The organism is Phaeocystidibacter luteus (genome assembly GCF_008933115.1).
Taxonomy (GTDB): domain Bacteria; phylum Bacteroidota; class Bacteroidia; order Flavobacteriales; family Schleiferiaceae; genus Phaeocystidibacter; species Phaeocystidibacter luteus.
In genome coordinates this window covers 56,552-114,222 of sequence record NZ_WBVO01000008.1, presented here as the reverse complement: position 1 = coordinate 114,222, position 57,671 = coordinate 56,552, and the positions used below count along the sequence as shown (strand labels likewise).

Genomic DNA, 57,671 nt, shown 5'->3' with positions numbered 1-57,671 from the left:
AACGGCTTATCATGAAGGAAGTGACCCCATGCAACCCCAGTGAAACTGAAGATGATTAGCGGCACTAGTGTTGCCGTTTGCAATACGCTCTTGAACGTAAAAGTGATCACTAGTAACATCAACCCAAAAATGATGGGGAAGACCAACTTTCCACTTTTTTGCGTCTTTGCGGCTTCGCGATTCTGGCCTGTTTCAAAACTCGCGCGTACATCAGGATACTTCGCTAGAATCGGAGGGAGAACAGAATCTTGAATGTTAGCAATGATGGCGGGTGCACTCTCATCAGGATCGGCAAGGTCCGCTTCTACTCGAATCTCACGCTGCCCATCCAAGTGGTTGATAGAAACGGTTCCTCTTTCAATATCAAAATAGGCCAATTCACGAAGTGGATATGCATCTCCAGTAGGCGTGCGGATGAGTAATTCTTCGAGTTGGTAAATCGACTTTCGGTCCTCTTCTTCGAGGCGTACCCACACTTTTACTTCATCCTGACCTCTTTGAAGGCGCTGGGCCTCGAATCCGAAGAAAGCCTGACGCACTTGTCCAAGTACATCTTGAAGCGTGAGCCCCAATAGGCGCGCTTTTGTTTTCATCGTGAGGTGTACCTCGCGCGCTCCCTCTTTGTCATTGTCGATCACGTCTCGAAGAATGGCAATATCGGCCATGTTCGCCTTGAGTTCATTCTTGGCGTTTTCGAGCTGTTCGAGATCGTTCGAGAGAAGTGAAACGGATACCGGTTTTCCAAATGGAGTGGAAGTGCCGAAGCTGAGGTTTTCTGCCTCGTAGATGCTACCTACTGCTTCACGAATGGCATTGGTTATTTCGGCCGAACGAATGGAACGACGTTCAGAATCTAGGAGGATAATGTTGACGTTTCCTTGGTAAGTCGTCGGTCCAACGGTCTTCTGGATATTTACGATGATATCGGAAGTATCGATATTCTGCTCAGTGAGAGCAACGTTGGCTTCCAATGCTTTTTCTTCGATGTAGTCTAGCCACTTCTGCGTGGTTTCTTCACGCGTTCCTGCAGGCATGCTCAAGGTCACCTCGATATTGTCTTGCTCGATGAATGGGAAGAATGTGAGCCCAATGATTCCGCCTCGAATGGCACCTACGGTTATGAGGAGCAATCCTACGAACATCGAAAGGGCAATCAATCGATACTTTAGGAAGAAGCGCAAACTCGGAGAGTAGAGTTTGTCGCGAAGCCACTCCATGATGTTGTCCATAACGCGCTCAAGTCGGCTCTTTTTAGCTTGAGGAGACTTGAGTTTGGTGTGAGCGATGTGCGCGGGAAGGAATAGGAATCCTTCTGCTAGGGAGATCAGCAATGTTGCAATTACAATGAAGGCCAAATCGCCGAAGAAGTCACCTAACCGTCCATCAATAAAGAAGAATGAGCTAAAGGCAATAACGGTGGTAAGGATAGCCGAAAGTACAGCTGGAACCACCTCTAAAGTGCCTTCAACGGCTGAACGGGTGAGGCTTTTGCCGCTTTCATAGTGCTGGTAGATGTTCTCAGAAATTACGATTCCGTCATCTACGAGGATACCCACGACAACAATCATCCCGAAGAGGGAGATTACGTTGATTGTGATTCCGAAGAATTGAGCCAGAATGAACATTCCCAAGAACGAAATGGGGATTCCAAGCGCTACCCAGAAGGCAAGTCGGATGTTTAAGAAGAAGCTCAGGAGGAAAAGGACAAGTAGTACCCCTACAACACCGTTGCTAAGGAGTAAGTCTCTACGTTGCTCCAGCGTTACCGAAAAGTCCCGAACAATTTCTGCTTTCACACTTTCGTGAGAGGCATTGAATTCCTCGATGTACCCGCGAACATATTCAGCCGTGGGAAGTAAGTCCTGGTCGTCGGTAGTTTGTACGAGGACTTCCACAGCTGGACGGCCGTTCATTTCTGTTCGGCTTGGGTTATCTGCAAAGCGATCGCGAATGGAGGCGATGTCTTTGAGGTATACAATGGAGCCGTTGGCGTCTGCTCTAACAACGATGTTTACCAGTTGATCGGCGGTATATGCCTTGCTTTCAGCGCGAATTCGAATCTCCTCATTATCTCCTTTGATGGTACCTCCGGTGATGTCGAGATTGCTCTGAGCGACTGCTGCAGCGGCTTGTTGGAATGTGATTCCGTAGGAACGCAATGCGGCTTCATCAAATGCAATTTCAATTTCCTCATCTGGGAAACCGTTCAAAGTGATTTTCGAAACATCCCCCTCGTTGCGCATATCGCGCTCTACATTCCTTGCAATCTCCTTCAGGGTAAGTAAGTCGATGTTCTCCCCACTGATGGTAAAATTGATACAGAAGTTGAGGTTTTCACGCTTGTAAACCACAATCGGCTCCATATCCGTTGGGAAGGACGGAACACTGTTTACGGCGTTCTTTACATCTTCAAGAACGTTGTCGGTATCGTATCCCTTGAGGACTTCCACCGTGATGCTTGCGCTGTTTTCTGAAGATACAGAGGTATATCGTTCTACTCCCGAAGTTCCCTTTAGGTTATCTTCGATTTTTTGGATGATGCCTTCTTCGATTTCTTGCGGAGAGGCGCCAGGATAAACCGCTTGAATGCTGATTACACGACTTTCGTTAACAGGAAAGAAAGTGGTGTTCATCTGGAAGTACGACACAGCGCCGAACAGCAAAATGCCGAACATGATGGTGTATACGGCCGCTGGGTACTTGATGAAAAACTTTATGGCACTTCTCATGCTTCAGGCTGAGTTACGTTGACTTTCATGCCTTGGAAAGCGCCCGGTGCAACTTGATTTACGAACCAATCCCCTTGATCGAGCCCTCTGATCAGAGCGTCTTGGTCCGTGTATTCAATAATCTCAATCTCCTTTTTTACCAGAGTGCTATCGGTTGGGTTCACGGTCCAAATGTGGTTGTTGTCGATAATGAATCGCCTAGACACTTTCGAAACATCATCGAGTTCAACGCCTTGGAGAGTACCGTTCAAGTACATCCCCTCACGAAGGTTGTTGGCCTTTACGCCGATGTAGGCTTTTACAGTTTGAGAAGTTGCATCAACGCCCTTGTTTATTCTGATGATGGAGCCTTTCCATTCGCCTTCAATATCTGGACTTGTGAGGGTCACCTCGTTTCCTTCATTTAAGAAATCGAGGTAGCGCAATGAAATCGACACCTCCACTTCGAATGAGGTTGGGTCGATGAATACACCCAAGGGCTGACCAGCTCTAACAAGCGTTCCGGGGCGAATGGAAGACTGTGTCACTACGCCGTTGAAAGGTGCTCGAACGTGGTATTTTGACAAACGTTCTTCGGTACTCTTGAGGTTGTGATACGCGGCAAAGACGCCTCTTGATGTGAGGAAGATTTTAGCCTGAGCGTTTTCCACAGTAGGTGGTGCCGGAGTTGCCTTGTCCACTTCAATGTTGGCGAGATATGCTTGCCATTCTTGGAAGATGTCGGCATAATCTAGCTTCAAGTCGGGCAGCACTTGGGTAAGGGTATTGATGTAGTTCGAACGCTGACTCATCAATGCGGCCTTTGCTTCGCTGTCTTCAATTCGAAGGAGTGTCTGACCCTGAGTGAAGCGATTGCCTTCTAGGAAAGCGGGATTTGTCGATTGAAGAACGCCGGTAACTTCGGCGTAGAGCTCAATTCGGTTATACGCTTCGGCTTTGCCATACACTGGAAGCTCAAATGAGGTTTTCCCTGGACTTGCTTCTCCTATAATTACCGATTTCGTGATTTTGGCTCCGCCGCGCTTGGGAGGTTGTGCTTGAGCGCTTAGCTGGGATGAAATAAACATCGCTACGGCAAGCACCGCGATGCTCCCCAGTATGCTCAATACGACTACTCTTTCAATTTTCATGGAGTTGTGTTTGTGTGGTCCTCTAGGTTTTTGAGGATATGTTGAAGTGTGTCAAATAGGGTGTCGACCTGCTCGTGAGACAACCCGTTAAATATGTGTTGGTTCGCTTCGCGCGCCGCAATTACAAATTCTTCCACGTGCTTTTTACCGCTTTCGGTAGCATGTAGAATATTCTCCCTGCGGTTATTTGGGTTGGGTGTGCGGGTTATGAAACCAGAGTCTTCCATGGCGACCGACAGTCGCGAAATGCGATGTCTGTCTAACATTGGCATATACTCAGTGATTTCGCTTTGAGGAATAGTTCCGCCACGCTGCTGAAGTATGCGCAACAAGATCATGGTCTCGAACTGATGAGCCTCTTTAAGTTCGGGTCTGCGCAGCTCCACATTGGCTCTAATTCGCCTGTGAATGCGGCCTAAAACATACCCGAGCTGGTCAACCGTTGCTTTGTGTTTCGCCATATTAGTTGCGAAATTACAACAGTTGCGTTAATGCAACAAATGTTGGAACAAAGAATTGTTTATTCCAACTGAAGTTGTGGATAGCCTTTAAGAGTTAGGATTGTGGCTTGCTGCCGGAATTAGAGTTGCCCTTCGGACGATTTCCACCCTGTCGGTTTTGTGGTCTTCCGCCTTTGTTTCCGCCAGAATTACCGCCTTTGCCTTTGAAGTTGCGCTTGTTGTTCGGACGCTTTTTGAAGTTACGGCGCTGGTTCCTGCCGCCACCAGAGCTTGCTCTATATTCAGGTCCGGGACCAAGCTTTTCTGGAAGGGGGAGCATTTCTACAACGGGACCAACTAGACTTTCTATGCGGCTGTATTTGCGCATATCGTCTGGGTTGACAAACGTGATGGCTTCACCCTTGGTGTTTGCACGCGCTGTTCGGCCTACGCGGTGTACGTAGTCTTCAGGTGCGTTAGGAACGTCGTAGTTTATGACGAGCGAGATATCTTGAATATCAATACCACGGCTCAAAACGTCGGTTGCAACGAGGATTCGAATACGCTTGGAGCGGAACTTCATGAGCACTTCTTCGCGCTCGTTCTGCTCGTAGTCAGACGAAATGCCTGCGGTATCGAAATTTCGTCGTTGAAGTCTGCGAACGACACCGTTTACTTTATTCTTTCTTGAACAGAAGATGATGATTGAATCATAATCTGGTCGGGCGAGAACGATATCCTCTACAAGTGCTTCTTTCTGCTCGTCGTAGCAACAGTATGCGGATTGCTTCACGCCTGATGCCGTTTTGGAGATGGCGATGTTCACCTCTTCGGGTTCGTGAAGGATGTCTTTGGCCATCTTTCTAATCTTTGGCGGCATGGTTGCGCTAAAGAGTAGGTTCTGACGCTTCTTGGGAAGATTCTCAACGATCTTCATAATATCCTCATAGAATCCCATGTCGAGCATACGGTCCGCCTCATCAAGAATGAGGTGACGAACTTCGTTGAACTTGACATAGCCCATTTTTAGGTGAGCGAGAAGCTTTCCAGGTGTAGCAACTATGATGTCGGTACCGTTCGTAAGCGCGCCTTTTTCGCGATCCCAGTCATCGGCTCCACCGCCGCCATACACCGTTTCGGAGTGGGCATCTGTGAAGTATGCCATGCCTGAAATCTGGTTGTTGATTTGCAGTGCAAGCTCTCGTGTAGGAACAATGATGAGTGTAGAAGTTCCTTTCGGACTTTCCTTTTTTATTTGTTGAAGTACGGGAAGGATAAAGGCGGCTGTTTTACCAGTTCCTGTTTGGGCACAACCAATCAAATCTCTGTTTTCGAGAATGATGGGAATTGCCTTTTCTTGAATGGGGGTAGCCTCCTCGAAGCCGGCATAATGAATGGCTTCTAATATCTGTTCGTCGAGACCGAACTCACTGAATTTCATGGTCTCAAAGATGAGGTTTATTTGTTTAGCAATGGAATTATTCCTCTTCTTTCTCGGTCAGCGTGTCCCACATTAAATGGGCTACCTTCCAACGACCTTCGTGCTTAATCAAATGGTAGGCATTCACGCCAGTGGAGAGCGTGTCACCTGTACTTGTGTATGTATGATAGTACTGCCAGACCTGTGCAACTTTACCCGTGTGTAGCACAAAAGTGCTATCCGCAGTTTCGAAGAAGTCCATCCGCTCATAATGCGGGCCTGCACGAGATATCCAATCTTGAACCATTCCCTCATGAACGGTGTAGTTACCGCTGGTATCTGGGAATATCGCCGAGAGATTCCCGTTGGGCATGAATAGCGACAGAAAGGTATCCCAGTCGTATTCGTCGCCAGGGACGCCTGAGACGATTTCGAGCATCAGCTCTGTCACGGCGACTATTTCTCTTTCCTCATCTTGCGAATCGGGTTGTGCAACCATCAAGTTGGATGCCAACAGCAGGGAGAGTGCTGCTAAAAAAAGCGATTTCATTGGTTCTTATTTCGGAGGTAAGCGTCTGCGGGGTTTTCCTTTTCCAAGATCGACATCGTTAGAAAATGTCTAGCGCCTAACAGTGCTTTTTGTGGTTTTGACAATTGGGTGAGGTCCGCTTCAACGAGGGAAGGAAACAGACGCAGAACTGAAAAGGCAAGCTTTTGAAACATCAGGATAGGCCGTTGATCCAAACAAAAATACCTAGGACTGCAATAAGGGCAACGGAAAGTGCGAGTTGCTTTCTGTAGGTTTTCCTAAGCATCTGCAGGCGATGCTTCTGTGAGGTGAAACTCATGAATTCATAGGATGGTGAATACATGAAGTTACAACTTTTTCAAAATAGAAAACCCCGACATTTCTGCCGGGGCTATTCTTGTGTTTTAGTTGGCCAGACTTAGAACTGGATGGTGTCGATATCAGTTACTTGACCAAGAGTAACATTCACACCAGTTTCAGTTTGGTTGGTGTAAGGCGCGGTGGCATCGAAGTATACGTCGAACGTTCCGGCAGACAAACCTTGAATACGGAAGTATCCTGTTGTATCAGGGATGGTTCCCACGGTGTCGTTATTATCAATCACATACGTATATGTTACGGCAGAATCTGGTTGCACGTAACCTTCAATAGCTCCTGAAGTGGCGTCTACGAATGCGCGTACAACCGGCTTCAAGATGTACTTTCCATTTCCTGTGAGCACAATACTCTTGCAAGCATCAAAGTCGAGCGTTACATCGTACGTAACACCATCTATGAGCTCTTCGTTGAATTTGATTTTCCATCCAGATTGCTGCGCGCTTGGTGTCTTCATTTCATAGATTATGGAATCTACCATCACGGTATTATTCGACCCTAGCACCAAGCGAATTTGATTTATTTCTCCAGATGGGATGTCTTCAGTTGCAATGAGTGTATCGATACCATTATTGAGATCGAGAATGTTATATACACCTGGGTTGATTGCTGTGAGTGTTTCGCGCATGCTGTCGTTATAGATAACAACAACTTCTTGAACATCGATATTTACCTCATCATAATCGCATGGTGCGTCGGTGAGGTGAACGTTCATTTTTGACGTACCATTGGAAGTTGGTTCTTCTTCAGAGCAGGACACAAGCGCTGTGCTCAATGCAAAAATTCCGAGAAGCACTTTCTTACCGTAAGTCATAGTATAATAGGATTTTAAATGATTGTGAAAGGGAGTTAATTTGGATAACCCTTCACTTATATATGCGATAAGTCAACGGAGAGTCCGCATTTTTGTTCAAAAAAAAACCGCCCCTTCTTTCGAAGAGGCGGCTATATAAGGGTGAGTTTAACGCTTAGTTATTCCCGCTCATGATAGAGAATGAACCGTCAATCACTTCAGATTGTCCTGTTGGAGCATGGTTCAATTCAATCACGTAGAAGTAGGTTCCATCAGGGAGCTGATTGCCTCCACTGTCCTTACCATCGAATGCGCGGGCATTGTCGTACTGGCTCGTGTTCCACACTTTGCGTCCCCAGCGGTCGAAGATGCTCACTTTGCGTGAAGACCAAGTTCCGATACCTTCAATAGTCCACAAGTCGTTAATGCCATCAGCATTCGGACTGAATACGTTAGGAATGATAACTGGTTGTGCACCTACTGGCGGCACGATTGGTTCTTCTGGAACAGAGTAAATCAACCAGTTTGATTCACTTACATATCCGTTCGGGTTGGCAATTGGCTCAGTAATTACGCGAACAGCATAATCGCCCGGAGTAGGATTTGTTGTAAGTACCACTGTGAATGTTGAATCTCCAGTAGGCAAGTTCGGATCGATGACATCCTGGAAGTCGTATCCATCGGTGTCATTCTTTGGTCCAACCTGAACCTTATACTGTACAGAATTCAAGTCAGGGAACGATGCTCCACCATAGCTGCTCCAAGATAGAGGCATGTTTGCCGGGTCGGAAACATCACCCGTGAGGTGAATAGTATGCTTACCTGGTCTCGGATCGAGTTCTAGACCATTCGCAACGAGCTGTACTCGGTAATAGTAATATTGATTGTCAACTCCGGAAGGGCCAGGGCTTGGGTCAAATACAAATCCTTGTAGTGGATCACCAGTAGTAAGCTGGTTGAATGTTTGTCCACCGTCTACTGAGCGATAGATTCTCACGAAATCAAGGAACGCAGCCGGAATAGTGTTGGTGTCGATGCGATAATCGATACGATTTCGTCTGTCTTGATCAACCGTTACCCCATCCAGATAATACTCAGGGAACAAACAGTCGGACACCTTTAATATGATAGTATCGAATTCGTTCATCGGCTTACCACACTTGTTGAGTAGGGTGTTGCCGTCAGTGCCGTACTTACTGTAGAGGAAGTAATCTCCATTAAAGATAAGTGGCTTGTACAAGTTCAAAGTGATAGAGTCTGTTTCACCGTTCTGGTTACAGTAACTCGTCACACTTTTCACAGGAATAGGCTGACCATTTGGCGCGGTCAAACGGAAGTCAGTTCCATCTGGAGCTACCGAAATACATTCTACCGAAAGTGTAAAGTGGAGTGTAACGGTTGAGTCGTAACACTTGTAGTCTTTGGTTTGTCGACCTTGAGGGTCGAGTGATACACCAGGTGCATTCGGGTCTAATCGCACACCCTGGTTAACGGCAGGTATACAGTTCGCTGCGACGACGACCTGTATTTCCCGGTTGGAACTACCTACCTTCTCCCAGAAGAAATAGGTAGAATCAAATCGATACTCGTCAACACGAAGTGCAATAACGGATACCTGAGTTGGCCCACCTTGGAGGTCGGCAATAAAGCTGATGTTACCCGTTGCAGGGTCCATCGTATATGGTGCGTTTGGATCTGTTCCAAAAGGAGCTTGAGCTGACCAAGGTGCTGTGTAAGGAACGTTTGTTCCAGCAGCAGAACGTGGGTCGATGATTTCGTAACGAATACTATCGCCGTCTGGCTCAGTTGCACGCTGCAGGTAGTTAATGAAACCACCCGTACAGATGTAAGCAATTGGATCAGATACGAAAGACGGTGAAGTGTTGTTACCCAAGCCTTGACGGTTGTTCAATTCTGCTTCGAAGTAGAATGAGAAACCCGCGCTACTCGCGCCACCACCAATGTTTGTGATACCACCTGGACGACAGCACAGTGACCATGATAGTTTGTAATCCGTACAACGCTGGGTCAATGTGAGAGGTGAAGAGGTTGTAGTCTCGTATACGTTTACCTCTGGAAGGAATCCACCTGCATTTGATTGAGCAATACAGTCGAATGCAAAACTGGAAGCTGAATAAACACTAGTTCTGGTAAGGGATACCGACGTGTTAATTCCACAAGTTTGTGAGGATACGTTCACGTTCGTAGTCGCCGGGAGACCTGCTCCAGTAGACTGACGGTAGATTACCAACTTGACATAATACTGGTTGTTACCCAGGTATTCGTACTGAATATCTCCTCCAATTACGTGAGATGCACTAGCAGGCATGCTCATGAGGCCAAACAATACAACGGTTAGAAGTCGTAACAAATATTTCATTGATGGACGCTTTAGCGATAGTCCTCGAAAGTACTAAAAAGCCCGCACTCTGTGTACGGGCTTTTAGCGTAGGCGCGTTTTGTCCACCCTTTGGCGGATAAACGACAACCATCAATTATTTAACGATTTCCTATTAATCTCTCATTAAGGTGATACTACCGTTCTCCTCTACAGCCGTACCGTTAGGTCCGCCTGTTGCATTGAGCACATAGAAGTATGTTCCTTCTGCGAGATCGGAGCCGTTCGATGAGCGACCGTCCCACGCGTTTGAGTTTGTGTAATTCGAGTTTTGGTACACGCGAGTTCCCCATCGGTTGTAGACAACGAGCTCAACGCGATTGTACGCTTCAATACCCTGAATCGTGAACAAAGAGTTGATGTCGTCTTCACCCGGAGTAAACAGGTTCGGAATAATCAAGGCTACATCAGGATCTGGAATGACAGGTGGATCCTGTATCCCAAAGGTTATCCAGTTGGATTCCGAAGTGAAGCTACCATCCGTGGTTTGCACGCGCAGTGCATAGCTACCCTGTGAAAGGGCGCTCGCATTAAAAGTATAACTAGAATCTAAGGTCGGGAGGTTCACATCGGTAACGTCAGACCAGTTATAGGTTTGTCCCGTTTTGATACCCAACTGAACCACGTAGGATGCTCCGGTCCAACCATTGTAGCTTGTCCAATTCATCGGCACCTGATCATTTTGATTCAAGGCTCCACCAAGATGGATGCTGTTGATGCCACGGGTTAGGAATAGATCCTGACCATTCGCAACAAATTGAACTTGATATCGGTAAGATTGTGCATCTACTTCGTTTGGTCCAACCGTGTAGTCTGTGTATCCTGAATCTTGGATACTCGCGGTTCCAACCTGCGACCAAATCGCACCACCATCATCTGAACGGAATACGCGAATAAAGTCGACCAACTGCTCAGGAAGAGTATTGGTGTCTAGACCCCATTGCACGAAGTTGTGCTCGTCATTGGTTACGGTTACGTTCTGTGCATCGTACACAGGATCTAGACAGCCGCTTACCCGAAGTATAATCGTATCGAACTCAGCCATCGGCTTACCACATCGGTTGAGAAGTGTGTTTCCATCTGTACCAACCTTGGTGTACATCATGTAATCACCATTGAAAATGAGTGGCTTGTATAGCGACAGCGTTACCGAATCTGTTTCGGAGTTGCCATCACAATATGGTATTGCTTTCTTGACGGGTATAGGTTGACCATTAGGAGCGGTAATTCTGAAATCGGTTCCATCTGCAGCAACCGAGAAGCACTCAATTGGCAAAGTGAATGTCATGGTCACAGCAGTATCACCACAGTTATAGTCCCTCACTTGCTTGCCGTCCGGGTCCAAGTAGGTGCCAGGCGCATTCGGATCTAATCGCACACCGGCGTTTACGGCTGGCAAACATTGATCTGTAATAATGACCTGTATCTCTCTGTTCGAGCTTCCGATTTTCTCCCATATAAAGAAGGTAGAGTCAAAACGATACTCATTCACACGAACGGTGATAATGGATACCTCGCGTTGGATGCCCGGAGGCAACTTTGCTGTAAACGTGATATTACCGGTTTGAGGATCTAAAGTGTATGGATTCGCTGGGTCAACGGTAAACGGCTGACTAACAGAGAATGGAGGTTTGTATGGAATCGGGCGCACGTTCGTGCTATTGAAATCTGATTCGCGCGGGTTGATCAACTCGTATTGGAGTGAATCACCATCAGATTCTACCGCATTTTGAGTGTAAATGAAAGTTCCTCCTTCGCAGATGTATGCCAATGGATCTGATGTGAAAATCGGTGAGCTATTGTTACCCAATCCCTGGCGGCGGTTCAATTCGGCCTCGAAATAGAAGCCCAGCGTTGCACTGTTATTACCTGTTCCGATATTGGTAATACCAGGAGGTTTACAACACTCATTCCACGAAATCTTGTAATCCGTACAGTTCTGTGTGAGCACAAGAGGATTACTAACGGTGGTTTCGTAGATATTCACCTCAGGTTGGAATCCGGCAGATTGCTGAGAAATACAGCCGAATGTGTTTCCAGCCGCCATGAACTGAGCCGTTCGTGGAAGGTTAATCGTTGTAATGGCTCCACCGCAAGTCGCTGAGCGAACATACACGGTTTGATTCGGTCCGAGTTGGATTCCCGGAAAGTTTCGATACAGAACCAGCTTAATGTAGTATTGGTTGTTTCCTAAGTATTCATATTGAATATCTCCACCAATAATGTGAGAGGCGTTTGCTGTACTCCATCCGGTGAGGACGAAAGCAAAGAGTAGTAGTGATTTGAGTAGTTTCATAGCGATGATTCCAATTAATGAGACTTGAAAGTAGTCTCAACATCAAACCATTACAATAGAGAATGACGCATGGATTTAAACGAATGCGTCAAACCAATTTGCAAGATTGTCACCGCAGACTCATCGTTCAGTACCTTTTACAATTTGTGTGGAGAACAACGAATCGATGAGTAGCCTCGCTTACTCAATCGCCGGAATGAAATACAGATGGAAGTGCCGCTTTAACGCGACTAGAAGAAGAGGGCCAAATAGGTAAAACCGAATCCACAAGCATACCCTACCCACACTTGCATAGGTGTATGTGCTCGAAGGGTTAGGCGAGCTGTTCCTAGCAAACCGCTCAACAATATCAACAGAGCAATCACTTCCAACATCATTACCTGATAGTTGTGAGATAGATAGATTGCCACGGCAGTCAAGCCTCCAATCCCTGCCAAGTGTACACTCAATTTGGTGACTCGAAGTAAGGCGTAGAACAGCAATATTGTTCCAGCTGAGGCCAGTAGTAAACGAATGATTTCCTCGGGGACTTCCTCACCTGAAAGCCGATTTGCCGTAATCAAGAAAAAGGCAATCGAAACCAGAAAAGGATACTTTCTGTCTTTCGGATCCTTCATGTGGAGTGATGAAATGATGCCCAATCTTCTCATCACAACCGAAACAATGGCCGGCATGAAGTATGTCGACAACAGCACAAATGCACTGATGTACCAAATCTGTTGTTCGGTTACGTGTTCGGGTATGGTCGTTAGCACGAGTAGCGATCCCAAAGTGGGAATGATCGCGGGATGCAGTAGGTAACTCAAGAACTGAGCAAGTCGGTTACTCATAGATCAGAGTTCTTTGCGGAGACGAGCCACCGGAATTCCAAGCTGCTCTCGATACTTGGCAACCGTTCTTCGAGCAATAGGGTAGCCTTTTTCCTTAAGAAGTTTTGCCAAGGCTTCATCAGTGAGCGGCTTCTTCTTGTTCTCCTCCTGAATACTGTCCTCCAAAATCTTCTTGATCTCACGTGTCGAAACGTCCTCGCCGTCACTATTCTTCATCGATTCAGAGAAGAATGTCTTAATCAAGAAGGTACCGTATGGAGTCTGCACGTACTTATTGCTGGCGACACGGCTTACTGTCGAAATGTCCATTTCAATTTCGTCGGCAATGTCTTTCAGAATCATCGGGCGAAGCTTTCGCTCATCACCCGTTAGGAAGTATTCTTTTTGATACTCCATGATGGTCGACATGGTGAGCAACAAGGTCTGCTGACGTTGGCGAATGGCATCGATAAACCACTTAGCGGCATCTATTTTTTGCTTCACGAACATCAAGGCGTCTTTCTCACTCTTCGTCGCCTTGCCTTTGCTGTCGCGGTAGTGCTCCAACATTCCTCTGTATTCTCTCGAAATGTTTAACTCGGGAGCATTTTTGCCGTTCAATTTCAATTGTAGTTCTCCGTCTTCTATAGATATGAGGAAATCAGGAGTTACGTTTTCCGTTGGGCGCGAACCATCACTTACCGAGCCACCTGGCTTGGGGTTCAATTTTGAAATGACTTCAAGGGCGTCGCGAAGCTCATCTTCGGTGATGTCCAAACGATCCAGCATCTTGCTGTAATGCTTGCGAACGAACTCATCGAAATAGTCATCCATAAGCGTAATGGCAAGTTGAACTGCCGGAGATGGAGTTTTCTTCGCTAATTGAAGCGCAAGGCATTCTTGAAGGCTTCGCGCACCAACGCCCGGTGGGTCGAGGTCTTGAATAACTTGAAGCAATCGCTCTAGCTGATCGAGGTCGGTATAGATACCTTGGGTGAACGCGAGGTCATCCACAACATCTTGAAGTTCCCTCCTCAAGTAACCGTCGTCATCTATATTGCCAACGAGGTATTCCGCAATTTTTCGGTCTTCGTGAGACAAGCTACGCATGCCCAACTGACTGCGAAGGGTTTGAACGAATGAGGTGCCGCCAGCTAGTGGAATACGGTCATCCTCATCGTCTGCGCTATAGTTATTAGCGTGAAGTCGATACTCGGGAATTTCGTCGTCGGAGAGGTATTGATCTATGTCAAAGTCCTCGTCCTTATCTCGACTTTCTTCTTCGTTTGAAAACTCGTCGGTCTCATATTCATCGCGAGTCTCTTCCTCCTTGCCTTCGTCCAATGCAGGATTGGCCTCAAGTTCTTCCTGAATTCGCTCTTCCAGAGCCTGAGTAGGCAACTGAATGAGTTTCATCAGCTGAATTTGCTGAGGAGATAGCTTTTGCTGGAGTTTCTGTTGTAGCGACTGTTTGAGCATATGCGCCGATTAACAAACAATAGGCCAAAGTGGCTGTGTGTATGTCAAAGGTGCAAAAAAAATGCCTTAGAATTCAGCGCGCCCCGGAGTGCGAGGGAAAGGAATTACGTCGCGAATGTTGCCCATGCCTGTAACGAACTGAACCAGACGCTCGAAGCCTAGACCGAATCCGCTGTGCACACATGTTCCGAACTTGCGAGTATCTAAATACCACCAAAGATCTTCTTCGGCTATACCCATCTTTTCCATTTTCCCTTTGAGCACGTCGTAACGTTCCTCACGTTGGGATCCTCCTACGATTTCGCCAATACCTGGGAAAAGAACATCCATGGCGCGAACTGTTTTTTCGTCCTCGTTCAAGCGCATGTAGAAAGCCTTGATGTTGGCAGGATAATCAAAAAGGATCACTGGGCTTTTGAAGTGCTTTTCTACCAAGAATCGCTCGTGCTCACTTTGTAGATCGGCTCCCCATCCTTCAATTTTGTATTTGAATTTGCCCTTCTTGTTTGGCTTCGAGTTGCGTAGAATTTCGATGGCTTCTGTATAGCTCAAACGCACGAAGTTGTTTTCCACTACAAACTTTAGGCGTTCGATCAAGCCTTGCTCTGAACGCTCCGCCTGAGGCTTGCCTTTCTCTTCATCAGCCAAACGCTTGTCGAGAATCTCAAGATCCTCAACGCAGTTGTCCAAGATGTATTGAATCACGAATTTCAGGAAGTCCTCGGAGAGGTCCATGTTGTCGTCCAAATCTGCAAACGCGACTTCCGGCTCAATCATCCAGAATTCGGCGAGGTGACGAGAGGTGTTGGAGTTTTCGGCACGGAAAGTTGGACCGAAGGTATACACTTTAGAAAGCCCCATAGCGCCTAGTTCTGCTTCAAGCTGACCAGATACGGTGAGGTTGGTTTCTTTTTCGAAGAAGTCTTCTTTGTAATCCACTTTTCCGTCGTCGGTTGTAGGTGGATTGATAGGATCAAGCGTAGTTACACGGAACATTTCACCTGCTCCTTCGGCATCAGAGCCCGTAATAATCGGTGTGTGAAGATTGTAAAATCCACGGTCGTGGAAGTACTTGTGAATGGCGAAGGTTGCGTTGTGACGAATGCGCATAACGGCACTCATAGTAGCGGTACGCATGCGAAGGTGTGCAATCTCACGAAGGAACTCCAGTGAGTGCTTCTTGGGCTGAAGCGGATATTCATCAGCGTCCGAATCGCCTAGTATCTCCAGCTTCTTTACTTGGATTTCGACATTCTGCCCTTGCCCCTGGCTGCTTACCAAATCTCCTTGCACAGAGATGCAAGCACCAGTGTTGATGCGCTTTAGAAGGTCTTCTGGCAACTCTTCAAAATTCACCACGCATTGCAAATTGGCAACGGTACTACCGTCATTTAGGGCGATAAAACGATTCGAACGAAAAGTTCTAACCCATCCTCGTACATGTACTTCTGCTCCCACTGGGAGTTTAGTCAAGCTTTCTTTTACTGTAGCAATCTGCATGTCTGTATAAACCGTGATTAGAGCTGCAAAAGTGCATATTTTTTAGGCTATCGTAAAGTATTGACTTCCATAAACCTATCGCCAATGTTAATTTTTCCGCACACTGGAAACATTTTTAGTTGAAAACGTTTCCAGTGTGAACTATGTGTTTTACTTTCGCCGCCATTATGGATGAACAGGAAAGATCAATCATTGAAGGTTCTACGGAGCTATTCCTAAAGTATGGGATACGTAGCATCACGATGGATGATGTGGCGAGGGAGCTGGCGATCAGCAAGAAGACCCTGTACAAATATGTGTCGAACAAAGCCGACTTGGTTGACCGGTGCGTAAAGCATACGTTCACCGAGGTGTCAGACATCATGTCCAATGTTATCGGGAATGCCAACAACGCAATCGATGAGCTTTTCGCCATCGATTCTACGCTTTCCGAAGCCATGAAGGCTCAACACCCCGCCATTGAATTCCAACTCAAGAAATATTACCCAGCTACATGGAAGTGGCTATCCTCCAGACAAGAGGATATGATCAAGAATCAAACGCGAGATAACCTCGAAAAGGGAATTGCACAAGGAGTGTACAGAAGCGATGTAAACGTGGATTTCGTTTCCTACCTCTACTTCGCGCAGTTTTTGGCCATGCACGATCAAGACATTGTGCCGCTGACCATCTGCGAGAACCCGAAGTTCATACGTGCCCATTTCGAGTATCATTTACGCGGCGTCGCCTCCAAGAAAGGTTTGGAGTATTTGGAGAAGAAACTAGCAGAACACAACAAATCAACTGAACAAGAATGAAGAATATGAGAAGATATACGTGGATAGCGCTTCTCGCTGGCCCTGCATTGTGGGGTCAGGTAAATGAGCAACCGGAATCGCGGTCGTTCACCAGAGTAGAAGCCGAACAATACGCGCTCGAACACAGCTATGATGTGAGGCGCAATGACCTTGAGCTCTCCAGAGCAAAGGCCGTAATCTGGGAGAACATCGCTCTCGGTTTGCCGCAAGTAAGCACCAACGGAAACCTCACAAACAACCTCACCATCGGTGGTCAGGTTATCGAAATCGGCGGTCAGTCGCAGCTACTTCAATTCGGGGTGCAGTATTCCAGCGGCGTAGGTGTTCAAGTCGACCAGCTGATTTTCGACGGATCTTACATCGTTGCTCTCCTTGCCACGGAAGTCGTGAAGGAGAATGCCCAGAATGACTTTGAGCTATCGGCCATTGAAGTTCGCGAGCAAGTTGCTCAAGCTTATCACTTGGTGTTGGTAACGGAGCGCTCACTGGAAATCGTTGTAGAGGACATCAAGTACATTGAGCAGAGTTTGTCTGATACCCGCGGTTTATTCGAAGAGGGTTTTGTTGAAGCCTCTGATGTGGATCAGCTCGACCTCCTCCTTACGAACCTTCGCACGAACGAAGAGTACTTACAGCGTCAGTCAACCGTAGCGAGAACCATCCTCAAATTGAGAATGGGTATTCCGGTTGGTGAAACCGTAACCTTGACCGATCAAGTGGAGTCTTTGATGCTCATCGCCGAGGATGGATCAACCTTGTTGAATGAAGACTTTGACCTTACCAACCACATTGATTATCGCGTGCTTCAAACAGGAATTCGCGGTCAGGAGTTGAACCTCCGAAACGAACAGGTTCAATGGCTTCCTAAGTTGAACGGATTCTATCAATACAATTACGCTTTTCAAAGTCCAGATTTTGGAATTCTTTACGCCCCAGATGATGTTACCTCATTCGGGATCCCGGCGCAAGCCATTGGATTGAGTTTGAGATGGGACATCTTCCAGGGAGGTCGAAGAATCGCCCGTGTACAAGAAGCCAAGATTGCACTCGATCAACTTCGAATTCAGGAGGAACAGCTCACGGATGCATTGCGACTTCAATATCAAACCGCGCGAGCGGAGTACAGCTATGCAGTGAACAACTACCTAGCGCAGAAGAAGAACGTTCAAATCGCTAAAGACATCCGAGATAGAACCACGATCAAGTTCAATGAAGGTGTGGCTACTAGCCTCGAGTTCACGCAAGCGGAACGTCAATATCAAGAGTCACTCCGCAGCGTAATCAACGCGGCTCAGTCGGCACTCGACAAGCGAGTTTCGCTCGAACGAGTACTCGGAAAATTCAATTTAGATCAACAACCAACTCTATAATAGAACAACAGCAATGAAATCACTTAAGTACATAATCCCACTTGTGGCACTAACTGCTGTATCGTGCCAACAGCCATCTGATAGTGGCGACTTGAAGACTTTGCGTGAAGAGCGCGATAGTCTTGCAACACTAAACGGCACGATTCAAGAACGCTTGCTAGAAATTGATCAGCGTATCGCTGAACTCGATAGCACGACGAATTACACAACCGTTTCCACTCACAAAGTAGGAGCGGATAACTTCGAGCACTTTTTCCAAGTGTACGGTTCAGTTGAGGCAGACCAGAACGTCACCCTTTATGCTGAGTCTGCGGGTATGATTGAGCGCATCAGCGTTCGTGAAGGTCAGAGCGTTTCTAAAGGTCAGGCTCTACTAAACCTCGACGACGATGTGATTCGCAACAACATTCAGGAGGTTGAAACTTCGCTTAGCTTAGCGAAGACCCTTTATGAAAAGCAAGAGCGTTTGTGGCAGCAGAACATCGGTTCTGAAGTTGCATACCTCGAAGCCAAGAATCGTTACGAAGGGCTTCAAACAACAAAAGCCACATTGGAGGCACAGCTCGCCATGAGCAACTTGAAGGCTCCATTCAGCGGGGTTGTGGATGAGATTTTCCCGAAAGTAGGTGAGTACGCCGCACCAGGCATGCCGCTTATTCGTCTTGTTAACGTAAGCCAAGTTTATGTTACTGCAGACGTGCCGGAATCTTATGTAAACCGCGTAAAGACTGGAGAAGATGTAACACTTTACTTCCGTTCGATTCAAGATACGGTTGTGGCTAGCATCATTCAAGTTGGCCAGTTTATCAATCCTGACAACCGCACCTTTAAAATCAAGGTTGGTATTAGCCGTACATCTGGAGCGTACAAGCCAAACATGATGGCTTCAGTTCGCATTCGCGATTACGCAGCCGATTCAACCGTGGTACTTCCAAGCCACTTGATTCAGCAAAATCAAGAAGGGAAATCATACGTGTATGTGCTCTCTACCGATGATGCTGGTCTTGGAGATGTGAAACGTCAGTTTGTTCAGCTTGGTCTCTCTTACCAGGGCATGACTGAAATCCGTGGCGGACTTGAAGCGGGCAACCTCATTGTGGATAGAGGAGCCAGAAGTGTTCAAGATGGCGAACGCGTACGCATTGTAGAGGACTAATTCGGAATCGATAAGACATCCATACAGATGGAAGAAATACACAACACTAATCCAGAAGACATCAAGGAATTTGGTCTGTCCACCTTCGCGGTGAACAACCGAATGACGGCCTATGTCCTCACCTTCATCATCTTTGTTGCAGGTCTGAGCGCATACATTTCGATGCCTTCTGAAGCATTTCCAGAGATCGTAACTCCGGAAATCTATGTGGGAACGCCTTATCCAGGCAACTCCCCACTCGACATTGAAAAACTCATTACACGACCGATTGAGAAAGAAATCAACGGCGTGACCAATGTGGATGAGCTCAACTCTACTTCAGTTCAGGGTTACTCTACCATTCAGGTGAAATTCGATTTCTCAGTTCCTCCAAGCGAGGCCTTGAGAAAGGTGAAGGATAAGGTGGACGTGGCTAAGTCGGATCCCGATTTTCCGACCGATTTGCCGGCAGATCCGAACGTATTCGAGTTGAACTTCAACGAATTGGTGCCAATCCGTAACATCAACCTTTCGGGTCCGTTCACCATCGACCAACTCAACGATTACGCAGAGTACCTCGAAGATGAAATCGAAGGTTTGAGCGAAATTTCTAAGGTTGAGATTCGTGGGGTTGACGATAAAGAGGTTGCGGTAAATCTCGACATGCAGCGCATGGAAGCACTCAACTTGAGCTTCAATGATGTGGCTGGCGCCATCGCCAATGAAAACGTTTCGATATCTGGTGGTGACCTTCTCGTAGATGGCTACCGTAGAAACGTTCGCGTTGTTGGTGAATTCTCTGATGTTGAAGAGATTGAGAACATCATCGTCAAGTATGAAAATGCGGATGTAGTTTACCTGAGAAACATCGCGGAAATTACATACGGCGAGGTTGAGAAGGAAAGCTTTGCACGTGAACGTGGTGAGCCCGTAGTGATGCTCGACATCATGAAGCGTTCGGGTGAGAACCTCATCATCGTTTCAGAAAAAATCGATCAACTAGTTGAGGAAGCGAAACAAAACTACTTCCCAGAAGAATTGAGTATTACGGTTACAAACGACCAAAGTGACCAGACCAAAACGCAGTTGAACGACCTCGAGAACAGTATCATCCTCGGTGTACTTCTCGTAGTTGTGGTATTGATGTTCTTCCTTGGATTGAGAAACGCCCTCTTCGTAGGTATTGCGATTCCACTTTCCATGTTGATGAGCTTCTTCATCCTCAATGCGATGGGAGTAACGCTGAACACGATGGTGCTCTTCGCCCTCGTATTGGCACTTGGTATGTTGGTAGACAACGGTATCGTAGTTGTCGAAAACATCTATCGTTTGATGGATGAAGGGTACGATGCCATTACAGCGGCGAAAAAAGGAGCTGGTGAGGTTGCCTTGGCGATTATCGCATCTACAGCTACCACACTTGCGGCGTTTATTCCACTGGCTTTCTGGCCTGGAATCTTCGGTGAGTTCATGAAGTACTTGCCAATCACCTTGATTATCGTACTCGGTTCTTCCCTCTTTGTGGCATTGGTGATCAACCCAGCCCTAACATCAAAATTGATGAAGATTGAGGAGAAGGGTATGAACCCTAAGAAGTGGCTTCGCAGGGCAATAGTTGGACTTTTGGGCGGCGTACTTCTCGGGTACGTACTTCACTCATTCGCTCCAATGACCTTCCTACGTGCGGTGGGTAACCTCATGATTGTGGCCGCACTCAGCATCTTGTTCTACATGTACTTTGTAGTACCGATGACGGAGCGCTTCCAGAAGAAATTCCTTCCGCGATTGGAGGCTCGCTACGAGCGACTTCTCCGTTACGCCTTGAGAGGAAGAAACGCCTATGGTTTCTTCTTTGGAACGGTTGGATTGCTCATCTTCTCATTCATTTTGATTGGAAACTTCCCACCAAAAACGCTCTTCTTCCCAGAGAATCAGCCGCAGCAGGCGATTGTTTATGCGGAAATGCCAATTGGCACCGATATCATGGAAACAAACGCGCTTGCGCTAAAGATTGAGCAAGAGGTGTTCCGTGTGGTTGACAATTACACATATCCAAAAGAGGTAGATGGGCAGACCATCAACTTCAACTACATGGTAGAATCTGTGATTGCACAGGTGGGTGAGGGAACCTCTGATCCGAATCAGGGTCCATCCATGGCACAAACGCCAAACAAGGCGAAAGTCACTGTGGCATTCCGTCCTTTTGCTGAACGTCTAGATGAAGCGGGTCAGCCTGTGACAAGCTCATCCGTTCTTCAAAAGATTCGCGAGGCGATTTCAGACTACCCAGGCGTAAATATCGCGGTAGATAAGAACTCTGACGGACCTCCTTCAGGCCCACCGATTAACATCGAAGTAAGCGGTGAAGATTACGGTCAGCTTCTCGATGAAGCCGAAAACCTGCGCCGATTTGTGAAGAGCCGTGGTATTGTAGGTATCGAAGAGCTTCAAATTGATGTTCAGTCCGGAAAGCCAGAAATGCCAATTGAAATCGACCGCGTGAAGGCTAGAACTCTGGGCATTAGCACGGCACAGATTGGCGATGCGCTTCGTACGGCATTGTTCGGTAAAGAGGTGTCTAGATTCAAGGAAGGTGAGGATGATTTCCCTATCAACCTTCGTTTCAGCGATAACTACCGTCACAATATTGACGACCTTTTGAACCAACGCATTACTTTCCGCGATCCGGCAACGGGACGAATTAAGCAGGTGCCAATTAGTGCAGTTGCAACTGCGAAGTTGTCGAGCACATACTCGGCGGTCAAGAGAAAGGATTTGGACCGCGTGGTAACGCTTTACTCGAATGTAGAGGAAGGTGCGAACCCGACTGAGACGGTTGAGAAAATCAAGAAAGCTTTGGAGAGCTATGACATGCCTCGCGGTGTGAACTACAAGTTTACAGGTCAGCAAGAAGAGCAGGCAGAGCAGATGGCGTTCTTGTCTTCAGCCTTGTTGGCGGCTGTCTTCCTCATCTTCTTGATTTTGGTGGCTCAATTTAACTCGGCAAGCACTCCGTTTATCATTCTTACTACGGTTGTATTGAGTTTGATTGGTGTGCTTCTCGGGCTCGTGATTTTCCGCATGGAATTCGTGATTATGATGACCATGATTGGTATCATTTCACTTGCGGGAATTGTGGTTAACAATGCGATTGTATTGATTGACTACGCTAAACAGCTCCTTTCGAGAAGAAAGGTGGCCTTGGGCATTGCGCAGGATCAACTGCTTCCAAGAGAAGAATTGTATTCGATGATTGTTGAAGCTGGAAAAACGCGTTTGCGTCCGGTATTGCTCACGGCGATTACCACGGTCCTTGGATTGATTCCGTTGGCTACAGGTATGAACATCAACTTCATCACATTGATTACGGAAACGGATCCGCAGGTTTACTTTGGTGGTGACAACGTGATCTTCTGGGGACCAATGTCGTGGACAGTAATCTTTGGATTGTCGTTCGCCACGTTCTTGACCTTGGTGATTGTACCCGTAATGTTCTACTTGATAGAGCGCGGCAAGCGCCGTTTCTCGAAAGGTAAAAGTGTTGAAACGCTAGCGGTAGAGCCAGCGGAGTAGGGACTTTAGATAAATGTAGATTGAAAGGGGCGGAGAGAAATCTTCGCCCTTTTTTTATCAACTTCCATTCAAGCCTCTAGTTTGATTATTGAAATGGTGTCTTGAGATTCCGGTAGACGTTTTTCAAATCCTTTATCTTCGTAAGAAGAGCTAAAAAGGCACAAGATGGATACGCTAGAATTGAGGAACAAGCTTCATGAGTATGTAAATAAGGCAGATGATCACGTGCTTAGAATTATGAGTGCTGTATTTGAAAAGTACAATCGTGCTGACAGTGAGAACGTGGTTGCTTATACTATTGAAGGAGAGCCGTTGACCGTGTCAGAGTACCGAAAAGAAATAGAAGAAGCTGAAGAGCAAATCAAGCGCGGGGAGTACATCACACAAGAAGAACTCAAGCGTGAGGTTGATAAATGGCGGAAGTAGTATGGACCCGAAAAGCACAAAACTCGCTTAAAAAGATCTGGAACTTTTACGCCGAAAAGGACTTGAATGCCGCGAACAGGATAGTGAACGAGATATTATCCTCAACAGAGAGAATTAAGTATGTGAATCAGTTTCAGGTCGAAGAGTATCTAACTAAAAGACATCGTAGAATTGTAGTCAAGCATTTCAAGGTTATATACACCTCTACTAGAAGAAGAGTGCAGGTTCTTGATGTTTTCGATACACGACAAAGTCCAGATAAAATGAATCCCTGACTCCCTTAATCACGAAAGCGCCTCCAAATTCTTCTCTACCTGGAAGAAAGAATACACCATCCCGACAAGCCATAATCCGAGAACGACAACATCAATCAACATGGATTCCCCATAAATGCTAAAAGCAATCAGTTGCGCGGCTAGCAAGGAAAGGTTGATAATTAGGAACATGTTTGCGCTAAAACGCTGTGCAAAATTCCAATGAATTGTACTCTTCATCGATCTAGAAGTACGGTAGCCATACCACCCATTTATTTCTTTTGGAGGAAGTATTCTGAAGAGAATCAGAATTACGGAAGAGACCAGTATAACTGGATTGTGGGATATTTCTGACAAAATCTGAAGCATGAGAGATGCGTTTGTAATACTAGAACGAGAGAGCTCTTCAAATGGTTTGCCTAAAAATGAAGGAAGGTTCCCACAAAAGTGAAAACCCTCCTAACTAACTACTCAAACTAACCTATCGTTTATCTACGACCACGATGTGATCGACGTAACTCTTTCATTTGTTCCATCTGCTCCTCCGTGAGGATTTCAGACATCTCTTTTTTGAAGCTCTCCTGAAGTTCGCGCTGTTGACTTCTGAGTTCCTCCATTTTTGATTTTTGTTGTTCGAAGACGGCCCTTAGTCGTTCCTGCTGTTCTTGTGTAAGCTCGAGTTCTTCGGCCATGGTTTCAAGATCTGGATGATGTTCGCGGCGTTCGGCGTGAGACTCCTGTCCGCGAGCTTCCCCTCTGTGACCTCTTTCGCCATGAGCATGTCGGCGTTCTCCTCTATTCGCACGCATCAACTCGCGAGCTTGCTCTTGCTGCTCTTCAGTCAGAATCTCCTGCATGTCTGCCTTCAATTCTTCTGTTAGAGCCTGTCTTTCTTCACGCTGACGTTTCATTGTGGCATTAAAGGCATCAAGTTTCTCCTTCAATTGAGCCTGTTGTTCCTCTGAAAGCTCGAGTTCTTCGGTAATGCGTTCCAGGCGATGCTCTATATTCTGTGGACGCTCCGGTTGTGCAAAGGCTGTCGTTGATGCTAGCGCTAAAACTAGTCCCACTCGGCCTATTGATTTTGTGTTGATTATCATGATTACTTGAATTAGTGATGAACTGATTTCGGGGGTATGATGTGGGGAGGGATAGATAGGTTTAAAGGGGGGAGGGGTTTTAACGGTTTTTTGGGAGGTAGGCTATGGGAAACGGGGGCAAAGAGGTTTCTCGCGGAGAATATGAGGTTTACGTGGTGGAGAGAGTTCGCGGAGGATGAGCTTAGCGGATGCGCGTGACCTGGTTCTCGCAAAACCGCAATATTAAAATCATACTGGTGTGTAAAAAGCGCAAAACCGGTGTAGGGAACACCTATTTCTGTCATGAAATTGATAGCTGCATTGAATTCCCAGCTATAGGCACGGCGCTTTAACGCATACCAACCATTTTTGCGGTTTTTGTCCGCTAAGTTGGTTTTGATAATAGCGGTTTTGCGAGAAACACATTCGAGTATTCCACCACGCATATCCATAAAAAAAGGCCACCCTCTCAGGCAGCCTTTCCATATACATTGAAGGATGTGATTTAAACCACACCTTGATCAATCATTGCGTCGGCAACTTTAACGAAGCCAGCGAGGTTTGCACCTTTAACGTAGTCAACCATGCCGTCTTCTTGTGTACCGTACTTCACACATGCAGCGTGAATATCCTTCATAATAGCGTGAAGCTTAGAGTCAACCTCTTCGCGAGTCCAGCTCATACGAAGTGAGTTCTGCGACATCTCCAAACCTGAAGTAGCAACACCACCTGCGTTAGAAGCCTTTCCTGGAGAGAAAAGAATCTTGGCGCTGTGGAACTCATGAACAGCTTCTGGAGTACAAGGCATGTTTGCACCTTCGCCAACCGCCATTACGCCATTGCTAAGTAGCGTCTTTGCGTCGTCTCCATTCAACTCGTTTTGAGTTGCACAAGGGAGGGCAATGTCACACTTCGTTCCCCAAGGAGTTTTTCCTTCGGTGAAGCTAGCGCTAGCGTACTTATCAGCGTATTCAGAAATACGACCTCTGCGGTTGTTCTTCAAGTCCATGATGAAGTTGAGCTTATCAGCATCAATTCCTTCTGGGTCGTGAATGAAACCACCTGAATCCGACATAGTAACCACCTTAGCGCCGAGTTGAATACACTTCTCAGCCGCAAACTGTGCTACGTTACCAGAACCAGAGATTACAACCGTTTTACCGTCGAAAGACTCACCTTTAGTGTTGAGCATTTCTTGAGCGAAGTAAACGGTACCGTAACCGGTCGCTTCTGGACGAATCAATGACCCACCCCAGTTGAGACCTTTACCAGTTAGAACACCGGTAAACTCATTGCGGAGGCGCTTGTACTGGCCGAACATGTAGCCAATCTCGCGGCCACCAACGCCGATGTCACCAGCAGGCACGTCGGTATCAGGACCAATGTGACGCTGAAGCTCGGTCATGAAGCTTTGGCAAAAGCGCATTACTTCGTTATCAGACTTACCCTTAGGGTTGAAGTCGGCACCACCTTTACCACCGCCCATAGGAAGTGTGGTAAGTGAGTTCTTGAAAATTTGCTCGAAACCGAGGAACTTCAATACAGAAAGGTTCACGGTTGGGTGGAAGCGAAGACCGCCTTTGTATGGCCCAATTGCTGAGTTGAACTCAACGCGGTAACCACGGTTCACTTGAACCTCGCCGTTGTCGTCGGTCCACGGCACGCGGAACATGATAACACGCTCAGGCTCTACAATTCGTTCGAGGATCTTAGCTTCCTTGTACTTAGGGTTATCCTCCATGAAAGGGATAACAGATTCAGCTACTTCTTCAACAGCTTGAAGGAACTCCGGCTCATGGCCGTTAGTAGCTTTAACGGATTCCATGAAGGCATCCACCATTGCTTGGGTGTCTTTAGCCATATCGACTGTGTGTTGGTTAAGCGCTACGGAAGCGCGGGTTCACGGGACAAATGTAGTGGATTTTTTGGTTCATCAGGACAGAGGGTTGGAGGGTTGGAGGGTTAGAGGGTTGGACTTGCTTTCGGGTTGACTTTCGGGATGGGTTAATTCCTGATTAATGATTTGATTGTCATGGTTTTGATTCCTCTTGGAGCTTATGGATTAGCCCCCAGATTTGCTTTGAAACCTCCTTTGATTTTTTAAGTGCGGAAGACACTTTTTCTTTGTTGGTTCCTTTGATCGTCATCGCTAGGCTAAGTTGACAAGTTAACTCAGCACATTAAGATGCCGAGTAATTCAAAAATCTGAGAAAGTCTGCATTGGTTTTCCTTTGTGAACCTTCGGCAATATTCGAAGGAACACTGAATGATGTTTTGAAAATGTGATCTGCCAACTGCTTGCCCTTGTCAACAGCATCTATATCATAACATTCTCTTGCCAGCTCCATAGAACTATGGTATACTTTGAGTCTCTGGTAATTGTGTTTCATGCGCCAAACCTAGAGAGCCGAGAATGAATTACCCGTTGATAAACGTTTAATAACGGATATCACCTCCAACCCGCCGAAATCGTCTAACCCTCCAACCCTCCAACCCTCCAACCCTCCGACCCTCTGACCCTCCAAAATCATCATATCACTACGTTAAATCTAATCACTACTCTTTCCTTGATGACTTAGCTCAATTTAGAACCCAAGCTCAGCGTCTAACCCTCCAACCCTCTCACCCTCCAACCCTCCAACCCTCCAAATTCCCTACCTTTGCCCCATGCTCGAAGACAAAACCCCACAACGCACACCACTAGGTGATTTAGGTGAGTTTGGACTGATAAAACACATCACTTCCAAAATCCCATTGTACAACGATACCGTTCTTGGTGTTGGCGATGATGCCGCAATTATTGAAGCGCGAGATGAGCAAACTCTCATTTCGACCGATATGCTAGTGGAAGGAGTGCATTTCGACCTCTCTTATCAGCCACTTAAACACCTCGGCTATAAAGCGGCCGTGGTCAACTTATCCGACATCTATGCGATGAACGGCAACGCGACCCAACTCGTGGTTTCAATGGCGGTTTCGAATAGATTCCCCGTGGAGGCAGTAGAGGAACTGTACTCAGGAATACGCCTGGCTTGCGAACGATTCCACGTGGATCTCGTCGGTGGTGATACAACCTCTTCGACTTCTGGATTGATTCTTAGCCTAACCGTGCTCGGTAAGCAAAAAGCGGAGAAAGTGGTGCGAAGAGACGGCGCGCAACCGAGCGATCTCATTGTAGTTTCTGGCGACCTTGGTGGAGCCTACATGGGACTTCAAATTCTCGAACGTGAAAAGGCGGTCTTTCAAGAAAACCCAGATATTCAACCCGACCTCCAAGGCAATGAATACGTTCTCGAACGTCAGCTGAAGCCAGAAGCTCGTCAAGATGTGGTAAAAATCCTTCACGAACTGGATGTAGTTCCTACTTCGATGATTGATATTTCAGATGGACTCTCTTCCGAACTTCTGCACCTTTGCGAAGGTTCAAAGCGCGGTTGCCGACTGTTCGAAGAGAAGATTCCTATCGACCCAAAGGTGTATGACCTTTGTGAAGAGTTCAATCTGAATACAACTACAGTAGCACTTAACGGTGGCGAAGATTACGAGCTTCTTTTCACGATTAAGCTTGAGGATTTCGACAAGATTAAGGGCAATCCAAACTTGAGTGTGATTGGTCACATCACGGAAGACGAAAACAGATACCTCGTTACCCGCGATAACGTCGCTATCGAACTCACAGCGCAAGGCTGGAATCCGCTAGCCGATAAAGAGGAGTAGTTTTGAATGAGCATCAGAATTAGAGAGATAGAACCAAGCGATAACGCAGCCGTTGCAAAAATGATCCGCGGCGTATTCGAAGAATTCGATGCCGAACGCTGCGGAACAGTCTATTCTGATCCTACTACCGATAACCTCTACGAAGTTTTCAGAAACCCAAAGTCCGTATACTTTGTGGCCGAAGAGGACGGCCAGATTGTAGGTGCATGCGGAATTTATCCTACCAATGGTTTGCCCGAGGGCTATGCCGAACTTGTAAAGTACTATTTGCCCGCCAAGGCCAGAGGAAAGGGTATCGGCAGGGAGCTCATGGAAAGATCAACCGCTGCGGCTTTAAAAATGGGCTATACACACCTTTATTTAGAAAGCCTACCTGAATTCAGCAAGGCGGTGAGCATTTATGAAAAACAGGGCTTCAAACCTCTGGAGAAGCCTCTGAGCACCGAACATCCAGGCTGTAATCTTTGGTTTCTGAAGAAGCTGTAATTCGTGGTTTGGTTCCTAGTATTCAGTATCTTCAAGGCATGAGAAAACTCCTGGCCTTCAGTCTACTGTGTGCATCCACCATTGGGTTTGCCCAATCGGCTCATATCGACGCCGTCCAAACCATCCCTTTCAAATTCACTCACGCCTACCGCATTGCTGGTACTGCGCCAGAGTATTTCACTAGCAAAGAGCGGATGGATGCTCTGAATGTTCGCGGGATGTCAATAGCTGTAGTCAAAGACGGTGATGTGGCTTGGTCACTCAATTTTGGGTTACAAAATGTGAAGGATTCTATTCCCGTAAACATGCAAACGCTTTTTCAAGCTGCCTCTATTTCAAAGCCTATTACGGGAATCGCTGTTTTACATCTCGTACAAGAAGGTGTGTTGGATTTAGATACTGATGTGAACGAATACCTCTCTAGTTGGAGCGTTCCTGAGTCTGAATTCACCCAAGATGAAAAGGTGACTCTCCGCAGATTACTCTCCCATACAGCTGGTGTTACCGTCCATGGGTTCCCAGGATACCCAAACGGAACAGAGATGCCATCTACGCTTGAGGTCCTTGAGGGAGAGGGGAACACTCCTGTGATTGAGGTTGATATGGTTCCCGGCTCCGAGTGGCGCTATTCTGGCGGAGGATATGTGATCATCCAACAACTTATTGAAGATGTAACTGGAGTGCCTTTCGCGGAGTATATGGACACTCAAGTTCTCCCAGAATTGGGGATGAATCACAGTACATTCTCCCAACCTATCCATTCAGATTATGAGGAGTTTGCGAGCCTTGCTTATCATGGCGACGGCACCGTGTACAGCGGTGGTTGGCACAATTATCCGGAGATTGCTCCTGCCGGACTTTGGACAACAAGCCAGGATTTAGCACTGTACATGCGCTATGTTCACAGAGTCTATACCGGAAAGATGGAATCTGACTTCATCAGTAAAGCGCTGATTGATGAAATGCTTACCCCTTACAGTGATGAATTTGTTTGGGGACTAGGTCCAGCGCTTGAGTACCAAAGCGACTCCCTTCGAATGCAACATGGGGGCAAGAATGCAGGGTTCTCAAACATCATGATGATGTATCCTGCCTATTGCGATGGAGTTGTCATTCTCACCAATTCTGACAATGGCCGAATCTTGATGCGTGAAGCAATGAGAGCAGTTTCGGAGTATTACGCTTGGAATGCCGACAAGCAGGAGGTTGTCACTCGGGCAGAGCTGACCGAAGAACAGAAGAACACCGTTGCCGGTCGATATCTAATGGAAAACGGCAGAGGATATGCCGTTGAACTCGTTTGGGAAGGAGAAAAGCTACGAATCACCGATGGAAATCCGACTACAGATGAGGTCGTCATTCCAACTTCTGATAGTCGCTATATCGACTTGGTTGACGGAGATGTACTCGAGTTTCCCGAAGGTCTCGAAAGCGGAGTATTCCAATGGAATGGAATCTACACTTTTGAAAAGGAGGATTAGTCAAAGTCCCAAATCATGGTCATCTGGAGACCTGTATTGTGGTAATAACCAAGCGATCCGTAATTGTCCCACTGGTCGAGGTATGCGAGCTCCAAAGCCACCTTTTCCGTGAAGTTGTAGCCAGCTCCAACATAAATCCAGTTGCGGTCGAAGGAGCTGACGTGTATCCCTTCGTTCACATTTACCCACAACTCATCGAAGATGTGCGCATACCACTTTTCACTTAAGCGAACTTTAGCGGTTAGGCGATAACGGAATCTATTTCTGAAGTCAATGGGAATGTCCTCGTCACCTTGGTCGGGCTGGATTTCCGACCAACGATGTTCAAGTCGCAACCGGTGCGAGAAGTTCAAAAAGTCCCAAGGTGAGTGATCAAGTGTAATCTGTTCCCAAATGTTGTGTTCGTTCAATGTTGCGCCAACGTCAAAAACACCATGGGGAGATGTTCGAATGTAGCTGTATCCGAAGCTGGCCGTAAAGCCCGCGGCTGCATGGTAATCTACCCAGGGACGAAGGAGAAGTTGTTTCTGTTCAGAAAAATAATCATGCCGACGAAGGTGAAACTCGTTTCCAACGGTCCACTTTTCGTTGATGTCATATCTGTTTAGGAGAAGGAACCACATTTCATCACCTTTGTAAACCTGAGGGTCAGAAACCTGTTGTCCAAATAGAAAAGAAGAACAAAGTAAGGTGAGGGATAGGATTGTCGTCTTTTTCATCACTGCAAAGTTAACCTAGCACATCGAATATGCACATCGCCATCATTTCTGGTTCAAACCGCATGGGAAGAAAGAGCCATGGAATTGCCCAGTATCTCGAGAAAACGATTTCTGAACGTCCCGAAGTTGAAAAGGTGACCATGCTCGATGTACACGAGTATAACTTCCCGGTTATGGACGAACGCCGAGGAAGATTGGACGATCCGCACCCTGGTCTTGAAGAGTTTGGAAAGACCGTTGAATCATGCGATGCAGTGGTTATTGTTACACCTGAGTACAATGGTGGAATGGCCGGAAGCTTGAAGAATACGCTGGATTACTTCAGACCAGAATTCGATCACAAAGTGATGACGGCAGTGACCGTGAGTTCGGGTAGTTTTGGTGGAGTGAACGCCCTGCATCAACTTTGGTTTTGGATGAACTATGTAGGAGGCATCATCACGCCACAGAAGCTTTTGGTGAGCCATGTGAATGATGTCTTCGATGAGAATGGTGAAGTTCAAGATGAGCGCTTCCTGCGCAACAGCGGCAAAACCATCGATGACCTCATTTGGCTTGCTCAAAAAATAATGGACTGAAATCCGAGAACTTTTGAATCGGTTTTCGGTACTTTCTAGTGCATGTCGGCCGAACTCATTTCCAAAGCAACAGACTGGTTTCAATCGAAAGGTTGGAAACCCTTTCCTTTCCAAGAGGAGGCATGGGAGAAGTACGCGAAAGGCAGAAGTGGATTGGTGAATGCTCCCACCGGGAGTGGCAAAACCTACAGTCTGCTCTTGCCGGCTATGTTGGCAGCAAATCCAAAGAAGAAAGGACTTAAGGTCATTTGGATTACGCCAATTCGAGCTCTTTCTAAGGAAATTGAACAAGCGTCTAAACGTGCCGTCGAAGGACTAAGTTTAGATTGGGAAGTAGGCGTAAGAACGGGTGATACTTCGCAGAAGGAGAAACAGAAGCAACGTGTAGCCTTGCCCGATTTGCTCATCACAACTCCTGAGAGCTTGCACTTGTTGATGTCGCAAAAGCGCGCATCTCACCTGTTCCGAAATTTAGAATGCATTGTGGTTGATGAGTGGCATGAGCTGCTCGGGTCAAAACGCGCGGTGCAAGTCGAATTAGCGCTCTCAAAGCTGAAGTCATGGCGACCCAAACTCCGCGTTTGGGGTATTTCCGCAACCATTGGGAATATGGATGACGCGATGGACATCTTGATGGGAACCAACCCGCCTCGCCCGAAGCCCGTTGTCATTCGCGCAAATCATGAGAAGCAAATTGAGGTGGTGAGCATACTTCCGGATGACGTCACCGAACTCCCTTGGGCCGGTCACCTTGGAATCCGATTGCTTGAGAAGGTCATTCCCACCATCAAATCCTCCAAGAGTTGCCTCATTTTTACGAACACGAGGAGCCAAGCCGAAATCTGGTACCAACGAATTCTCGAGGTAGCTCCAGAGCTAGCAGGCTGGATTGGGATGCACCATGGGAGTATCGATAAGAAGCTTCGCCATTGGGTAGAAGATGCCTTACACACGGGCGACTTAAAGGCTGTGGTTTGCACATCGAGCTTAGACCTAGGCGTGGACTTTCGTCCAGTTGAAACCATCATCCAGATTGGAAGTCCGAAAGGTGTAGCTCGCTTCATCCAACGCGCAGGAAGATCTGGGCATCAACCTGGCGCTACCAGCAAAATATACTTTGTGCCCACACATACGCTAGAGTTGATTGAGGCCTCAGCGCTAAGAGCCGCAATTAATCAACAGATAATTGAAGAGCGAATGCCATACGTCCGCTCCTTTGATGTCTTGTTACAATGGCTAGTAACCCTAGCCGTAGGAGAAGGGTTCTATGCCAGCGAAGCGCTTGAACAGCTGAGGTCCACAGTGAGTTTTGGATCGATTACCGACCGAGAATGGCAATGGTGCTTGAACTTCATTACACACGGAGGTGAACCGCTGGAGGGGTACGATGAATTTCACCGCGTTGAAGTCGATCCCGATGGAAAGTACGTGGTGAACAGCAGGAAAGTTTCGTTCCGACATCGCCTGAGTATGGGTACTATAGTCAGTGAGGGCTTGATGAAGGTTAGACTTGCTTCAGGAGGATTCTTGGGTACGATTGAAGAGTACTTCATTTCTCGGTTGAAAGTCGGAGAAGTCTTTTGGTTTGCCGGCAGAAACCTAGAGCTGATTGAGGTGCGCGGTATGACTGTAAAGGTCAGAAAAGCAATGACCAAAGCGGGTAAGGTTCCAAGTTGGCAGGGAGGAAGAATGCCGTTGAGCGCTCAGCTTGGAGCCATGCTTAGAGTGAAGCTAGGGGAAGCTTATATCAATAAAATTACCACAGCAGAAGAGGAGCCTGAACTTCACATGATTCAGCCTTTGATTGAATTGCAGGCCGAGCGATCTATGGTGCCTTCGGAAAAGGAGCTCTTGATTGAATACTTCGAAAGCGACGAAGGTTATCACCTCTTCATTTATCCATTTGAAGGAAGACTTGTTCACGAAGGAATGGCGGCGTTAATCGCTTATCGACTAGGGCTCTTCTCGCCAATCACCTTCAGCATTGCCATGAACGATTACGGGTTCGAGTTATTGAGTGACCAACCGATTCCGATTGAAGATGCGATTGATTCAGACATCTTTTCGACGACTGATTTAAGGGAAGACATTCAGGCAAGTGTGAACGAGACCGAAATGGCGCGCCGACGCTTCAGAGATATTGCGCATATTTCTGGGTTGGTCTTTGGGGGATACCCCGGTAAACCCGTCAAAGTTCGGCACCTGCAATCCAACTCTCAGCTCTTCTTCAATGTGTTCTTGGAGGATGAGCCGGATAATTTGCTCTTACTTGAAGCCTACGAAGAAGTACATACATTTCAGCTTGAGGAAGCTCGTATGCGCGCTGCTATGGAACGCATTATGAGTCAGGAAATTCGCTTAATTTACATGGAGAAACCAAGCCCGCTTTCGTTCCCGATAATGGTCGATCGCCTCAGAGAAAAAATCTCCAGCGAATCTCTTCAAGATCAGGTGAAGCGTATGCAAGAATGGTAAAAATGAAAGACTACTCAGCTGAAGAAATAGATAGCCTGATTCAAAGATTTGAGCGGCAGGAGTTGCCTAAGCCAGAATGGACGCATGAGGCTCATTTGGTGGTGGCCATTTGGTACAACTATCAACTCGATAAAAAGAGTGCAATGGATAGAGTGCGAGACCTTATCACACGTCACAATACTTCCGTTGGAACGCCAAACACCGATTCGGAAGGATACCACGAGACCATCACTCAGTTTTGGATGAATGCGGCGGATGGTTTTATAGCTGAACGAAAGTCACGTTCCGTGTATGATTTGTGCTCCGAGTTCATTCAATCTGACTTTGCCTCAAGTTCCACTCCTCTTCAGTTTTACTCTGAGGCCGTGCTTTTTTCGGTTGAGGCCAGACACAATTGGGTGGAGCCAAACCGGCGAGGTTAATTTAGATTGATTCAATTGAAACCATTAGAGTCAATACTATACTTTTAGGGTCTATTAACTCTCAAAACCTCTCAAGACCATGTCTACTAGAGCTGAGCAACTCGCTTTCTGTACGCAATGTACAAAGCGGAGTTTCGACCCTGCCAAGGGTGTGATTTGCAGTTTAACCTCCGAGCAAGCCACTTTTGACGGTACTTGCCCTGACTACGAAAAAGACGAAACCGTAAAACCCAAGCCATTAGTTTCTGATGATGGTACTGCAGGGGCCAGTGCAAACGAAGTGGTAGACCTGCTTTCTCCAGAGTACAAGCAGCAATTGAAAGACCAGCAGAACATCGTTACAGGATTGATAGCTTCCCTTGTTGTAGGATTGACAACGGCTATTCTGTGGGCGACGATAACTATTGTGACGGAGTATCAGATTGGATGGTTAGCTGTGGGCGTAGGGGCCGCAGTAGGTATCACCATGAGGTTCGCAGGTAAGGGAATTGATCAGGTATTTGGACTGATAGGTGGAGCTGTTGCCCTCTTCAGTGTTGTGCTTGGGAACATCTTTGTGATCGTTGGCTTGGTGGCTGACATGGAAGGGCTTACGGTTTTTGAAACGCTTTCTCTGATGAATTGGAGCATCCTTCCTGAATTGATGGCAGAGACCTTTAGCCCGATTGATATTCTGTTTTACTTCCTAGCCATTGGGGCAGGGTATAAGTATTCCTTTAGGACAATCGATCAGATCAAGTGATTTGCTGGATATGAGTTTTTGGTTTTCGGTACCTTAGGGAAAACCAATGCCTAACATATCCCAGCAGCTATGAAAAAGCTTATTGCTCTTGCCATGTGTTCATCGATCTCGCTAGCCGTGTTTGGGCAGAATGAGATTGAGCAGGGTAAACTCTACATTTCCCCACTTCCCATCATTGCGGCAAACCCGGCGTTTGGTGTGATCTATGGAGGTGCGGCTTCGGTTGGGGTGTACATGGGAGATCCTACTACAACCTCCATGTCGAGTGGATTGATTACCGCAACCTATTCGACTAAGCAACAGTTGATGTTCACCTTTAAGGCGAATTCGTATACCCATGACAACGAGTGGATGTTGATGACGGATTTCCGATTATTCTTCAGTTCTCAACCCACCTACGGGCTTGGAACAGGTCCGAGTAGTCACATTTTGTCTGATTCTGACATCGAGTTTGATGAGGCATTGTCCACCAACAACGGTCAAGGTGAAATGCTCAACTTCAATCTTGTTAGGATTCACCAAACCGGCTTGAGAAAGATTAATGAAACGATGTATGCTGGGGTGGGTTACCACCTGGATGTTTTCGGAAGTATTGAAGACCCATTGGTAGATTTGAACGCAATGCCACCCGTTGCTAGTAATCACTACGCATACAGTGTGAAATATGGATTTGATCCAACGGCGTATACTGTTTCGGGACTTTCGCTTAACTGGACATTGGACACGCGAGACAATGTAGCAAACACCTATAACGGGCGCTACGCATTTGCTTCATTTCGGTACAATCCAGAGTTCTTGGGGAGTGATCAATCGTCGACGCAACTGTGGTTAGAGTATCGTGATTTTGTTGGCCTATCTAGCACCAGTGAAAGAAACCTTCTGGCGTTTTGGTCCTTTGCCAACTTCACTACCAGTGGTAGGCTCCCGTACATGGCGCTGCCCGCGTTAGGTTGGGATCAAATGGGGCGATCGGGACGCGCCTTTCCACAAGGACGCTTTAGAGGGAATAACATGTTTTACGCGGAGGCGGAATGGAGATTTCCGCTGCCTCTCATCGCGTCGAAACCAGATTTGCTGGGCGGAGTTGTCTTCGCAAATGTCACAACGGCTTCTTCAGAAGACAACAACATAAACCTTTTCCAATACATGGAGCCGGCCGCTGGAATCGGACTTCGGATAATGCTACAAAAAAGGGCGAGAACGAATCTCACCCTTGATTATGGCTGGGGGCCAAATGGTGCCGGAGCTTTCTATTTGAACCTCAATGAATATTTCTAGAAAGTACGTGAAAATGTAGGGCTAGCCTACGTTTTCGAACGCTTTCGTCATGTCTGCAATGAGGTCTTCTGGATGCTCCAAACCGATGCTGATACGAACCAAATTGTCCGTCACCCCATGAGCGGCTTTGTCCTCAGCTGAAACGTCGGCATGAGTCATAGTAGCAGGGTGCTCGGCAAGACTTTCGGTGCTTCCGAGTGAGACGGCAAGCTTCACGAGCTTCAAGCCATTTAAGAATTGGAATGCCTCCTTTTCGCCTCCTTTGATTAGGAATGCCATCATAGCGCCATTGCTGGTGTATTGTTCAGCATGAATTCGCCCCTCGCGCTCTGAGCGCTCTGCGGCATACTTCAAGTAATGGACGTGCTCCACCATCGGGTGCGCTTTAAGCCAGTCGGCAACCACCTCCGCAGTTTGCGCTTGACGTTCCATGCGGACAGACAAGGTTTCCAAGGAGCGAAGCAACAACCAACTGTTGAACGGGCTTCCCATGTTTCCGAGGAAAGTTCTGAGTGTTTTCACTCGAGTGATGAGTTCCGCATTACCTACAGCTGCGCCGGCCACCACGTCGCTATGTCCACCAATGTATTTCGTAGCAGAGTAGAGAACAATATCAGCACCAAAATGCGTCGGCTTACTGAACACTGGCCCCATGTACGTATTGTCCACGATGAGTGGAACTTTCGCCTCTTCGGTTTCGAACGTTTGAGCGATAGCTTTTGCGTTCTTGATACAGATGAGTTCGGTGGTTGGGTTGGCCGGGGTTTCGATGTACACTGCCGCTACTCGATCTTGCCACCCTTTAGATTCCAATCTTTTTTGGACGTTCTCTGGGGTTTCACCTGGTATAATGCTCAGTGAATCGATGTTGTATTTAGGAAGAACATGGTGGATGAAGTGATCGGTTCCGCCGTAAAGTGGAGCGCTGTGGATGAGCACGGACCCTGGGGGAAGCAATTCCAAAAGGGTAGTTGAAATGGCGGCCATTCCAGACTCGAATACGGCTCCAGCTTCGGCATTTTCCCAAAGAGTAAGGCGGTCTTCGAGAATTTCCAGATTTGGGTTATTGAGGCGACTGTAAATCAGACCCATGGATTCAGCTGGGTCCTTTTCGCGTAAACCGTAGGCAACTTCAAAGAAACGTTTGCCTTCTTCCGCCGTTTTGAAAACGAAGGTTGAGGTTTGAAAAATGGGTGGCTTGATGGATCCTTCTGATAACATTGGATCGTAGCCGAAGCTCATCATTTCGCTTTCAGGGTGGCGCATATTTGTCTCTTTTAAGTTCTGCAGTGCTTATTTTCTGTTGATTGTAAAATTACGAGAATAGCTATCTCTCAGAATCATCTATGGCAGGATATAATTCTATATTTATCGGAAAATATAGATTAGCCTAGAATAATATTCCACCATGGACGCATTAGACAGGAAGATTGTAGAACTACTGAGAGATGATGGGAAGTTGACAATAGCGCAGTTGGCAGAAGCTGTGAACCGGTCGACCACCCCCGTACATGAACGAGTAAAGAAACTCGAACGCGATGGGGTTATCATCGGCTATTCTGCAAGGGTTGATCCAACCAAGTTAGGACTGGGCTTGACGGCTTTTTGTGAGGTCAGTTTGCAAACCCATGAGTTTGATATGCTTCGTGCGTTCGAGGCTGAAATCGATAAGCTTTCGGAGATTGTAGAATGCCATCACATTGCTGGATCGTTTGACTATCTGCTGAAAATCCAAACCAAAGACATTGCTGCATACCAGGAGTTTCTCAGTCAAGAGCTTTCAGCCGTTCCTCACATTGGCAGAATACAAAGTGCCTTCGCCATGAAAAAGGTGAAGGGAAGGTTTTAGAATGAAAAAGGCGCAGTATTCACCGCGCCTTTCTAGTTGTGTAGTGGTGATCGATTTACTCGAAGATCACTTTTTGATTCACAATATGTTGACCGATTTGAATCTGAAGCACATAGATGCCTGCGGCTAACTCTCCCTTATTAATTTGAAACGTTGGTGAGCTCACGATGAGTGTTCGCACGACATGGCCGTTCATGTCAGTAAGCAAAACATTGGTTGGGCTATCGATTTTCTGACAAGTAACGTTGATGTTATTAGTTGCAGGAATTGGAAATACATTCAATTCTATTTGGCGTGCCTCGCTAAGAGAAATGGTGTTAGACTGTGCGTCCCATGGCGTGATCCAACCCCCAGCGAAATCTACAGTCTGGCCATTGTTAGAGCCTTGTCTCATTATCATTCCAGCTGCCCAGGCGTAATTCCACTGATTGCTTGGTTGGTTAGTGGCTAGAGGGTTACCGATGGCCACAGACCCCAACATTCTCGTTGTGTCGCTAGCAGCGCCAGTTGGGGGTAAGATTGCGCCTGTCCAATTCAATTCATACTTGCCATTGGAACCCATTTGAGGCTCAAGAATTCGAACGCTACCTACAGAAGTGTTACTGCTTTTGTACGTTCTGTCGAACGGCTCTACCAAGTAGAACACTCCACGATTCGCATCTAGGTCAAAGCTGCCTCGGCTTATCATATCGAGTGAATCTTGAAGAGTTAGCATACTTCCGTCTAGCTTATATAGGTGTAATCTTGAGGGATCACCCTGTATTCTTAATCGATTGATTGCTAATAGTACGTCACCATTCACTTCAGTTACCTCCATTCTCCATCCAAAGCTCAAGGTGCTATGTGAGAATCCGGAAATTCTATCGGTTTGCACATAAGGGTCAGAACTCGATGCCCGCTCATACACGAATACACTTCCGTTCCATGAAGTGCCTGTAAATGTCCCATCGTTAGGAGCTGCGATAAATAGGAAATTGCCGGTGGCTTCAATGCTTGAGCCATATGTCCGAACAACTCCTTGACTAGATGGAGTTAATGGGTTTTGTAAGTATTGTTTTCTCGAAAGAAACGCACTGGCATTCGGATTGAAATCATACACGAATACAGAATCGTATCCACCGATTACAATCTCTGTGGAGCTGATTTTTTCAATATCTCTAGTCCAGAAGTTTCCATTCAGTTCATGTTTCTTCCCGGTGTATTCCCAGCGCACTCCGTTTTGATCGTGAATTTCTTCATATAAAAAGAACCTGGGTGGAGTATTGGATTGATAATCACCAAGTGAATCTCCGATGAGCAGGTAATCTCCCATTTCTAGAATAAGTGACCCATAGCGGAAAGAAAGGACCTCGTTTGTGGGTGGTGCGATTTTTACGAGATGCGGGCTAAAATCTGCACTCGCAGTGTATTGCGGGTCAGAAGGGAAGTGGAAATAGATTGTGTCAGATACAGTTGATGGGCCACTTCCTGTCCATCCGGCATGAGGGGAGATAAAGAACCCGCCTTCTTCAGCTGCAGTGATGTAGGAGCCGTAGTAAGTGTTGGCTGTTTCTGTAGCCGCGTGGTGTTCTTTTCCAATAAATGAGGCTGGGGTTTGGGCAAAGGATAAAGTGGCAACGGATGCTGCACATAGTAGTAATAGGTACTTCATTTGAGAGCGAATTTTGAATTGTACTTGAATGTACGGGGCGGGCAAGTAGGTTGGACCAAACACTGTGTTTAGTCCCCAAATGGTGATTTAACGAGGAGAGGTTGTGAGTAAACGAACCGTGATTACTTCTTCACGGTAGATACTCGGAAGTAATCGGTATCCGCATCTGGCGCGTTTTTGAGAGCGTCAGCATGGGTGATATCCTGCACGATGGTGTCTTCGCGAAGCACATTGGTTTCGTCGGTCATATACGTAAGCGGTTCTACGCCTTCGATATCCAACTTTTCAATTTGAGCTACAAAGTCGAGGATTTTGTCCATATCCGCCTGCATTTTCTCCACTGCTTTTTCGTCTAATTCTAGACGTGAAAGGTGGGCAAGCTTGTTGATTTCTTCCTTGGAAATTTTCATCGTAACTCGTTTAAGGCACCAAAGATACGTTGGAAGGTTTGGTCGCGCAATGCCATAATATGTTCTTCCTTCATTCCTTCGGTATCTTGAACGCCAATAACTTCGGCTCTAACTCGTCCGGGGAAACCTCCCTTTGTGAAATCGGGAAAGTGTCGGCGGTTATCGGGAAATGCGATTGAAAGAATCGGAACTTGGTGTTCCACCGCTAGCTTGAAAGCGCCCATTTTGAAGGGAGCTAGATAGGGATTGTTTGGAATGCCACCTTCCGGAAAAATACACATGCCGATTCCAGTGTTCATCTTGGCGGAAGCCATTTCCATGGCTCTTCGCTTTGATGCAACGCTTTTGCGATCGACCAATACGTTTGTTCGCTTATAGAAGTAGCCAAACAGCGGCAGGCTAGCCAATTCTTTTTTTCCAATGAAGACAAAAGGATTCGGCACAATCGCTAGCGCCATCATGATGTCGAGCTCCGAAGCATGATTCGCACAAATGACATACTGTTGGCCCTCCACAATTTTCTCAGCTCCTCGAACTTTCATTCTCAGTCCCATCAACACGAGAACGGCTTTAGCCCATACCCGAGCCCACTTAAAGAACTTTGGATAGTCTTCGGGTTTGCGAGAAGTCGCATAGATGAAAGGGAAGATACTGAGAATCACAAGTGCCATCACAAGGTAGTACCAAATGTGATATAGGATTCCGAATGCGCTGATGATGGCTTTTTTCACGGGGCCAAAGGTAATGTATGAGGGTTAAGAATATTTGATATCCATTTCGATTCCTACACTTTACTTAAAGGAAGCGTGATTATGATCAATGTTAAGTGAGTATCTCGTTCCTTTTCGTTCTCCGGTACGCTTGAAAGCTCCCATTTCTACGAGTTTTTGTAAATCTCGCGTTGCGGTCGATGCCGTAGTTCTAGTTATGGCGATATAGTTTTCAGCGCTCAATCCTCCAATAAATCCGCCGATGCCAACTGCAAATAATCGCAGCACTACTTTATGTTGTCTTTCATTGAGTTTGCCTTGAAATTGGTGAAAGAATTTTGATTTTTCAACGAGAAGCTCAATCGTGCTTTGCGAATAATGGATAGCTTCTAAGGTGATATTGGAGAAGTAAACAAGCCATTCCGTGATGTCGATATCAATGCTCGCACGATGCAGGGCTTCGTAATACGACTTCTTATTTTGCTCTATGGTATGAGACAAGGCAATCAACGTAGGTTGCCCGATATTTTGAGAAAGCGATTTCTCGGAGAGCGCTCTCCCAATTCTTCCATTACCATCTTCGAATGGGTGTATACTTTCGAAGTAAATATGTGCTATCCCAGCTCTAACTAATGGATGGCTATGGCCTAGGGTGTTTTCTGAATCATTGAACCACTTAACAAATTGCTCCATTTCATCATTGACCCTTATTGAGGGTGGTGCTTCAAAATGGACTGTGGGAAACTCAATTGGACCCGATATGATTTGCATGGGGTCTTCATGTGTTCTGTACGTACCAAAGTCATCCAAATCACTTCGTCCATTCATTAACATCCTGTGCCAATCGAAAAGCTGATCGTGATCCAATGGCGAAGCACAATTCTGATATAGATTTACCATCATCTCAGAAATTCCTCTCTCTGCTGGCCCTACTCTTCTGTTATCTGTCTTGAGACCAAAATGCTTTCGAATGGATGAATGCAAAGAGTCTCGTTCAAGCAATTCACCTTCGATTTTGGATGTTTGAAAGGCCTCTTCACTTAGGAGAGTAACCTTTACGGAGTCGGTATCCTCATCGTTAAGATGCTTGATGCTACCAATGAGTTCCCCCGATTTCTTCAAAAATGATCGTTCGAATTCTTCGATCAAGTCGAGGTTGTAATCAAAGTTCGGCCATTTTTTATGTTGCCAATTCCAAGGCATGAGCTATATCTGCTTCGTTTATAGCTCATAAAAGTAGGTATTTTTGAGCTATAAGTACACCATTTATAGCTCATCCGAATTTCATTTGCATAAAAAATCCCCCGCTCTAAGGAAGAACGAGGGATTCATTTCTCAGTGTCTATGTCTTCTATCGGTTGCTGCGATAGTTTTCCATTTCTTCTTCAAAGGTCTCTTTGAAGCGCTCGTAGTTGTAGTCAATCTTAACTACTTCGTCGTCGCTCAAAGATTGGTAGTAGCTCTGTGCAAGGTTCTCTGCAGAAAGCTCAATAGCTACATAGTAACGATAGAGATCCTGGTCGCCGTCTTGCTTCACCTTTGTGTTCACTTCGCAAATTTGACGAATGCCACGAAGGGTTTGGTTAACTACAGTTCTCGCGTTTTCTTCAAAGCGCTCGAGAACTTCCTCACGGTTGTTGAGCTCACGGCTCATCACGTAGTTGTCTCCAACGAGCTTCATCACGCTCTCAATATCACCAGCCAACTGAGCTTTAGCGTTGCTCATCGCTTTGCGCTTGGCCGTCATCATATCGATGCTCTCGCCAAATGCATTGGCGCGGAAGGCTTCATCATCTGTAAAATACTCTGGACCAGAACAAGGAATGTTGATGACTACTTCATCCTCTTGAACAACTGGGTCGGAACCACCGCAGCTTACTAGTGCGAAGGCCATCATGACCGATGCGATTCCAAGTGTGTAGGTGCGTTTCATAGTTTCAATATTTACGTTGTACGATTGCTTTCGATTATCTTACCTTACGAAGGTAGGTTAATATGTCGTTTGCTAAGACCATGCCAAAAGCATTTCTCGATCTCGTTGCGGAGACGCTCATCGCTCGCCACAGTACCAATGTATCAAAGCTCCTTATTGTTTTGCCTAGCCGTAGGGCAGGATTATTCCTACGCAGGATTCTCGCTTCAAAATTTGACACCCCAGTTTTAGGGCCACAAATCACGGTTATCGATCAGCTGGCCACCGAAACTTCTGGTGTTAAAAAAGCCGACATGCTTACGCTGCAATTCGCATTATACAAGAGTTATTCGGCAATTGTGACCAACGAGCCAGATTCCTTTGAGGAATTCGTCAAATGGTCGAGTAGACTGCTTCAAGACTACAACGAAATCGACCGATACCTCATCGATGCGAAGAATCTTTACTCCAATCTCAGCGATGCTAAAAAACTCGAGGCGTGGGATGTGGAGGGAGAAACCCCTGAGATGATGGATCTGTTCCTCAAGTTTTGGAACGATCTCTATCCTATATACGAGCATTATCGCAAGCAGCTCTTGAACGAGAAAATTGGCTATCAAGGCCTGATCTATCGGGAAGCGGCAGATCGAATGAAATCGGCCTCAGATTGGTCGAAATTCTTGGAGGAAAAAGGAGCAGAGCAGGTCTACTTCCTTGGGTTCAATGCGCTGAATGAAGCCGAAACAAAACTCATTAGAGGCGCGGTAGAATCTGGATTGGGCGATATCTTTTTTGATGTAGATAAACTCTACCTCGAAGATCAGGAGCACGAAGCTGGAATGTTCCTACGTAGATACACCAATTGGCCGTATTTCCAGAAGAATGAGTTCAGTTTTGTGCGCGATTCACTTCGAACAGAAAAACGGACGATTGAACTAGTAGGTGTGCCCCGTCAAGTAGGGATGGCTAAGGCCATGGCCGAAAAGCTTTCAAGCCTCCACGAAGTGGGTACGGATGTCACCGACCGTCTAGCGCTCGTTCTGGCTGACGAAGGTATGCTCTTACCCGCTCTGAATAGTATTCCCATGGAGTTTGACGAGGTCAATGTCACCATGGGACTCCCCATCTCTCAACTCACCTTGGCCACGAGCGTAGAACATGTTTTTGAAGCTCAAGAACGCGCTCTTCGATTGAAGAAAGTGGAGGGGCGAAGATTTCAGATTTATCACAAGGATATAGAGCGCATCATCACTCAGCCTTTTGGCAAGTTCCTGTTGGGAAATGAGGGTGCACAAAAAGCACGTGGATTGTCCGCGTCCATTCGAAAGTACAATGCGCCATTTCTATCCCTTTCTAAATTGACGGAATGGCTTCCGGATTCTCCTCTCTTCATCGCACTTTTATCTGAGCAATCGCCATCCGATCTTTTGAATCAAATGGCAAAAGTTTTGGCGCGCTACCACGATTCAGAGAACGTGAGTGTCGAAGATTTGGAGGCGAGTAAAATGCTGCATTCGGTTTGCCTCAAGTTGATTCAATTGTATGAGAAGTTCGAGATAGAACCGGACATGTCGACTTCCCTTCATCTATTCCGACAGTTGCAGCGCGAGGAAAAGTTGGACTTTTTTGGTGAGCCGCTCAGAGGATTACAGCTCATGGGGGTTTTGGAAACTCGATTATTGAGTTTTGAAGGACTCGTCATGACCAACGTTAATGAGGATACACTGCCTGCTGGAAAGTCGGATAACAGCTTCATACCACATGACCTAAAGCGTGGATTAGGTATGCCCACTCACCGTGAGAAGGATGCTATCTACGCCTATCACTTTTACCGACTACTTCAAGGAACCAAGCATGCGGTACTTCTTTACAATTCGGAAGCACAATCCATTGGTTCTGGCGAGGCTAGTCGATTTATTGAGCAAATCCGAAGAGAGTTCAGCGAGTTTCCCAATACCACAATTGTTGAGTCGATTTACACCACTCCGGTGAAACAAAATCAAATTGCGAAGGACTTCAAACTGGAACGCGGTGAGTTTCTGAATGAATCATTGAGGAAGCGAGCAGAGAGTGGAATAGCACCAACACACTTACAGGCTTGGGTGAATGATCCATCAGACTTTTACAAGAAATACATTATCGGCATGCAAGAGGCTGATGAGGTGGAAGAAGTGATGGGAGATCGAACAATGGGACTCGTGGTACACCAAGTTCTGGAGAACTTCTACAAACCTTTTGAAAATGTGGACCCACCTACTGATTCGGATTATGAAAAGGTCATAGCAGATGCGCCTAAGTTGCTCAGAGCGGTTTATAAGGAAGAAAATGGACGACCTTTAGAAGAGACGGGGCGCAATGGCCTAATTGCCCACGCTATGGTTGAAATGACGGTCGGATTTCTAAAGGAAGAGCGCAAGCGAGCGGCTCGATATATTGCAGAAGGTGTCAAATGGAAGGTCATTGGAGTCGAACATAAGTTTAGGGAGTCCATCGAAGTAGAGGGTGTGGAATACCCCATTCTCATGAAGGGGACGGCCGATAGAATTGATCGCGTGGGAGATAAACTCGTGGTCATCGATTATAAAACGGGTATGGCTGCGGAAACTGATGTTCAGGCACCGGAGCTAGAGCGCTTTGCGGAAGACGACAAGAAGGGAAAGGGGCTTCAACTATTCGCTTATGCATGGATGGCGTCAAAGGCTTTCCCGAAAGTCAAGAGCTTCAAAGCTGGCATTTTCGCGTTGAGAGATAATAACGCTGGGCTGGTAGAAGCTGGACTTAAACCTCAAAGAGGACAAGTGGCGCAGACGGATATTTATTTGGATGATTTACAAACCTTTGAGCAAGTTCTAACGTCAATGTTACAAGACATCTTCTCCACCGAAGGTGTCATCGAACCTAAGCATAAAGAGGAAGACGAATCATGAAGAAGACATTTATCACCATCCTAATTCTCAGCCTGCCGTTTGTGAGCTGGGGACAAATTGATCCGAACGCGGAGAGCACTGAGCCCGCAGTTGAAAACAATGAAAAGTTGATTGAGCCTGCTACCATGGTTATCGTAGGTGAGGAGATTAAAGCCCTTCCAAAAAACATCATCGATTGCCGATATCGCAGCTTCGCAGAAGTTTTTGAATCGAAAGAAGCAGGTGTTGAAATACTTCGTCCAATGGAGGGAACGGGTACCCGCACAAGTGGGAGTTATTTGAGAAATACGCCGAGGAGATGAAAATAGGACTTGCTCTCTCATTCCTTGTCCTATTCAGTTTTGTCGGGCTTGCTCAGGAGTCACTTGAGTTAGAAGCCAGATGTATTCAACCTATTGAGGTAGAGTTGTCAGTACCATCCATAGGTCTCCCTAGAATTGCTTCGCAAACAGACCCTTTTAAAATAGGGGAACCAAGCTTTGCCGAACGTTCCGAAATTCACGATCGGTATTATTGTCCTCCGCAGTTCACCAGTAGGGTAGATGGCGGAGATGTTTATGATAGAGAGTTCATTAGAAATATGGCTCGTAGATAGCTGCACAACATGAAACTACTATCAGTTCTTCTTACTCTTTTTTCGCTTCAGGCCACAGCTCAGATAGAGCTTCCTAACAGGTCTTTGATGCCCGTCCAGCTAAATTGTTCTGTTGAGTTAGATCAGTTGCCACTCAGCACCCCTTTCGGAGTTTGGGCGAGCGGTCACCGCTGCAGAGCTGGGGCTGGTGAAGCGTATATGAGGTTTCTTGAATACTTACGTATCAAGGAGTTGCTTCCTATCGGAAGGGAAGAGCGTGTTTTTCCAGTGAAGCGGCCTTATCGTGTAAACCGTGCTATTCCTCGCGATCTCGTACAATGGGTAACACGTGATCAGCTAGATGCGGATGATATGCGGTTTGAAATCCTCAATGAGTACTACAGAACCGAGTTGGCCGAATTAACCTTCTCGGCGCGCCAAGATCTGACTTACGTACTTCCCTAGGATATCAAATTCTAGGTTGACCTTGTCCCCTTCTTTCAACATGTGAAAATTGGTGTGTTCCCAAGTGTAGGGAATAAGACTGATGCTGAATTCAGTAGGAGATGAATGAACCACCGTCAAGCTCGTGCCATTCACACAAATGGACCCTTTAGGCACTGTCATGTTGTTGAGCGATTCAGGATGTTCAATGAACACATTCCAAGACCCATCCACATTCTCAATCTTCTTAACCATTCCGGTTGTGTCTACGTGACCTTGAACGATGTGCCCATCCAAACGGCCGTTCGCAATCATGCACCTTTCCAGGTTTACCTTATGTCCAACCGCCCATTCTCCGAGGCTGGTTTTCTTCAAGGTTTCGTCAATAGCGGTCACTCGGTATACGCTATCCGACGGGAATTCAACCACGGTTAGGCAGGCACCATTGTGCGCTACCGATTGATCGATTTTCAATTCTGATGTAATATCAGACTTAAGATCAAAATGAATATTGGTTCCCTCGCGAGTGATGTTGACCACTTCGCCTAAACTCTCGATGATTCCTGTGAACATTATCGGAATAAATGAATGCTTCCTTGTAGAACTTGACTTGGCGCCGTGCCTAACGAGCGCGCTCTGTAATTGCAAATATAGAAGTAAACGCCCTCGACACATGGCTCTCCCGTAGTGCGGTCATTTCCGTCCCATCCTGTGGTGACAAATTCATTCGGATCTGTACTGCGATATACAAGTCGACCCCAACGGTTGTAGACGTCAATTTGGAAGTCGGCAATATCGCGGAAGAACGGATTTCCATTCGCATCTCTAACAGGGAAGAAGAAGTCGTTTACTCCATCGCCATCTGGGCTAAAGACGTTCGGCAACTGAATTTGTGCACATCCTTCAATACAGAAAGCTTCAATGATGTCGCTTTCATTTGGAATATCCGCATCATCCACCGCGGTAACCGCATAGCAACCTACAATTGACCCTTCCGTGAATTCGAACACAGTTCCGGTGATTCCCGAAACAAGTGGGTCTGCCGGCCATGGATCGTCTGGAGTTGGGCGGTAGTAAATGTTATAGGACACGATGTCGTTCGGACAACCCGGAGGTATGGTCCATGATAGTCGTAAGTAAGCATTTTCGCAATCGGCGAACCATGACACTTCAGGAGCGCACGGTGCTTCGTTGTCGGCTGGTTCTGAGCAGACTTGCTGCGATCTATTCAATAATGGCGCGGGAAGGCCGGTTCCGGTGTAACGTCCTACTCCAAGTCCGTAGTAACAGTATTGCGTAGAATTTATCAGGCCGGTATCGATGTACACGTTCGTTGTTGTGAATCCGATGGAATCCCAAATTCCAGAACCTGGTGAAGTTTCACGGAAAACTATGGTTGTATCGTAAACCCACGGAGTGACGGAATTGAACGTGAGTTGAACCGCCTCATCGCGAGGTGTGGCAATTGCGTAAATACTAGAGGCTGAACCAGAGACTCCAATTTCACTTGTGCCGTTGTTATTGAAAATTCGAACGCGGTAGTTCCAACCTCCATCTACCGTATTGATGCCAGCATCCAAATAGGTCGTGTCCGTATCAGGTAATGTGGCGATGGTCGTGAAATTGGTCCCGTCAATTCCTGGGGCACGTTCCAATTCGTAGGTGTAAGGCGGTGGGAATGCATTTGAGTCAATTTCCGGGGCATGAATCCAGCTCACTTGAACTTCGCCATTGACGGCATCCGTGGCGTTTACATCCACGTGGGTCATGATAGGAAGCGTTTGAGGCAATTCTGCGCAAAACTCAACGGATGCGACGCTTTCGCTTCCATCTGGGAAGGTAGCCACAACCATGTAGCAATATTGAACACCCTGATCCAATTCCACAGAATCTGTGTACATGGTGGAAGACCATCCGGCTGTGGATCCGATGTATTCGTATCCTGTAAAATCTGGCACTCCCGTTTCGCAATCTGCCGGCACATAACCATAAGTTCCGTTGCGACGATAGAGGTCGTAGCCTTCAGCATCGGTACAGAGGTTGGCGTCCCAAGTCAAATCGATAACGGTTTGATTTGCCGTTGCAGCTGGGTTTTCGCAGCGAGGGGCGATGACCGTGATTTCAACAGTTCTTAAGCCAACCAAAGGTGGTGGCGTAGCAGGAATGTCTTCTGCACGGAATGTCACGTAATAAGGTTGTAGTCGAACTTGGTCGCAGCCTGGCGTCCATGAGAAATTTGCTGTGAGAGGAGACGGTCCAGTTGCCGGATCTGGAAAGAGGGCAGATGGGGTCACTTCGAAGGGGCCTCCTGACCCTGAGAGTGCTAATGGGTCGTTGTCAGGATCAGTAGCCGTCACCTGGAAGTTCAATGTATTTCCAGCTTCTATACAGAATGGGCCGAGCGGGTCGATTACCGGAGGGTTGTTCGAGCACGTTTCGATATCAATCTGCATGTCACGCGTCACACTGCCCATCAGTTCGTAATTGCCCTGGCGGTTTTTGCGGAACTCTTTGATGACGAAAGCGAAATTGAACTGTCCGGCAGCTTTTGGAACATCCCAAATGAAGTCGCCGGTTATGGGATTGATTTCAACCGAATCTTGAACGAAGCTTGGGTTATACGTTTCAGGAATGTTGCGGCCATTCAAGCCTTTACATTGAACGAGTTCATATGCGAGACTGTCGCCGTCTTCGTCAAACGCTCCCGCGTTGTGGATAAACAGACGATTCACACAACCTTGGTCGATTGGAGGATTGAGCAGCGTCGGTGAGTTGTTTGGTCCAAGGTCAGAGCGAACAAACAATGTTGTACTCACATAAAACGGGACCTGTACCGAATTGGGGATGTTTACAACACCTGCGTTTCGGTTGAGGTCTTGAACCGAAATAGTGTAATACCCTTGAGTGGGGAAGGTATGCTCGCCGCGATAAATGTTTAGTCGGATATCGTTTCCGATGTTTATTCCGTCTCTAGCGGGGGAGTTCGGACATCGCGCGTTGCCTCCATTTACACGGTATACGGTACTGGAGGTTCCGTCGCCCCACTCGATGGTGAGTTCGCATCGGTCGATTTGTGAGCTGACCTTCGTGTAAGTAGTTACGGTGATTTCGTAGGTGTTGCCACCGAGGGATCTATACGTGATTTCCCCGGCGCGGTTGTGCGTGCCGAAAGCGACCCAAGGGAGCAGTCCGATGAGGAGTGTGAAGATGTGCTTTTGAAGGTTCACTAATGAGGTGTTCAAGTATAAAACATGAAGGTACAATAAATGTTGCAAGCCCTTTCAAATAGTACGTAATCGAGTGGTTTGATGGGGTCAGAACAAGGCTTCAATGTAAATACGATGCAAAGTGAGTTTAGGTTGATGGAGTAAGGCAGAAAGTAGACTAGTTGCGATGCAGTAGGCAAGGCCTTTCCTTTTTGCTACTTTTGAATCACAACTCTAATTCAGTTCTATGTCGCTTATTCAAAACACTGCTTCCTCTGACGCGGTTAAGGCGTTTGCATCATCTGATATTCAGGCCATTATCGATCATTTCGGTACGGACTCTGCCGCCTACATTAACCATGCTTCGGAGAACAGCTTCTCGGGCTGGATTCAAATTCCATCATCGGGAAGGTACCATCTCGCAAGAATTCTCAAGAACAAAGGAGAAAATTACGAACATGTTGAAGCGGCGCGTAGAGCGGGTGCAGCACTTGCTGGCTGGCTGAATGCGCATCACGAAGCGGCAGTTCAAATTGAAGGTGAATTCGCGGCGGCAATTGCTGAGGGTTGTGCGTTGAGGAACTACAAATTCACAGAGCTGTTCAGCGACAGTGAAAAGAAGAAGAACAAACTCGTGAGCATCTTCTTGCCTTCTTGTACTAAGGAGGATTTTGAGGAAGTGTCGGTTCGAGTTGAGGCCACATGTATTGCTCGTGATCTTGTGAACACCCCGGTTCTCCAGCTCAATGCAGAGAAGCTCGCCTACACGGCGAAGCAACTTGGAGAAGAATGTGGTTTTCACGTCGAGATATTCAACAAAAAGAAAATTGAGTCGCTCAAGATGGGTGGACTTCTAGGTGTAAACAAGGGAAGTATTGACCCGCCGACGTTTAGCATTATGGAGTACAAACCAGATAATGCGAGAAATAAGAAGCCAATCATCTTGGTTGGTAAGGGCGTTGTTTACGATACTGGAGGTTTGAGTTTGAAGCCCTCAACTGCCATGGACACAATGAAGAGTGACATGGGGGGAGCGGCAGCAGTTATCGGAACCATGGTAGCTGTTAGTAAAGCTAAATTGGATGTCCATGTCATTGGCCTCGTACCGGCAACGGATAACCGTCCGGGGTTGAACGCTATCACACCTGGAGATGTGATTACGATGTATGACGGAACTACTGTTGAAGTGATGAATACGGATGCTGAGGGAAGATTGATCTTGGCGGATGCATTACACTACGCGAAGAAGTTTAATCCGAAATTGGTCATCGACTTGGCGACGCTCACAGGTGCTGCTGCACGTGCGATTGGCACGCAAGGGATAGTGGCCATGGGTACGGCTGAGAAGAAGGTCTTCGATCATTTGAGCGATTCGGGTAAGTCTGTGTACGAGCGTTTAGCCATCTTCCCATTTTGGAAAGAGTACAGCGACATGTTGAAAAGCGATATTGCGGACATGAAGAACATAGGAGGTCCAGAAGCGGGAGCAATCACTGCGGGTAAGTTCCTTGAGCACTTCACGGATTATCCCTATGTACATTTCGACATTGCCGGACCGGCATTTTTGTCGGCAGCCGATGGATATAGAACTAAAGGAGCAACCGGTGTTGGAGTTCGCATCCTCTTTGATTACTTAAAGAACAAAGCATGAGTAGCGAAAACCAGATAGTGAGGGTCGGTATTTCGTGCGGCGATTTGAACGGAATCGGTATGGAGGTGATTGTTAAAGCCTTCGCCGATCAGGCCATGATGGAACTTTGTACGCCAATTCTCTTTGCGTCGAGTAAGGCATTGTCTTACCACAGAAAGGCGATTGGGGAGGGCGATTTCAAGTTTCAGAATGTGAAGTCGGCCGTTGACGCAAAAGACGGAAGATTCAACGTGGTGGAGAGCTGGAACGAGATGGTGAGCCTAGAGTTTGGCAAGGAAGATCCGGTTGTTGGAGATTACGCGTTCAAATCGCTTGAGATTGCAAGTGAAGCCTTGAAAAAGGGCCACATTGATGTGCTGGTCACTGCGCCAGTAAATAAGAACAACATTGATAAAGAAGATCGTCCGTTTACGGGTCATACCGGATTTTTGGGCGAGTACTTTGAAGCGGATCCACTGATGATTCTATGTGGTACGCATTTAAAGGTAGGCTTGGTTACTGGCCATGTTCCACTGAAGAAAGTAGCTGCAGAACTCACTATGGAGGGGATAGTTGCTAAGCTTCGTCAGTTGAACGATGCCTTGGTAAGTGACTTTTCTATTCGTAAACCTAAGATTGCCGTTTTGGGGTTGAATCCACATGCGGGTGATGGAGGATTGTTGGGAAAAGAGGAAGCTGAAATCATTGAGCCGGCGGTAAAGACTGCATTTGAGAAAGGAATTGTGGCGATGGGGCCTTATTCGTCTGACGGATTTTTTGGTTCGGGCGCATATGAGAAGTTTGATGCTGTATTGGCTATGTATCACGACCAGGGATTGATACCATTTAAGACGCTACATTTTGGCGAAGGAGTGAACTACACGGCCGGTCTTCCGGTCATTCGAACGTCGCCAGACCATGGTACGGCGTATGAAATTGCTGGAAATGGCACTGCGGATGAAAGTAGTTTTAGACAGGCCGTATATATGGCGATTGACGCATTCAGAAGCCGTTCGCAGCATATTGACATCACCAAAAACCCTCTTGCATTTGGGAAATCTACGCGTGACTCGCGTTGATTTTCAGATATATATTGAAGGGTAACGAAAGATTTGTATTTTTGCGGGCTCAAAGAACGTGTAGAGACCATGAAGAAGAAGGACTACAACATTGTGTTTTCCGGATTGCCTTTGGGTCGGCATGACTTTGAGTATGAGATTGACGAGACGTTCTTAGACGTATTATTTGATTATCACGACTTACCTGGAATAAAGGTGAACGTGAAGGTGGAGCTAGCGAAGCAGAACACCATGTTGGAGTTTGCCTTTAAGATGAAAGGTATGGTTCCTGTTGAGTGCGACCTTACGGGGGAGCCATTTGATCAGGAATTGAAGAACAGCTTTGACTTGGTTGTGAAGTTTGGTGATGCTTACAACGATGATGATGATGAAATCTTGATCTTGCCGCACGGTGAGTATGAAGTAAACCTCTCTCAGTTCATTTATGAATTGATTGTATTGTCGCTGCCAACCAAGTTTATTCATCCCAAGGTTGAAGAGGGAGATGTAGACGAGGAAGCCTTGGACTTGTTGGAAAAGTACATGCCGGGTGCACCACCAGAATCGAATGATGATGATGAGGACGACGATGTTGATCCACGTTGGTCAAAATTGAAAGATTTGTTGAATTAAGCTCAACAGAACGAGCACTATAAATTAGGAATCATGGCACATCCAAAGCGCAGACAGTCGACTACTCGCCGTGACAAGCGTCGTACACATTACAAGGCAACTGCACCACAAATTGCGGTTGACCCAACTACAGGTGAAGCACACCTTTATCACCGTGCTCACTGGTACGAAGGCAAATTGTACTACAAAGGAAAGGTTGTCCTCGAGAAGGAAGAGGCGTAATCGACCTACCACAACGTATAGCGGAAGTAGACTCATTCACATGATTGGGTCTGCTTTTTTATTTGCCCTCTATTCAGGGAGAAAGTTCAGCGAAAATTTGTTGAACCGCGGTGAAGGCCTAACTTTACCGCTTTCGCCCTAGGTTAATACCAATCGCAATGAGCAAAGTAACAGCCGCGATTACAGCAGTTGGAGGCTATGTGCCGGAATTTCGCTTGACCAACGCATTGTTGGAAGAGATGGTGGACACTACTGATGAGTGGATCACCACGCGTACCGGTATCAAGGAACGTCGACTTCTCAAGGAAGAAGGCGCAGGTACATCCACCCTTGGCATTCGTGCTGTCGACGATATGAAGTCGAAGTTCGGTGTTGACGTGTCGGATGTAGACCTCGTGATTTGTTGTACTGCAACACCTGATATGCCCGTAGCATCTACAGCGGCATACATCGCCACCAACATTGGCGCAAACAATGCATTTTCCTACGATTTGATGGCCGCATGTAGCGGATTCTTATATGGCTTGTCCACAGGTTCGAAGTTTATAGAAAGTGGCAGGTATAAGAAGGTACTAGTCGTTGGTGCAGATAAAATGTCTTCCATCATCAACTATGAAGACCGTACCACTTGTGTCATTTTCGGTGACGGTGGAGGATGTGTCCTTCTTGAGCCAAATACCGAAGGGTATGGTGTTCAGGATGAGGTGCTTCGCAGCGACGGTAGTGGACGTCAGTATCTTAAGATTGATGCAGGAGGTTCGATTCTTCCAGCTTCGCAGGAAACGGTTGAATTAAACAAGCACTTTGTTTATCAAGAAGGCCAGCAAGTATTCAAGTTCGCTGTAACCAACATGGCCGATGTGAGTGCTCAAATTCTTGAGCGAAACAATCTCACAGGCGAAGATGTTGATTGGCTCGTTCCACACCAGGCAAACCTTCGCATCATCAATGCTACGGCAAACCGCATGGGCTTGGATGATGACAAGGTTATGTTGAACATTCAGCGCTACGGAAATACGACGAATGGTACGCTTCCGCTCTTGTTGTGGGACTACCTTTCAAAATTGAAAAAAGGAGACAACCTAGTGTTCGCTGCTTTTGGCGGTGGATTCACTTGGGGGTCGATCTATCTCAAGTGGGCAATTGACCCTAAGAATTAACTCGGATATCCCTAATCCCTCGAAATATGGACTTAAAAGAAATCCAAAACCTTATCAAGTTTGTAGCCAAGTCTGGCGCAAGTGAGGTGAACCTCGAGACTGAAGACTTCAAGATTACCATTAAGACCGGTGGTGAAGAAGCGACAACAGTAGTACAACATGTAGCTGCACCAGCTGCCGCACCTGCGCCAGCTCCGGCTGCTGCTCCGGCACCAGCTGCTGCCCCTGCTCCGGCTGCTCCGGCCGCTGCAGAACCAGCGGCAGAGGACGACAGCAAGTACATCACTATTAAGTCGCCAATGATTGGAACCTTCTACCGCAGACCTTCTCCAGACAAGGATACTTTCTGCGAAGTTGGTGATGAAATCAAGCCAGGTGCAGTTGTTTGCATCATCGAAGCGATGAAGCTCTTCAACGAGATTGAAAGCGAAGTTTCTGGTAAGATTGTTAAGATCTTGGTTGACGACCAGAAGCCGGTTGAATACGATCAGCCATTGTTCTTGGTAGATCCGTCTTAAGCCCCAAGGGCAGAACCTAATTCTGATCCTATGTTCAAAAAGATACTCATTGCCAATCGTGGTGAGATTGCACTTCGTGTAATCCGTACATGCCGCGAAATGGGCATTAAAACGGTAGCTGTTTACTCTACGGCAGACGCTGATTCATTGCACGTTCGCTTCGCAGATGAGGCCGTGTGCATTGGTCCTGCACCGAGTAGCGAGAGTTACCTCAATATTCCAAACATCATTTCTGCAGCGGAAATCACCAATGCAGATGCCATTCACCCAGGGTACGGGTTCTTGTCAGAAAATGCCAAGTTCTCCAAGATCTGTGCTGAAAACGGCATCAAGTTTATTGGAGCTAGCCCAGAGCACATCGACAAGATGGGTGACAAGGCTACCGCTAAAGCTACCATGAAGGCCGCTGGTGTACCATGTGTACCTGGTTCTGATGGTATTATTGCGGACTTCGACGAGTGCATTAAGTTGGCCGAAGAAGTTGGATACCCTGTAATGCTTAAGGCCACCGCTGGTGGTGGGGGTAAGGGTATGCGCGCTGTTTGGAAGAAAGAAGATCTCCAAAAAGCCTGGGATTCTGCTCGTCAGGAAGCAGGTGCTGCCTTCGGAAACGACGGCATGTACATGGAAAAGCTCATCGAGGAACCTCGTCACATCGAGATTCAAATCGTGGGTGACCAAACTGGTGCTGCTTGTCACCTTTCTGAGCGCGATTGTTCAATTCAACGTCGCCACCAGAAATTGACAGAGGAAACTCCAAGTCCTTTCATGACTCCAGAGCTTCGTGAAAAGATGGGAGCAGCGGCTGTTAAAGCTGCCGAGTACATCAAGTATGAAGGCGCTGGTACAGTTGAGTTCTTGGTTGACAAGCATCGCAACTTCTACTTCATGGAAATGAATACCCGTATTCAGGTAGAGCACCCGATTACGGAGCAGGTTATCGACTATGATCTCATTCGTGAGCAAATCAAGGTTGCTGCAGGTATTCCGATTCTAGGAAGAAACTATGAGCCTCAGTTGTATTCAATGGAATGCCGCATCAATGCGGAGGACCCTTACAACAACTTCCGCCCATCTCCAGGAAAGATCACTTCTTTCCATGCGCCAGGTGGACATGGAGTTCGTTTGGATACACACTGCTACGCAGGATACGTAATTCCACCACATTACGATTCTATGATTGCAAAGTTGATTACCACAGCGCGTACACGCGAAGAGGCGATTGACAAGATGAAGCGTGCATTGGATGAGTTCGTTATTGAGGGAATCAAAACGACTATTCCATTCCACCGTCAGCTCATGGAAGACAAGAATTTCCTAGCAGGAAACTACACCACGAAGTTCATGGAGGACTTTGTGTTGGAGGAGAGATAGGAAAATTTAGAACAAATTGCTTCGTGGCACACTGCGCGGACAAATGATATGGGCCCTCGCACCGATTGGTGTGGGGGCTTTTTTGTAAGCGACTATAGGCTACGGGCTGGAGGCTAGAGGCTACAGGCTCGAGGCTGTAGCTCTAGGGAGGTAAGAAGTTAAAGACTGGAAGTTCTGGGCTGTGTGAGTGCTTTGGCGGGGTTTGTTGGGGGCTCTAAACCCCGCCCCAGTTTCAAGTTACAAACTAGAAAAGCACTAGTCGTAGATTAAACGTTTACAAACGCTTAGTTATTCACCCATATTGATTGTCCACGAAATGTCCCCTGATTGTCGCTGTTTTGTCCCTTTGAACTTTGAATGAATTCCAATTAGGTTTTAGAACTTCACCACAGGGGGTGGGGTTGGGGCCCCCCAGGTCTTCGCACCCCACTCCTACCATTGACACCTCGACCTTCTGCTCTATTTTTTCGTTTCACCAGATGTTTGCTTTCTTCCCTCCAACCCTCTCCCGAATCGGCTGCGCCTCTCGGGATGCCTCCTTTAAGTTGGCACATCAGTCAATTCATCCACCGAACTTCCTACCAGGTTTCGCACCACGGCATTCTTCCTTGCGGTTGGGATGTCCAAATGAACAATCCCACAGCTCAGCCATTAGTCTATTAGCTAAGTGGTCGATTAGACATGAAATGATACCTTAGCATTGCAAAATTTATTGAGTATGAAAGATCAAAGCGACCTCAAAATCGGTACGCTAGCCATTCATGGAGGCCAAGAGCATGACCCAAGCACGGGTGCTGTAATGCCTCCGATTTATCAAACTTCAACATATGCACAAGCCGCTCCAGGTGTGCACAAAGGGTATGAGTATTCACGTACAGGGAACCCGACACGTCACGCTTTGGAGAAAAGCATCGCTTCGCTAGAAGGAGGCAAATACGGTTTAGCCTTTGGTAGCGGACTAGC

50 protein-coding genes (2 of these 50 running past the window's edge) are annotated in these 57,671 nt (G+C 46.8%); 26 read left to right on the top strand and 24 right to left on the bottom strand.

The window, feature by feature from the left end:
- From F8C67_RS10435 to asnS, 11 genes are all read right to left on the bottom strand, one after another.
- Positions 1–2,729: the 5' portion of an efflux RND transporter permease subunit gene (locus F8C67_RS10435; RefSeq protein ID WP_151667788.1), read on the bottom strand. It extends 433 nt beyond the left edge of the window; the window shows 2,729 of its 3,162 coding nt (coding positions 1–2,729); its start codon is at positions 2,727–2,729; its stop codon lies off the left edge, out of view.
- Positions 2,726–3,859 (bottom strand): efflux RND transporter periplasmic adaptor subunit, encoded by a 1,134-nt coding sequence (locus F8C67_RS10430; protein ID WP_151667787.1) that lies wholly within the window; start codon positions 3,857–3,859, stop codon positions 2,726–2,728. The genes F8C67_RS10435 and F8C67_RS10430 overlap by 4 nt, the downstream gene beginning before the upstream one ends.
- The gene (locus F8C67_RS10425; protein WP_151667786.1) at positions 3,856–4,320 is read right to left on the bottom strand and encodes a MarR family winged helix-turn-helix transcriptional regulator; all 465 of its coding nucleotides are present in this window, start codon (positions 4,318–4,320) and stop codon (positions 3,856–3,858) included. Before F8C67_RS10425 ends, F8C67_RS10430 begins: the two co-directional genes overlap by 4 nt.
- 94 nt (positions 4,321–4,414) lie before the next feature.
- Positions 4,415–5,740: a DEAD/DEAH box helicase gene (locus F8C67_RS10420; protein WP_151667785.1), complete on the bottom strand. Its 1,326-nt coding sequence runs from the start codon at positions 5,738–5,740 to the stop codon at positions 4,415–4,417.
- 37 nt (positions 5,741–5,777) lie between these two features.
- Entirely contained in the window at positions 5,778–6,269 is a 492-nt protein-coding gene (locus F8C67_RS10415; RefSeq protein WP_151667784.1) for a hypothetical protein, read from the bottom strand.
- Between the two features lie 397 nt (positions 6,270–6,666).
- Positions 6,667–7,437 carry a DUF4382 domain-containing protein gene (locus F8C67_RS10410; RefSeq protein ID WP_151667783.1) on the bottom strand — a complete coding sequence of 257 codons (771 nt, stop codon included), beginning with the start codon at positions 7,435–7,437 and terminating at the stop codon, positions 6,667–6,669.
- Between the two features lie 154 nt (positions 7,438–7,591).
- On the bottom strand, positions 7,592–9,796 hold the full coding sequence (locus F8C67_RS10405; protein ID WP_151667782.1) for a gliding motility-associated C-terminal domain-containing protein: 2,205 nt from the start codon (positions 9,794–9,796) through the stop codon (positions 7,592–7,594).
- A 133-nt stretch (positions 9,797–9,929) separates the two neighbouring features.
- The gene (locus F8C67_RS10400) at positions 9,930–12,110 is read right to left on the bottom strand and encodes a gliding motility-associated C-terminal domain-containing protein (RefSeq protein WP_151667781.1); all 2,181 of its coding nucleotides are present in this window, start codon (positions 12,108–12,110) and stop codon (positions 9,930–9,932) included.
- A gap of 230 nt (positions 12,111–12,340) precedes the next feature.
- A complete protein-coding gene (locus F8C67_RS10395) occupies positions 12,341–12,940 on the bottom strand; it encodes a hypothetical protein (protein ID WP_151667780.1) in 600 nt (199 codons plus the stop codon).
- Between the two features lie 3 nt (positions 12,941–12,943).
- The gene (gene rpoN, locus F8C67_RS10390; RefSeq protein ID WP_151667779.1) at positions 12,944–14,398 is read right to left on the bottom strand and encodes an RNA polymerase factor sigma-54; all 1,455 of its coding nucleotides are present in this window, start codon (positions 14,396–14,398) and stop codon (positions 12,944–12,946) included.
- Between the two features lie 66 nt (positions 14,399–14,464).
- Positions 14,465–15,898 (bottom strand): asparagine--tRNA ligase, encoded by a 1,434-nt coding sequence (asnS, locus tag F8C67_RS10385; RefSeq protein WP_151667778.1) that lies wholly within the window; start codon positions 15,896–15,898, stop codon positions 14,465–14,467.
- Between the two features lie 143 nt (positions 15,899–16,041).
- Between asnS and F8C67_RS10380 the strand changes: the two genes are divergently transcribed.
- The 6 genes from F8C67_RS10380 to F8C67_RS10355 all read left to right on the top strand — a co-directional run bounded on the left by F8C67_RS10380 (position 16,042) and on the right by F8C67_RS10355 (position 23,474).
- A complete protein-coding gene (locus F8C67_RS10380) occupies positions 16,042–16,695 on the top strand; it encodes a TetR/AcrR family transcriptional regulator (RefSeq protein ID WP_151667777.1) in 654 nt (217 codons plus the stop codon).
- Complete coding sequence (locus tag F8C67_RS10375; protein ID WP_151667776.1) at positions 16,692–18,065, top strand: TolC family protein; 1,374 nt, start codon at positions 16,692–16,694, stop codon at positions 18,063–18,065. Before F8C67_RS10380 ends, F8C67_RS10375 begins: the two co-directional genes overlap by 4 nt.
- A 13-nt stretch (positions 18,066–18,078) precedes the next feature.
- The gene (locus F8C67_RS10370; protein ID WP_151667775.1) at positions 18,079–19,221 is read left to right on the top strand and encodes an efflux RND transporter periplasmic adaptor subunit; all 1,143 of its coding nucleotides are present in this window, start codon (positions 18,079–18,081) and stop codon (positions 19,219–19,221) included.
- A 27-nt stretch (positions 19,222–19,248) separates the two neighbouring features.
- Positions 19,249–22,773 carry an efflux RND transporter permease subunit gene (locus F8C67_RS10365; RefSeq protein ID WP_151667774.1) on the top strand — a complete coding sequence of 1,175 codons (3,525 nt, stop codon included), beginning with the start codon at positions 19,249–19,251 and terminating at the stop codon, positions 22,771–22,773.
- 165 nt (positions 22,774–22,938) lie between these two features.
- On the top strand, positions 22,939–23,199 hold the full coding sequence (locus F8C67_RS10360; RefSeq protein ID WP_151667773.1) for a SurA N-terminal domain-containing protein: 261 nt from the start codon (positions 22,939–22,941) through the stop codon (positions 23,197–23,199).
- The gene (locus F8C67_RS10355; RefSeq protein ID WP_151667772.1) at positions 23,187–23,474 is read left to right on the top strand and encodes a type II toxin-antitoxin system RelE/ParE family toxin; all 288 of its coding nucleotides are present in this window, start codon (positions 23,187–23,189) and stop codon (positions 23,472–23,474) included. The genes F8C67_RS10360 and F8C67_RS10355 overlap by 13 nt, the downstream gene beginning before the upstream one ends.
- A 9-nt stretch (positions 23,475–23,483) precedes the next feature.
- Here the strand turns inward: F8C67_RS10355 and F8C67_RS10350 are convergent, their stop codons facing one another.
- From F8C67_RS10350 to F8C67_RS10335, 4 genes are all read right to left on the bottom strand, one after another.
- Entirely contained in the window at positions 23,484–23,822 is a 339-nt protein-coding gene (locus F8C67_RS10350; RefSeq protein WP_151667771.1) for an SdpI family protein, read from the bottom strand.
- Between the two features lie 119 nt (positions 23,823–23,941).
- Complete coding sequence (locus tag F8C67_RS10345) at positions 23,942–24,553, bottom strand: hypothetical protein (RefSeq protein WP_151667770.1); 612 nt, start codon at positions 24,551–24,553, stop codon at positions 23,942–23,944.
- Between the two features lie 484 nt (positions 24,554–25,037).
- Positions 25,038–26,393: an NADP-specific glutamate dehydrogenase gene (gene gdhA, locus F8C67_RS10340; protein WP_151667769.1), complete on the bottom strand. Its 1,356-nt coding sequence runs from the start codon at positions 26,391–26,393 to the stop codon at positions 25,038–25,040.
- 319 nt (positions 26,394–26,712) lie between these two features.
- A complete protein-coding gene (locus tag F8C67_RS10335) occupies positions 26,713–26,922 on the bottom strand; it encodes a four helix bundle protein (protein WP_151667768.1) in 210 nt (69 codons plus the stop codon).
- A gap of 277 nt (positions 26,923–27,199) precedes the next feature.
- Here F8C67_RS10335 and thiL point away from each other — a divergent pair, with 277 nt between their 5' ends.
- The 3 genes from thiL to F8C67_RS10320 are packed head-to-tail and all read left to right on the top strand — an operon-like array spanning position 27,200 to position 30,216.
- A complete protein-coding gene (gene thiL / locus F8C67_RS10330) occupies positions 27,200–28,249 on the top strand; it encodes a thiamine-phosphate kinase (protein ID WP_151667767.1) in 1,050 nt (349 codons plus the stop codon).
- Between the two features lie 6 nt (positions 28,250–28,255).
- Positions 28,256–28,735, top strand: a complete 480-nt coding sequence (locus tag F8C67_RS10325) for a GNAT family N-acetyltransferase (RefSeq protein ID WP_151667766.1) — start codon at positions 28,256–28,258, stop codon at positions 28,733–28,735.
- A gap of 38 nt (positions 28,736–28,773) precedes the next feature.
- Positions 28,774–30,216, top strand: coding sequence for a serine hydrolase domain-containing protein (locus tag F8C67_RS10320; protein WP_151667765.1), 1,443 nt, complete (start codon positions 28,774–28,776; stop codon positions 30,214–30,216).
- On the opposite strand, the gene F8C67_RS10315 is transcribed toward F8C67_RS10320, so the two are convergent.
- Positions 30,213–30,935: a DUF2490 domain-containing protein gene (locus F8C67_RS10315; protein ID WP_151667764.1), complete on the bottom strand. Its 723-nt coding sequence runs from the start codon at positions 30,933–30,935 to the stop codon at positions 30,213–30,215. The two genes, F8C67_RS10320 and F8C67_RS10315, sit on opposite strands and share 4 nt — an antisense overlap.
- Positions 30,936–30,964: 29 nt before the next feature.
- Here F8C67_RS10315 and F8C67_RS10310 point away from each other — a divergent pair, with 29 nt between their 5' ends.
- From F8C67_RS10310 to F8C67_RS10290, 5 genes are all read left to right on the top strand, one after another.
- A complete protein-coding gene (locus F8C67_RS10310; RefSeq protein ID WP_151667763.1) occupies positions 30,965–31,513 on the top strand; it encodes an NADPH-dependent FMN reductase in 549 nt (182 codons plus the stop codon).
- Between the two features lie 42 nt (positions 31,514–31,555).
- On the top strand, positions 31,556–33,988 hold the full coding sequence (locus F8C67_RS10305) for a ligase-associated DNA damage response DEXH box helicase (protein ID WP_151667762.1): 2,433 nt from the start codon (positions 31,556–31,558) through the stop codon (positions 33,986–33,988).
- A gap of 2 nt (positions 33,989–33,990) precedes the next feature.
- Positions 33,991–34,410, top strand: a complete 420-nt coding sequence (locus F8C67_RS10300) for a hypothetical protein (protein ID WP_151667761.1) — start codon at positions 33,991–33,993, stop codon at positions 34,408–34,410.
- A gap of 79 nt (positions 34,411–34,489) precedes the next feature.
- Complete coding sequence (locus tag F8C67_RS10295) at positions 34,490–35,152, top strand: hypothetical protein (protein ID WP_151667760.1); 663 nt, start codon at positions 34,490–34,492, stop codon at positions 35,150–35,152.
- 69 nt (positions 35,153–35,221) lie between these two features.
- A complete protein-coding gene (locus F8C67_RS10290; protein ID WP_151667759.1) occupies positions 35,222–36,430 on the top strand; it encodes a BamA/TamA family outer membrane protein in 1,209 nt (402 codons plus the stop codon).
- Between the two features lie 21 nt (positions 36,431–36,451).
- Here the strand turns inward: F8C67_RS10290 and F8C67_RS10285 are convergent, their stop codons facing one another.
- Complete coding sequence (locus F8C67_RS10285) at positions 36,452–37,696, bottom strand: cystathionine gamma-synthase family protein (RefSeq protein ID WP_151667758.1); 1,245 nt, start codon at positions 37,694–37,696, stop codon at positions 36,452–36,454.
- A 142-nt stretch (positions 37,697–37,838) separates the two neighbouring features.
- Between F8C67_RS10285 and F8C67_RS10280 the strand changes: the two genes are divergently transcribed.
- Positions 37,839–38,279, top strand: a complete 441-nt coding sequence (locus F8C67_RS10280; protein ID WP_151667757.1) for an Lrp/AsnC family transcriptional regulator — start codon at positions 37,839–37,841, stop codon at positions 38,277–38,279.
- A 55-nt stretch (positions 38,280–38,334) separates the two neighbouring features.
- Here F8C67_RS10280 and F8C67_RS10275 read toward each other — a convergent pair whose 3' ends face one another.
- The 5 genes from F8C67_RS10275 to F8C67_RS10255 form a co-directional block, all read right to left on the bottom strand.
- Positions 38,335–39,930 carry a T9SS type A sorting domain-containing protein gene (locus tag F8C67_RS10275; protein WP_151667756.1) on the bottom strand — a complete coding sequence of 532 codons (1,596 nt, stop codon included), beginning with the start codon at positions 39,928–39,930 and terminating at the stop codon, positions 38,335–38,337.
- Positions 39,931–40,052: 122 nt separating this feature from the next.
- Positions 40,053–40,340 (bottom strand): Asp-tRNA(Asn)/Glu-tRNA(Gln) amidotransferase subunit GatC, encoded by a 288-nt coding sequence (gene gatC / locus F8C67_RS10270; protein WP_151667755.1) that lies wholly within the window; start codon positions 40,338–40,340, stop codon positions 40,053–40,055.
- Positions 40,337–41,071 (bottom strand): lysophospholipid acyltransferase family protein, encoded by a 735-nt coding sequence (locus F8C67_RS10265; RefSeq protein ID WP_151667754.1) that lies wholly within the window; start codon positions 41,069–41,071, stop codon positions 40,337–40,339. Before F8C67_RS10265 ends, gatC begins: the two co-directional genes overlap by 4 nt.
- Before the next feature lie 60 nt (positions 41,072–41,131).
- Entirely contained in the window at positions 41,132–42,253 is a 1,122-nt protein-coding gene (locus F8C67_RS10260; RefSeq protein ID WP_151667753.1) for a Fic family protein, read from the bottom strand.
- A 148-nt stretch (positions 42,254–42,401) separates the two neighbouring features.
- Positions 42,402–42,983, bottom strand: a complete 582-nt coding sequence (locus F8C67_RS10255) for a hypothetical protein (RefSeq protein ID WP_151667752.1) — start codon at positions 42,981–42,983, stop codon at positions 42,402–42,404.
- A 62-nt stretch (positions 42,984–43,045) separates the two neighbouring features.
- On the opposite strand from F8C67_RS10255, the gene F8C67_RS10250 reads away from it, so the two are divergent.
- From F8C67_RS10250 to F8C67_RS10240, 3 genes are all read left to right on the top strand, one after another.
- Positions 43,046–45,889, top strand: coding sequence for a PD-(D/E)XK nuclease family protein (locus tag F8C67_RS10250; protein WP_151667751.1), 2,844 nt, complete (start codon positions 43,046–43,048; stop codon positions 45,887–45,889).
- Positions 45,886–46,191 carry a hypothetical protein gene (locus F8C67_RS10245; RefSeq protein WP_151667750.1) on the top strand — a complete coding sequence of 102 codons (306 nt, stop codon included), beginning with the start codon at positions 45,886–45,888 and terminating at the stop codon, positions 46,189–46,191. Before F8C67_RS10250 ends, F8C67_RS10245 begins: the two co-directional genes overlap by 4 nt.
- Before the next feature lie 302 nt (positions 46,192–46,493).
- Positions 46,494–46,928 (top strand): hypothetical protein, encoded by a 435-nt coding sequence (locus F8C67_RS10240; RefSeq protein WP_151667749.1) that lies wholly within the window; start codon positions 46,494–46,496, stop codon positions 46,926–46,928.
- Here the strand turns inward: F8C67_RS10240 and F8C67_RS10235 are convergent.
- Positions 46,884–47,480: a riboflavin synthase gene (locus tag F8C67_RS10235; protein ID WP_151667748.1), complete on the bottom strand. Its 597-nt coding sequence runs from the start codon at positions 47,478–47,480 to the stop codon at positions 46,884–46,886. The genes F8C67_RS10240 and F8C67_RS10235 overlap by 45 nt on opposite strands.
- Positions 47,480–50,149: a T9SS type B sorting domain-containing protein gene (locus F8C67_RS10230; protein ID WP_151667747.1), complete on the bottom strand. Its 2,670-nt coding sequence runs from the start codon at positions 50,147–50,149 to the stop codon at positions 47,480–47,482. The genes F8C67_RS10235 and F8C67_RS10230 overlap by 1 nt, the downstream gene beginning before the upstream one ends.
- Before the next feature lie 211 nt (positions 50,150–50,360).
- On the opposite strand from F8C67_RS10230, the gene F8C67_RS10225 reads away from it, so the two are divergent.
- The 8 genes from F8C67_RS10225 to F8C67_RS10190 all read left to right on the top strand — a co-directional run.
- A complete protein-coding gene (locus tag F8C67_RS10225) occupies positions 50,361–51,764 on the top strand; it encodes a leucyl aminopeptidase family protein (RefSeq protein ID WP_151667746.1) in 1,404 nt (467 codons plus the stop codon).
- Positions 51,761–52,822 (top strand): 4-hydroxythreonine-4-phosphate dehydrogenase PdxA, encoded by a 1,062-nt coding sequence (pdxA, locus tag F8C67_RS10220; protein WP_151667745.1) that lies wholly within the window; start codon positions 51,761–51,763, stop codon positions 52,820–52,822. Before F8C67_RS10225 ends, pdxA begins: the two co-directional genes overlap by 4 nt.
- A gap of 69 nt (positions 52,823–52,891) precedes the next feature.
- Complete coding sequence (locus tag F8C67_RS10215; protein ID WP_151667744.1) at positions 52,892–53,434, top strand: YceD family protein; 543 nt, start codon at positions 52,892–52,894, stop codon at positions 53,432–53,434.
- A gap of 33 nt (positions 53,435–53,467) precedes the next feature.
- Positions 53,468–53,656, top strand: a complete 189-nt coding sequence (gene rpmF / locus F8C67_RS10210) for a 50S ribosomal protein L32 (RefSeq protein ID WP_151667743.1) — start codon at positions 53,468–53,470, stop codon at positions 53,654–53,656.
- Positions 53,657–53,814: 158 nt separating this feature from the next.
- Positions 53,815–54,816 carry a beta-ketoacyl-ACP synthase III gene (locus F8C67_RS10205; RefSeq protein ID WP_151667742.1) on the top strand — a complete coding sequence of 334 codons (1,002 nt, stop codon included), beginning with the start codon at positions 53,815–53,817 and terminating at the stop codon, positions 54,814–54,816.
- Between the two features lie 26 nt (positions 54,817–54,842).
- On the top strand, positions 54,843–55,334 hold the full coding sequence (accB, locus tag F8C67_RS10200) for an acetyl-CoA carboxylase biotin carboxyl carrier protein (RefSeq protein WP_151667741.1): 492 nt from the start codon (positions 54,843–54,845) through the stop codon (positions 55,332–55,334).
- A 30-nt stretch (positions 55,335–55,364) separates the two neighbouring features.
- A complete protein-coding gene (gene accC, locus F8C67_RS10195) occupies positions 55,365–56,708 on the top strand; it encodes an acetyl-CoA carboxylase biotin carboxylase subunit (RefSeq protein ID WP_151667740.1) in 1,344 nt (447 codons plus the stop codon).
- Between the two features lie 718 nt (positions 56,709–57,426).
- Positions 57,427–57,671, top strand: the beginning of a protein-coding gene (locus F8C67_RS10190) for a cystathionine gamma-synthase (protein WP_151667739.1). The gene runs 922 nt beyond the window's last position; the window shows 245 of its 1,167 coding nt (coding positions 1–245); it begins with the start codon at positions 57,427–57,429; its stop codon lies beyond the right edge, outside the window.

Coding starts and splice junctions, on each gene's coding strand:
- F8C67_RS10430 (WP_151667787.1), bottom strand. CDS start 3,859: ATGAAAATTGAAAGAGTAGTCGTATTGAGCATACTGGGGAGCATCGCG.
- F8C67_RS10425 (WP_151667786.1), bottom strand. CDS start 4,320: ATGGCGAAACACAAAGCAACGGTTGACCAGCTCGGGTATGTTTTAGGC.
- F8C67_RS10420 (WP_151667785.1), bottom strand. CDS start 5,740: ATGAAATTCAGTGAGTTCGGTCTCGACGAACAGATATTAGAAGCCATT.
- F8C67_RS10415 (WP_151667784.1), bottom strand. CDS start 6,269: ATGAAATCGCTTTTTTTAGCAGCACTCTCCCTGCTGTTGGCATCCAAC.
- F8C67_RS10410 (WP_151667783.1), bottom strand. CDS start 7,437: ATGACTTACGGTAAGAAAGTGCTTCTCGGAATTTTTGCATTGAGCACA.
- F8C67_RS10405 (WP_151667782.1), bottom strand. CDS start 9,796: ATGAAATATTTGTTACGACTTCTAACCGTTGTATTGTTTGGCCTCATG.
- F8C67_RS10400 (WP_151667781.1), bottom strand. CDS start 12,110: ATGAAACTACTCAAATCACTACTACTCTTTGCTTTCGTCCTCACCGGA.
- F8C67_RS10395 (WP_151667780.1), bottom strand. CDS start 12,940: ATGAGTAACCGACTTGCTCAGTTCTTGAGTTACCTACTGCATCCCGCG.
- rpoN (WP_151667779.1), bottom strand. CDS start 14,398: ATGCTCAAACAGTCGCTACAACAGAAACTCCAGCAAAAGCTATCTCCT.
- asnS (WP_151667778.1), bottom strand. CDS start 15,898: ATGCAGATTGCTACAGTAAAAGAAAGCTTGACTAAACTCCCAGTGGGA.
- F8C67_RS10380 (WP_151667777.1), top strand. CDS start 16,042: ATGTGTTTTACTTTCGCCGCCATTATGGATGAACAGGAAAGATCAATC.
- F8C67_RS10375 (WP_151667776.1), top strand. CDS start 16,692: ATGAAGAATATGAGAAGATATACGTGGATAGCGCTTCTCGCTGGCCCT.
- F8C67_RS10370 (WP_151667775.1), top strand. CDS start 18,079: ATGAAATCACTTAAGTACATAATCCCACTTGTGGCACTAACTGCTGTA.
- F8C67_RS10365 (WP_151667774.1), top strand. CDS start 19,249: ATGGAAGAAATACACAACACTAATCCAGAAGACATCAAGGAATTTGGT.
- F8C67_RS10360 (WP_151667773.1), top strand. CDS start 22,939: ATGGATACGCTAGAATTGAGGAACAAGCTTCATGAGTATGTAAATAAG.
- F8C67_RS10355 (WP_151667772.1), top strand. CDS start 23,187: ATGGCGGAAGTAGTATGGACCCGAAAAGCACAAAACTCGCTTAAAAAG.
- F8C67_RS10350 (WP_151667771.1), bottom strand. CDS start 23,822: ATGCTTCAGATTTTGTCAGAAATATCCCACAATCCAGTTATACTGGTC.
- F8C67_RS10345 (WP_151667770.1), bottom strand. CDS start 24,553: ATGATAATCAACACAAAATCAATAGGCCGAGTGGGACTAGTTTTAGCG.
- gdhA (WP_151667769.1), bottom strand. CDS start 26,393: ATGGCTAAAGACACCCAAGCAATGGTGGATGCCTTCATGGAATCCGTT.
- F8C67_RS10335 (WP_151667768.1), bottom strand. CDS start 26,922: ATGAAACACAATTACCAGAGACTCAAAGTATACCATAGTTCTATGGAG.
- thiL (WP_151667767.1), top strand. CDS start 27,200: ATGCTCGAAGACAAAACCCCACAACGCACACCACTAGGTGATTTAGGT.
- F8C67_RS10325 (WP_151667766.1), top strand. CDS start 28,256: ATGAGCATCAGAATTAGAGAGATAGAACCAAGCGATAACGCAGCCGTT.
- F8C67_RS10320 (WP_151667765.1), top strand. CDS start 28,774: ATGAGAAAACTCCTGGCCTTCAGTCTACTGTGTGCATCCACCATTGGG.
- F8C67_RS10315 (WP_151667764.1), bottom strand. CDS start 30,935: ATGAAAAAGACGACAATCCTATCCCTCACCTTACTTTGTTCTTCTTTT.
- F8C67_RS10310 (WP_151667763.1), top strand. CDS start 30,965: ATGCACATCGCCATCATTTCTGGTTCAAACCGCATGGGAAGAAAGAGC.
- F8C67_RS10305 (WP_151667762.1), top strand. CDS start 31,556: ATGTCGGCCGAACTCATTTCCAAAGCAACAGACTGGTTTCAATCGAAA.
- F8C67_RS10300 (WP_151667761.1), top strand. CDS start 33,991: ATGAAAGACTACTCAGCTGAAGAAATAGATAGCCTGATTCAAAGATTT.
- F8C67_RS10295 (WP_151667760.1), top strand. CDS start 34,490: ATGTCTACTAGAGCTGAGCAACTCGCTTTCTGTACGCAATGTACAAAG.
- F8C67_RS10290 (WP_151667759.1), top strand. CDS start 35,222: ATGAAAAAGCTTATTGCTCTTGCCATGTGTTCATCGATCTCGCTAGCC.
- F8C67_RS10285 (WP_151667758.1), bottom strand. CDS start 37,696: ATGCGCCACCCTGAAAGCGAAATGATGAGCTTCGGCTACGATCCAATG.
- F8C67_RS10280 (WP_151667757.1), top strand. CDS start 37,839: ATGGACGCATTAGACAGGAAGATTGTAGAACTACTGAGAGATGATGGG.
- F8C67_RS10275 (WP_151667756.1), bottom strand. CDS start 39,930: ATGAAGTACCTATTACTACTATGTGCAGCATCCGTTGCCACTTTATCC.
- gatC (WP_151667755.1), bottom strand. CDS start 40,340: ATGAAAATTTCCAAGGAAGAAATCAACAAGCTTGCCCACCTTTCACGT.
- F8C67_RS10260 (WP_151667753.1), bottom strand. CDS start 42,253: ATGCCTTGGAATTGGCAACATAAAAAATGGCCGAACTTTGATTACAAC.
- F8C67_RS10255 (WP_151667752.1), bottom strand. CDS start 42,983: ATGAAACGCACCTACACACTTGGAATCGCATCGGTCATGATGGCCTTC.
- F8C67_RS10250 (WP_151667751.1), top strand. CDS start 43,046: ATGTCGTTTGCTAAGACCATGCCAAAAGCATTTCTCGATCTCGTTGCG.
- F8C67_RS10245 (WP_151667750.1), top strand. CDS start 45,886: ATGAAGAAGACATTTATCACCATCCTAATTCTCAGCCTGCCGTTTGTG.
- F8C67_RS10240 (WP_151667749.1), top strand. CDS start 46,494: ATGAAACTACTATCAGTTCTTCTTACTCTTTTTTCGCTTCAGGCCACA.
- F8C67_RS10235 (WP_151667748.1), bottom strand. CDS start 47,480: ATGTTCACAGGAATCATCGAGAGTTTAGGCGAAGTGGTCAACATCACT.
- F8C67_RS10225 (WP_151667746.1), top strand. CDS start 50,361: ATGTCGCTTATTCAAAACACTGCTTCCTCTGACGCGGTTAAGGCGTTT.
- pdxA (WP_151667745.1), top strand. CDS start 51,761: ATGAGTAGCGAAAACCAGATAGTGAGGGTCGGTATTTCGTGCGGCGAT.
- F8C67_RS10215 (WP_151667744.1), top strand. CDS start 52,892: ATGAAGAAGAAGGACTACAACATTGTGTTTTCCGGATTGCCTTTGGGT.
- rpmF (WP_151667743.1), top strand. CDS start 53,468: ATGGCACATCCAAAGCGCAGACAGTCGACTACTCGCCGTGACAAGCGT.
- F8C67_RS10205 (WP_151667742.1), top strand. CDS start 53,815: ATGAGCAAAGTAACAGCCGCGATTACAGCAGTTGGAGGCTATGTGCCG.
- accB (WP_151667741.1), top strand. CDS start 54,843: ATGGACTTAAAAGAAATCCAAAACCTTATCAAGTTTGTAGCCAAGTCT.
- accC (WP_151667740.1), top strand. CDS start 55,365: ATGTTCAAAAAGATACTCATTGCCAATCGTGGTGAGATTGCACTTCGT.